Source organism: Levilactobacillus huananensis (genome assembly GCF_003946145.1).
Taxonomy (GTDB): Bacteria; Bacillota; Bacilli; order Lactobacillales; family Lactobacillaceae; genus Levilactobacillus; species Levilactobacillus huananensis.
On the sequence record NZ_RHOC01000008.1, the window covers coordinates 57672 to 99316 of the forward strand.

A 41645-nucleotide genomic window follows, 5' to 3' on the forward strand; every position below is an offset into this window, starting at 1 on the left:
GCCCAAGGCGAGGATAGCAGCCATGATGAGCATCATCATGATCCCTGCCACGACTGGCTCCGGGGCACTCCCAGTCGCCGAGATAATGGCTTCTACCGGAGCCCCACCCAAGAGACTGGTCCCCATATCCGCGACGGACTGGGTGATCGTTAACAGATTCAGGTTCACCGGATTGGGCTTGATTCCCGTCATCTGACCGGTAATCAACCCATAAGAGATGTTGGCCCCAACGTTTAAGCACGCAAGGCTCAGTGCCCCACGAACGACCCGTACATTAACCATAGGCTTGGTAAAGACAAACCGCCGTGCGGTCACGTGTTCCGGTAATTCTGCACGGTAGTGTTCGATAAAAACAGCCGTCAGACTGGACCCCACCACGGAAATCACAATCGTCCAAACCAGATCCTTACTGACCAAGTAAGTTGCCGCTGCTAAGCCAACAGAAACCCAACCCGTGAGACGTTCCTTTTTGGCCATGCCCAGTGCAATCTTGGCAAGCATCAGGCCAACCCCGGCCATCATCCCGGCCATGATCCCGTTGCCCAGAATGGCCACAATCTTGGTTAACGTCCCCGTCACCCCGATCAGAAGCATCACGATCGATCCCCCAAGAATAATGGACGTCCGTTCACGTAAGTCGCGACCAAGGCTACCAGTCAGGGCCAGTGACTCCGCTTGAAAGGAAAGCGGTGCGACGGCCCCAAAGGCGCCATTGACCGCAGATGCAAATAGAAATGAAAACATAGTTGGAAAAATAGCAAATCCCAACGACATCGCCATGATCCCTTGTGGAATGCCGTTTAATACAACTCCGATGGCTGCTAACAGATCGGCTAGCCAATGCATAGACTTGTCCTCCACTTCAATTAACTTGATATTCGTCTTTCAATCAACATCATACGGTATTAAGTCGATATAGTCTATTACAATTGCTTATTAGGCGAACATTCTGTATAATTTTCGTTATTAAATTCGCTTTAGTTTAAGTGCTTGAACTATCACGGTTCAGATCAGTTTAGCCCCACAACGTCCCCAAAACAGGGGCCAAATTCTTGCGACGTTAGCCATTTTACCGTATGCTAGGACTACTTGCCTTCGTGTTAGACGAAGGCGTTCGTTTAAGGAGGATCCTAACTTGACTTATACCATCCACGAAGTTGCCGAAAAGCTTGGCATTTCGACCTACAGCATCCGTTATTACAACGATCACGGCATGTTACCATTCGTTCAACGCGACGCCAATAATAACCGTGTCTTTCATGACACCGACCTCGAGTGGTTGTCTATGATCGTTTGTCTCCGCGAGACAGGGATGTCCGTGAAACGCATCAAACACTATCAGGAGCTGATTCAAGAGGGAGACGCCACCATCAACGAGCGCTATGCCATGATGTGCGCCCAACAAGAGCAAACCTTGGCCGAAATTGCCGACTTGAAAAAGCACTTGGCCACCATTAATTACAAGGTAGCGCACTATGCCAGCATCCTCGAAAACAACGAACCTGATAGCTTCATCCCATCCAACCTGCGAACTGAGACGGTTGGCAAATAACCTGTCATCGCTTTTAGGCTAGAGATCTGTTCTCTGGCCTTTTTTGGCGGCAAATGAAACAAGCGGTGTATCTTGATCCCCCTCAACTAGAATGCTAATATAAATCATCTGCTAAATTACTAAGGGGGCTTATGATGACTACAACACTGCCGCATTGGCGGCGTAACATCTACCTGTTTCTAACCAGCCAATTTCTCTCTGGAATTACCAGTATGGTGGTGCAATACGCTATCATCTGGTATCTCACCAAGCAGACCGGATCAGCAACCGTCCTGAGTTTTGCCACTCTGTTGGGTATGATTCCCATGGTCGTGCTCAGCCCCTTCGTCGGCCCTTTCGTCGATCGGCTCAATAAGAAACGCTTATTGATTGTGCCAGACATTGTCGCTGCCGTTTTTGCAATTATTCTTTCCATCTCCGGAACCCTTCAGGATCACTTTCCCCTGTGGTTAGTCTTCGTCTCCCTGTTTGTTCGGGCAGTCGCCCAGACCTTCCAGATGCCAACTGTTCAGGCAATTATGCCGACCATGATTCCGGCAAACCAACTGACCAAGCTTAACGGCCAGCTGGGCATGGTCCAATCAGCCAATATGATTATTGCGCCTGCTCTAGGCGCTTTCCTCTTTGCTATCATTCCCATCAATTATTTAATTCTACTGGATGTTGTCGGCGCCATCATCGGCATCAGCATTCTCTGGGCCGTGCGGATTCCCGAACATCCAGTCATTGACGACCCGGTTCGCGTCCTCAGCGATGCCAGATTTGGTCTGACTCGTCTCCGGCAAACCCGAGGTCTGTGGGCAATCACATTACTCGGCGCCCTTTTCACCTTGTTTTTCATGCCAGCAGCCAGCCTCTATCCGCTGATGACCATGGGGTACTTTCACGGAACCGTGGGTCAGGCTGGCCTCATTGAAGTCATTTTCTCGGCGGGAATGTTAGCTGGCGGAGCCATTATTGGGATTTTCGGTAACTGGCAAGATCGCATGAAGCCGATTATTGGGTCCACAATTATTCTTGGAATTGCGTTCGGTGCCGGCGGCTTTCTACCCGGTAATCAGCGTGGATTCGTCTGGTTCGTCGCTTTCAATGGACTAGCGGGTATTATGGGCCCGTTCTTTAATACCCTGCTCATGGCTATGATTCAACAAACCTTCCCCTCCGTCGAACTGGGCCGCGTCTTGGGCGTCTTAAATTCAATCATGAGTCTCACCGGCCCGGTCGGTCTGATTTTTGGTGGCCCGCTCGCCGATAGGATCGGGGTCCAAAAGCTCTTCATTATCGGTGGTATTGGTGCTCTACTCTGTGGACTAATAATGTTTTTCATGCCCAGTGTCCGGACCTATGATCGACGTCTTCATGAAAAAATGTATCAGAAATCTAATTCCTAAAACGGCTGCCTCTGGCGACCGTTTTTTTTCGCTTTCCAGCCGATCAAGCGTTGGACTTGACAAAATGAACGAATGATCATAATATTCATTCATTAGGAAGAGGAGTGATTTGGTATGGATGACAAGGAACAGCGGTTGGCCCGTAGTGCGCGTGCCCTTTTTTTACAGCAAGGCTTTAAACACACCAGCATTGCACAGATCGCTCGTCACGCCGACGTGGCCGTGGGAACTTTCTACAACTTCTATACTTCTAAGGACGACATCTTTGTCCGCATCTACAACGCTGAAAATGAACGCGTCAAGGCTAAGATCATGGCCCACGTCGACCTAACCGGCGATCCTGCTACCGTAGTCAAAACAGTCGTTCAGGAGATTTTTACGGAATCTGCCGACAATCAAATCCTCCAGGAATGGTTCACCAATCCCAAGCTCAACAATATCATTGCACAAACCAATCAGTCTGCCGTTGAGGAAAGCCTGGTCTATGCCACTCTGATGCGGCTGATTGACCAATGGCGCCAATCAGGACAGTTGAAGGACGATTTGGACCAAGACCGCGTTATCAGTCTCTTCAATGCCCTCACGGTCGTTGATTTTCATCAAAGTGAGATCCAAACCGATAGTTATTATCAACTACTCAATGACCTGATTGCTAGCATTCTGTTATTTATCCTAAAATAGCCGTTTCGGTTATTTTTTTAAATTAAAATGAATGAATTTAAATTATATTCATTCAATTCGGAGGTATTCTCTTTCATGAAAAAGCTATTCCTCATCATCACGATTACCATTTTAGGCCTCGTTATCAGTCTCCTGGGAATCACGGCCAGCCAACACCGGCTCACCGTCAATACCGGTCAATTAGAACGTCTCACCCATCAGACCATTCCTCTAGAAGAGCAGCCCCACCAGTTACGGCTGGCTGTTCGAACCGCTCGCGTGACGATTCGAACCGGAACCACACCGGCTGTCTCTCTGAACCAAGTGGCCAAAGCTCAGTACAAGGTCGTGAACACACCCGACCATCTCAGCATCACTGAGCCACTGGCGCACCAACATCAACTGACCATCGGCCACACGCCAATCATTACAATCACGCTACCAGCTAAACGACTCAAACATCTGCAGATCACCCAACTTAACGGAACCCTTCATCTGCACCCACTGATCGTCAATACCGGCCAAATTACCCATCAGAATGGGACGACCATTGCTAAGCATCTGACCATTCATCAAGGGGGACAATTCACCAAGTGCAATGGGGCGACAACCCTCACTAACCTTTCTGTACAAGGACTTCAAGTTTCAGTTAAAAACGGTCAAGCCAAGCTCAACGGTCGCCGTATCGCTGAAAATCATCATGCTTATCGTCGGGCCGGACAACACCCCTTCATCATTCGTAGCGGCAATGGCCAAGTAAATCTGACGACCAATTAAGTAAACTTAATAACCTTCCGGTGGTCAATAGCAGCCAATAGCTTTACTTTTAAGCCGTTCAAGCTAAACTAAGCCATTAACGGAAAGAAGGTCTTTACATGGATCCAAATGCTGAAATCATTCGGCGTTACTTTCGTCTATCAGACTTGGCATCACACGACCCGCAAGCGCTCAGCGAGCTAATTGGCCTGTTCGCAAGTCATGCTATTGTTAAGGATGCTAACGGGTTTGTTGCTGATAATCCGACTAAAGTGGCCGCCTTCTTCAGCCATTTCTTCAAGGATAATCAAGAATTACATCATCTTTGCCAAGTCATGACCGGCCCCGATCACAGCTATCGCGCCGAATGGGCAGTCGCCGGTCGTAAAAGTAGCGGTAAACTGTTCGCATTTCACGGCTTTGACACCTACCACTTCGATCAAGCGCATAAAATTAGCGCCTTACAAGTCGAGATTGGGCATTAACCATCAGTTTCAGCTAGCTATAACTTCATAAAAAAAGAGGGCCTAGAAATCTGTCTTGATTTCTAGGGCCTCTTTTGATCACTGGAAAAATATTTTCACTGTCTCTCGTCTGTAATACAGGATTGAATCGCCTGTAACACCGGCCGCAAGCTCTCGCCGTCAGCCGTTAGTTGCCATCGCCATTGTTTCACATGAAACATGACCAGATGGTGCTGCCACAATCGCCACAAATCACGCCGTGGTCCCAACAAGCGAAGTTGACTCCCCGTCGCTGGACCGGTAGCCAAGCACAACAGTAGCTGCCATTGCGCTGGTGATGTCACCATCTGTTGGGTACGTTGCATGCCCAAAATTCTGGTTTCCATGGGTATCCCCACTTTCGTTGACCTAGATGGTCTCTAAGAGATGGTTGAATCCGGCGTGACCATTTTCAATCTCCATATTCGGCAATTCATTGGCGCGTTGTTCCCCCCAGAGCGACATCTGAAGGAGAATTTTCCCCAACGATCGTCCTGTCTCTGTCAGACTGTAGACCACCTTAAATGGTGCCCGATCGCCCAGAACCTGCCGATCGATGATGCCATCCTCTTCTAATTCACGTAGCTGTTGCGTCAACACCTTTTGCGAAATATCGGGTAACATCTGCCGTAAGTCACAGGTCCGCTGCGGCTGAACGCTCAAGTGGCACAGTAACTGTGGTTTCCATTTTCCACTAATCACGGCTAGTGTGGCCTCGACACCTAAGTTATACGTTTTCTTCATCCCACGGACCCTCCTCGATAATTTTACTCATTGTACACGATAAATTACTTTTTGGACAGTAGGCACCTTTTGGTAACCATCACTTAGCCGGCAAAACCAGCAGGCATCATTTTAAAATTAATTATTATTAATGATTACTAAATTAATAATTAGAGTTGGCGATGATCATAAAAAAGGATCCTGGACCTCACTCAAAAATCAGCTTTTTCAGAAGGATTTTCTTCTGAAAAAACTGATTTTATTTTTTCATTATAGTGTCGAAGCGTGCGCCACACGGCAGTTTGCGAGTCTTATGTCCCACTCTCCTCATCTTTCCTAATCCTTTGGTACCGCCATCACATCTGTATCCACAATGCCAAATTGGTGACGCATCGTGGCCTCAATCTCTTCACCCAGCCGATAACTATCCTGAACCTCCATGTGCGGGTCCACTTCAATAATCAGATCTAACGTCACGACGTTCCCATTATAATGTGCATTCAGCTCGCGAACCCCTTGTACCTCAGAAAAAGCCATCACCGCTTGACGAAATTGTTCCTCGGCCTGTGGATCAAAGTAGTCCGCCAGATTTAAACTGCTCTCACGGAAGATCTTCACACCAGCCGTCAGAATGAAGATGCCCACCACGATACTCGCAGCACCATCCAACCATTCAAAGCGAAAGAGAAGTGCTCCAGCAATTGCGATCAGCGTTCCCACACTTGTCACGGCATCACTCAGACTATCCTGTGCAGCCGCCGTTAATGACGCATTTTGTAGCTTGCGACCGGCTCGACGGTTGGACCACCAGACAATCAACATGATCACAGCAGCAATCCCTGCCCCAACTAGGGTGACCGGCTGCGGGATTGTCTGTTTACCCGTATGCAGCAGGCTCTTCACCCCGCTGAACATGACACTTCCGGCGATAGCCACCATCACAATTCCGGTAATGAGCGTGAAGACCGTCTCATAGCGAAAACGTGTCAGCTGTAAGCGTTGATCGTCCTGCTGTAATGCTGCGGATAGTGGCTGCCCAATCAAGTCATCGTCGTCAATATCACTGGCAATGTGGTTGCCCATTAACAGCAATGCAGTGGAAATGATTCCGGATAAATTATTCAAGGCATCTGCTCGTAAAGTCTGTGAACGCCCCACAATTGCCAAGTAAAACTCGACGACCGAGATCCCAACATAGGCGACGACGTTCATAGACAGATGCCATCGTGCGCCCTTTAGTTTCTTCAATTCAGCAGCCTGACGTTCCTCCCACGCGATTTGCTCGGATTGACGGTGTGCCTTTAAATCTTTCATGTTCCAACCCCCTGATCCTAATTCACAACTCTTATTATAGTATTTTTCATCGAAAGGGATCGTCTCACCGGCGCATTCAACGGTAAAATTGTGAAACTTGTTCGACTTTTCATTAATTAATTTTTCTTATTGGAAACGACTGATCCGGATTTCAACGACACTCACAAAACAAGTTGTACCAACGTCTCACCATCAATTGTTAACGAACCGAACGAATCTTTCTAGAAAAGCTATTGCAAACTGTAAGTGCCTACGTTATAATTACTTTGTGAAATAGGTGTTAAAGATTTTCAAAACTTCTGAAAGAAGGCATTTTATTATGGCTGAACGTAGTTATGATTTTCTGATGCCCAGTGTCAACTTCTTTGGCCCTGGCGTAATTAACAAGATTGGTGACCGTGCAAAGATGCTTGGCATGAAGAAACCCGTTATTGTGACGGATAAGTTCTTGGAAAGCATGAAGAACGGTGCTGTTCAACAAACCTTGGACTCACTCAAGGCTGCTGGTGTCGACTACGTCATCTACAACAACGTCGAACCGAACCCTAAGATTCGGAATATTAAAGAAGTCAAGAAGCTCTACGAAGAATCTGGTGCCGACTCTATTATTACGGTTGGTGGGGGATCTGCCCACGATACCGGTAAGGGTGCCGGAATCATTTTGACCAACGGTGATGACATTACCAAATTAGCAGGTATTGAAACCCTCGACAAAGCCTTACCACCATTAATCGCGGTCAACACAACTGCTGGGACTGGCTCAGAATTAACCCGTCATGCTGTGATTACCAATGAAGAAACCCACTTGAAGTTTGTCGTCGTTTCATGGCGAAACATTCCACTGGTCTCCTTCAATGACCCAACTCTGATGTTGGAAGTTCCTAAGGGCTTAACCGCTGCTACGGGAATGGATGCCTTTGTTCAATCCATTGAACCTTACGTTTCAGTGGACCACAACCCTATCACTGACTCACAATGTATCGAAGCCATTAAATTAATTGAAACTTCATTGAGAGAAGCCGTTGCCAACGGCCATAATCTAGAAGCTCGGACTAAGATGGTTGAAGCCGAAATGTTAGCCGGAATGGCCTTCAACAATGCCAACCTAGGCTACGTCCACGCCATGGCTCACCAACTCGGTGGTCAATACGACGCCCCACACGGTGTCTGCTGTGCCCTACTCCTGCCTTATGTTGAAGAATACAACATCATTGCTTGCCCAGAACGTTTTGCTGAATTAGCAGAAATCATGGGTGAAAACACCGAGGGCTTATCAACTCGAGATGCTGCTGAATTGTCCATCAAGGCCATGAAGCAGATGTCTGAAGACGTTGGTATTCCTAAGTCCATCAAGGATATCGGTGCCAAGCCTGAAGACTTCGAACTTATGGCAGAAAATGCCTTGAAGGACGGGAATGCCTTCTCCAACCCACGTAAGGGCACCAAGGAAGATATCGTTAAGATTTTCCAAGCCGCTTACGACGCTGAATAAGCCGTACCGTTCTCAATGTTTTACCAACAACTCATGCGAAGGCTATGCGTCTAACCGCCACATAGCTGTTGGTTCCATGACTTGCGAACCAACCTTGAATGCCACCTTGCCAGGTGGCATTTTTTGTTACATACTGAGAATGTGCAGGGATATCGTTTTCCTTTTGGATCAGGCGATATTCCCCTGTCAAATTCATCAAAGGAAGCTTTGTGATGACTAAATACTTAACGTTTGACTGCTATGGCACCCTATTACGAGAAGAGGATACCTACGCCAAAGTTGCCGAAATTGCTCAGAAATTAGGGGTCGATCCCCAGTTGGCTCGCCGACGCTTCGCCAACTATCAGAGCGATCGAAATAATATGCACCCTTACTTAGACTATGATCTTCTGACCCGAAATAATCTGATTCACCTGGATTACCAGTTCGGACTCACACATCAATTTGAACGCTACTTCGTTGATGTCCTAACGGCCCATCGCTCACTCAAGCCCTTCCCCGAGGTGATCGCGACACTCAAGACCTTGCGAGAGCGCGGCTACCACCTCATCATGATGTCGAATTCTTCCTGGGACATCATTCCAGCTAACGTGGCAGCCCTTCAGGTACCATTCAACGTTTGGACGGCGGAGGACGTTCACGCCTACAAGCCAGATCATCACTTCTTCAATACCGTCGCACAACACTACGGTCTGACTCCGGAAAATCACTGGCATATCGCTGAAGGCTACATGAGTGACATCGTTCCCGCTGACGCCCTAGGCTGGCCATCGATCTGGGTCAACCGAGATAACGAGGCACCAACCGCAACGGCCACGCCAACCCATACTGTCTCAACTTTAGACCAAGTTCTTCAATGGTTAGATTAATTTAAAATGCGTGTGATAAGCGCGGAATTGACCGCCTTTGAGCGTACGTTCGGATCACCAAAAGGGGTCTGAGACTTTTGTCTCAGACCCCTTTTTCACGCCCTATCTAATCTTTAGCTGCCAAACGGTAACGCAACACCGTCTTAGCCTTCTCTGGCGCCGTTCGCCGAGCATCTGTCAAATAAATTTCACGATGCCAATAGTCGCCCATCGTTGGTATGATCTGTTCGTGCTGCTCGCTGACAATAGCCTGCATCTTCGCAAAGGTTGCGGGTTCCTCATCAAAGGAACCTTGATGCATTGCCTGGATGACTCGGCCTTCCGTATATGAGGTCCATTTTAACTTCGATAACCAGGGATTAGCCTTCTTGTGCATCACCCGTTCTAAACTCGCCTGAAAATCCGCTGCCGTCAGTCGATCCGGTTGGCGCAACATAATCTGATAACGTAAAGCGGTCTTATTTAGGTCGGCTCCCTTAGATCCATCATCGGTCGTCCAGACCCCTTCTAAGGGGTAAACCGTGTATTCGTAGGGATCGCCCAGTTCACCGCGTTTCAACGTCATTCGCAAATCGTAAGCGATTGGATACAAGGCCCCAATCTGATCGCTGAATTCGGGCCGATTCGGATCGCCAACCCCCGCCAGGGTAATGAAGTTCATCTGGGGTAACGTTAAGATCGTCGGTTGTTTAGGGAAATACCACTCTTTTTCGGCTTTTCGCCACTCATGTTTCACGTGAAACCCTCCGTTTCATTCGATACCAGTGTCTGGCGTTAAATTCCAGACTTTTAGTTTACTTTTCAACTAAAGGAACTAACATCTCACCGTGCACACCGGTAGCGTCCTGCCCCGTCATATAGGATGTATTGGGCCCGCCCACATAAGCGTAGTCCTTGAGTTGCGGTAAGATCTCACCGAAGGCCGGTCCCTCTAACGCATTATACAACCCCATCTGATCGCTCGCTGTTCCCTCAATGACCAGGTACTTTCCGGCTGGAAAGGCAATCAACCGTTGCCCCGTCGTAACTGTCGTGTCGGGAGCGACCTGCTTGCCAGCGTAGTAATGAAATTCACCGTTAACGGCTTCGTTGACTGCATATGGATAATCGGTGATACCGGCTAAATCATCCAACGCATGGTCCGCATTGATCTTCTGCCAGAAATCTGCCTTCTGTTGTCCCATTTCAGAGAAGCCGCCAGTTAACACCATCCCAATCCCTAAAACTGTAAAAGCTGGTTTATCTTCAATTGTATAAGTTGTCATGTTCGTGACCTCCATTTCTTGATACACTGAGTATAATCGTTAATCGTACCAAAAACTGACACTATTTGGAGGTAACCATGACTAAAACATCACGAATCAATACCATGATGCGTTATATCAATAATCGACAGGTTTTCACGATTCGTGACCTGATGACCCAATTTAAGGTCTCACGAAGCACCGTCATTCGCGACCTCAACAGCATTCAAGAACTGGGGATGCCGCTGACTGCCACCGTAGGGCGTGACGGCGGTTATGCCGTTCTTGCCAATCGCCTTCTGCCGGCCGTTCAGTTCAACAATGAGGAACTTAAGGCGCTCTTCGTGAGTTTTCTCGCCACCCTTAACACACAACTTCCCTATTTGGAGAATCGAAATACGTTGACTGAGAAACTCGTCGCCATTGCCTCGCAAACCCAACAGGACGATCTGCTCACGCTTCAAGAACTTCTGGTTTTCGATCATACGAATCCCCGCAATCCTAAGCTAACCGAGCTTACTGACTTCGCTCCGGCCCTCTTAAAACCCCTGATCAACACCTGCCTGCGAACACGTCAGCTGGTCATCACAGATACGACTGGTACTCGTACGGTCTGGGTCCAACACGTCTTTACCCGCCAAGCCACCTGGTACGTCGCTGCCTGGGATCTAACAACCCAGCGTTTCTGCCAATTGGCCGTCGCTGACATACAAGACGTCCAGCCGGTTGCCAAAGAACAGACACTCGATCCCGCTGCGATTACCGCGGCCATAAGAAAAGCTCGACCGGCGGTAAACATTCGTATCCGCCTGACAGCCGCGGCCATTCAGCAATTCCACCAGCATCCCCACCCCACGGCCGTTCTCCAGTATCGTGATCCCTTTCAACAGACCGCCTTACTGACATGTACCGTCGACGCCACAAATGCCCAAGCCGTCCGCGATTTCTCGAATTGGTTCCGTTATTTGGGACCAGCCGCTCATCTGGAGCTGGCCCCAACCACCGTCACCGACGACCTACGCCAGCTGGCCAATGACCTATTGGCTAGCCTTCCCTAGACTGTTTCATGTGAAACAAAAACGCTCAGCAACCGCGCTAATTCACGGTCACTGAGCGTTTTAATTTAATGTCATCTGCCCATCCATAATCGCATAAGTACGGTCAGCAAATTCCTGCAAACGTAGATCATGCGTCACCACCACAATGGCCTTGTTGTGGGTCTTAGCTAAATCGTGGAGGAGTTGCCCCACTACTTTTACCCGGGCACTATCTAGGGCCGCGGTGGGTTCGTCGGCCAATACGATGTCGGGGTTCTGGTAGAGCGCTCTGGCGATGGCAACTCGCTGCGTTTGCCCGCCAGACAGTTCCGCTGGATATTGGTCAATCAAGGCGGCAATCCCCAGTTGCTCCAAAAGGTGCCGCAGAGCCGATTCATTCAAATTATCGGCTGGTTTCACCCGATCAACCAGTGTGAACTGATCACGCACCGTCAGATAGGGAACCAGATTATAAGCTTGCAAGACAAAGCCAATTCGATTCAACCGTAGCGCATCGCGATCTTTACCGGATAGTGCATTTAATGCCTGTCCTTGCACCACCACAGACCCTGAAGTTGGGGTCTGAATCCCCCCGGCGATCGTCAAGAAGGTACTCTTGCCGGAACCCGAAGGTCCAATCACTAAGCTAACCTCGCCACTGGCAGCTTCGAAGTTGATGTCATTAAGCACCGTCACCTCGTTAGTCGCGTGGCCAAAAACCTTTTTGACGTGTTGTAACGCTAATGCTGGCATAATCTAACCTCCCATAACGCTGACGGGGTCAACGTTCAAAATGACTTTGACGGGAATCAAGGCCCCAACGACCCCCGTTAATAGAATTCCCCCGGTAGCCGCACTTAACAACGGTAAATTGAAACTCATAGGCACGCCAGTTGGCACCGTCAGAACGGTTGCCAATGTTAGTCCAGCGCCGATGACCAATCCCGCAATCACCAACAGTAAGGCTTGCGTAACAGTAGTCGTCACCAATACCTTAGCCGGGATTCCCTGGGCCCGTAAGACGGCATAGTTTGGCAACTTCTGCATTGTGAGAATGTAGAGGAAGACCGCGATGACGACCATGGCGATCACCATAAGGAAGCCAATCATAAAGGAAAAGGTCGTGTTCTGTGCAGAATAGCCCGGCAATTTATTGATGAATTTGTTCATTGATAAGGTGCTCAGACCTTTGGCCTTGAAATTGGTTTGTGTCGAGACAATGCCGCTGGCCTGAAAGTCTGCAGTCAGGTGACTCAGGGTGCGCCAAGTTCCCAACGATCCATAAATAACCGGAGCCACGCTGAGCTTGGCGTTATGGGTGAAGCCCACGATGCGATACTGGCCGTCGGCGGCATTCAGTGTCACCTTGTCTCCCAGACGATAGCCGTTATCTTGGAAACTGTCATCAACTAAGATCTGATTGGCCTTGGTGGGCTTGTGCCCAGCGGTAACCCTGAGGCGTCGGTAGATCAGTTGGGTGCGGTCAATTCCCAAGAATTGGGCCGATAGTTTGGCTTGCCCCTTTGCCTTAGCGACGACACCGGTCTGTCCCAGGTAAGCTTCGTGCTCGGTCAACTTGACCTTATCCGCGTCCTGCTTCGTAATCACGGACTGAGACAGACTATCGTTGGCGTCCTTGTTAAGGGCAATCTTATCAACTCGCCAACTGCTGATGGCTTGGGTGTTTTGTTGTGCCAAACCGTACGCCAAGCCACTTAAAATGAACACCAGATAACTCACCAGGACAATCATACCAATGATAAGTCCGTAACGTAATTTCTCATGTCGGATCTCTCTTAAGGCTAAAAACATAGGGCTCTCCTAACCCGCCAGTAACGTTAGGGCTTGGCGGAAACGTGCCAGGGCCGCATTCTGCTGGGCTGGCTGTAACATAATCTCTTTAATCGTGGCGTGACTCAGCGTCATTGCCGCCCAATCAGCGACAGGTAACTCATCTGGTAAGGGACGCGTCGGAATCAAGCTCTCGTTCTCCCGGTAGTGGCGTCTAATAAGCTGGTCATAAGGACTAGCCGTCACGTGGTCGACGAAGCTGGCCACTGCCTCGTAGTAGCTGTCGGGATTGAACGCCTTACCAGTCGGTCGGCCAAACTCATGGTGAATATGCGTGAGTGCCACGCCGTAGAGATACTGATAGGCGTCAGTCAGATCGGCAAAGTATTTGTAGAAGGCCCCGCGGGCAATATCGGCTCCCGTAACGATCCGGGCGACCTGAGCTTCAGCTAGGCTGTGGGTCGAAAATTCGGTCAATAACGCCGCCGTGATACGGTCTTTTTTAGGTTGTGGTAAATTTTCAAAGGTAGGTAATGGCATCCATAAAACTCCTTTCCCCAATTGGTGACATCGTGTCACTTTTAAGCGAGTCTATCACGCAAGTGACACTGTGTCAATATTTAATCATTAAAAAGGCCCTACCACGATGGTAAGACCAGAAGATAACCTAATCCTGTGCTAATTTCTTCGGTTCGCCGATCAGCCAGTGACCCAGTAAGGCCAAGAATAAGAAGGCCATGGCCACACCACAGACTCCCGTCCAGCCTGCATGTCCCCACGCCCAAGTAGCCGACAATGTTCCCATTGAGCCACCCAGAAAGTAGCTAAACATGAAGACGGAATTGTTTCGGCTACTCTGCTGGCGATTTAGAGACTGTACGATGGCCTGATTAGAGACCTGACTGAACTGCGTCCCCAGATCCAGAAGAATGATACCGGCGATGAGTCCAATCATCCAGTGGCCAATTAGCCAGAAGATGACAAAGGCGACCCCCGAAAAAACCATCCCTAGGCCCACTGTCAACCGTGGTGATCGTTGATCGACCAAATTACCGATCATTGGCGCCGCCAACACTCCAGCGATACCTAAGAGTCCTAGAAGCCCTGCAACGCTGCTTCCTAAGTGGTAAGTATCCGCCAGATAAAAGGCTAGCGTCGACCACAAAACATTCGACATTCCAAACAGACAGAAGCCATTAATAGCCGATCCCCGTAATTCCCGTTGACTGGTAAAGAGCTTCGGTAACATCCCAATTACCTTTAAATAGCTCAAACTTTGATGACCCCGTTCATCCTTGGGTAGTTTTGCATGCACAATCAAGAGAAAGATCAGATCGATCCCAGCGGCTAACAGATAGATATATTGCCACGGCATAACGCTCCCTAGGAGGCCACTGAATGACCGTGACAACAGAATCCCCGTCAGCAGGCCACTGAGTACAATCCCTAAAAATTTCCCCCGTTGAAGTGCTGGCGCGAGATACCCGGCATAAGGAATAATGATTTGGGGTGCCACTGAGGTGATTCCGACTAATGCCGTCGCAACGGCAAAGACGCCGGCTGTCGGCGCCCAGAACGCCAACAATAGTGAGCCAATTGAAAGGATCATCATGACTTGAATAAGATGATAGCGATCAAAGATATCGCCCAAAGGCACGATCAGCAACAGACCAAAGGCATAGCCTAGCTGGGTCACCATAGCTAACGTCCCTACCGCCGCTTTTGACAGATTAAAGTCCGCCGCAATCAGGTTCTCAATTGGTTGAATAAAGTTTAAGTTGGCAACGATGACCCCAGTCACCACTGCCATGAGCAGGACTGTCTTTTTCGACAGTGTTGTTTGTGTATTCACTAGAAAAACCTCCTCATAGCAGTTTAGCCTTTTTTTCAGTAAATGAAAACCGTCGACGGGTCCATGAAAACGAAAAAAAGCTGAAAAATAATCAGTTTTTTCATAATTCATCTAATGATCCGACCCAGCCCTAGCGTGCTAGTCGCTTATCGGCCATCTCCTCAACGCTCGATTTTAGTTGACTAGCACGCTTGACCAGTTTGTCAGCCGTGCGATTACCTTCCGCGGGTAATGACATGGGTTGCGGCATCTCTGCGGCGATAGGCGCTTTCACCATGAACACGTGTGGGCCATCATCCGTAGCAATTTCCAATTGCTGGCGTAATTCCGTCGCGGTAAGTGTCAGCAAGGCGATATTCACCGAACTCGACATTGGACGTGGTACTCCAGTCGTTGTCGCCGCAATAAAGGTCCGCGGCCCACCTAATCCCGCCAACGTCAACGTGACCCACACCAATCCCAATGAACGTAAGACTGAGCTTTTCATCAGTACCCTCCTAAGGTTGAGCCCCAACATTATTTTCAGCCTTAGTGTAGCAAGTTCAGATCACTTTTCAGCAAATTCTCTGTATTTTATTGGTAAAGGTCTCGCTTTCAGACTAGTCTTTCAACAAAATCTATTTAAAAAGGACCACTTGACGTTAAACGAGTGGCCCTAAAAACCAGCTATTATTCTGTCTATCTAGCAGACAACATTAACGCTCTGCGACCCGCAACCGGATCCAGGTTTGTTGCCACCGTTTAACTGCCAGACGCTACTGATAAAAGGAGATCGAGCGTATTACTGTAATTATAATGCGCCATGTAGACCCCATTTTTCACCTGCTACTAGTAGTACTACGGGGGCAGCCACTCGTAACGCTTCAAGTCATCGCTAACTGTTCGCTCAGGGTCAAAGGAAACAACAGTAACTGAAACGGTTGCCCACCCAAAGGTTGCCAGACAATATTACAAATACTCCCGCTGCCAGTGCCCCCTTGATTAAGGTGACAATCGCGGATAATTCGAAGAACTTGCGTGAGTTCTAGATTGGCTGTGATAATAATTTGGAGTTAAGATTCGAGTGTCATTGATGTGAGCCCTTCTTGCTATTGATCAACTCAGAATATCTTTAAACCTAAAATCCGTTTATCCACCTACTGTGACATTTAATAACTCAGCATATGCTAAAGCATCATTCACAATTGCACCTAATCGATACTGTTGTTCTTCCGTAAGATGCGAATAGTTTCGAGTATAATCACTTAACTCATTATCAAATTGTCTTACGTTGTGTGTAGCCTCTATTGTCCTTTCTCCAAGATTTTCAATTTCCTTCAAAGTTCCATCGATAATCCTCATCTGCGCAATTAACTTTTGCGATGCATCATTCGCTTTTTTTGTTACCTTTTTATTTTTACTGTTCTCCAATGCACTTCCTGTAGCTATTCCAACTGCAGCTAGAGCCCATCCCGCAGGACCGCTCAGTGCCAATAAAGCACTTCCGCCAGCCATGCCACCACCACCTGCACTTAAAGTCCCGCCACCAAGCCAAGCTAATGCCGCACCATCAGCTGCCGCACCATTCAAAGCTGAAATTGCCACACCAGTAGAAGCTGTGCCAAAAGTCGATGCAATTGACATTGCCACAGTTGGTGCCAAAGCAGCTACCCCAGCGCCAGCAATAATCCCACCACCCATTGCAGTTCCAGCTTTAACATTTAGTTCCTCACTGCTAACTTTAACGTCCTCGATTAATTTTTCGTATCTTGTATACTCAACTCTCACTTTTTCTAATTTTACTTTCATGTCAACTGGCTTGTTACGAAAATCATTTATTTTTTCCCATAATCGATTTACATGATCCTTTAGTGCATGCCGTTTTGTGTACAAGTTTGTAGCTCGTACTACAACTTTATCTCCCTTCTCTTTAAGTTGCGAGTTGATCTCATTCATTCTGGCTACAGCCTTCTTTTTTTCCTTAAAGTTAAGCATAAAATCTCTCCTTAATTATTGAAAAAATCATCAATAGCCGACTTAGATTGTAATGTTTTATTCACATTATTTAAGTGTGCGAACTGGATACTATTAGTAAACATCTCTTTACCAGAGCCATCTAAGTCTACCGCTAATTTTTCCAACCTAGAATATTCCAAGTATTCGTTTTGCATCTGTTGAATAATTTTTCGATATTTTCTATCAATATTTTCAATGTTTATTTTAAAATCATTTTCTATACTAACCGCATCGTTTTGAACATTAAACTTTAGATTATCCCAAATATGTGTTAACCCCTTAAGCTCGTTTTTAAATTCATCAGATTCTTGGATTTTTTTGACTGTTACAAGTAAACCGCCCCAATCTAATTCTCGTAATCCTTCAATTGGATGACCGAGCGTTATCTGACTTAAACTAACAGCGAGATCTTCCGAACTAGCCATTGCATTTGCAATGGCTAATACTTTTTGCCTTTTTGCTATCACAAACTCTTCCGACTCATTTGAGTCTCTATATAATAGGAATCTATACATATATCCTGCGATCGCATTAATCAATTCTGATAAACCAGCCTGCGCAAAAATATCCGCAAACCAAACAAAATCGAATTCATTATCTAACAACCATGAATTTATTTCTGCTCCTTTAATTTTCTTTAGATTAGGCAACGCTGATAGACCCGGAATAACAAGTCCTTGCTTGGTTCCAATATCAGATGCCAAATGTAGAAGGTGCTTAATAATTGCATCAGGTAACGCTGCCTTATCCTCATTCACAGTTCTAACTGCTTTAACAACTGCTCTGGGAAAAGAACTTGGCGTACTAACATAATAGCTGGTGCCCGGATTATCAGGCTCGTATGGTAAAGCCTTGGACGTCCCCAGTACTAGTTTCGTATTATACGTTACTGTATTGCTCAACAAATTAATCGGTCCAACTAGTAGTCCGATCAACGGATCATGTGCAAGTGTTGTATACCTGTGATTACGGCCCCCAATTCCCACCTTTTTGAAGTATGTCGATGATCTTTTAATTGCATCATAAGATGTGGGTCCCAAAATCCACTCTACACGGTCACCGTTACTCTTTTCGATATTTTTCATTAACTTATTGTGCTTTATCTTATCTGCACTATCCTGGTCGCTTAACCTATTTCTATTAAGAATATTTTTCTTATTCAACCATTGTCTTACTATTTGTAGTCCGGAAATTAGTCCAATAAATAAAACGTCGTCCCGGTTCAGTGCCATTTTCTGAGATTCATTAATATTATGTATAAGCTTTTGCAAATCTTCATTACCTGGAATGTCAAAATAAACTTTATCGTTCATGTTCGTTCCTCACCTTTTCATACAACTACTTATGACTAATCAATAATTTCCTGACGACCGTTCTAAAAAACGATATGTTAGCATCTCATGAGAAGTTTAATTAATGACATCTTCAAAACTATTGAAAGTAACTTCTTGATTTATCCTAGCAACTAAGACAGTCATCCTGACTAACACATTATTCGTTCTGAAAACACCTGTAGCATTGTCGCAGTTCAACTACAACGAGCTGTCATCGTTTAAGCTCTGGTGACTCATTATCCACGATCTTCACCCCATCTTCTGATTTATTAAGCAAAACATTCTGATACTATAAATATAATTCTTTCAGTCCGTAAATAAAAGAAAACATTGGGTCTCACGGTGATTCACCAAACACGTTTCTTTTTCTCTTGTCTCCTCTGAATCATCTGCCGTATCCAACGCTGTGAATAGCCATATTTTCTCGTCAATTCTCTTCTGTTAGGACTTGCTTGGCTACTTTCTCTCGAGTGTAAAGGTACAGGGGAAATGAGACCTGCTGGCCGCGATATCATTGCTAAATGTTTTCAGTCAGCTTCTCCCCGACCAAAGGCGAGATGAATGACACCCTCGATAGTCTGCTCCAACTCATACCTCTCACCTTTTTGGCCACACATTGCAAGTGAAATCGTTTTAACCGCCAACAAACTCAAAATAATCCTTACGACAGGTTTAAAAACGTGGTATGCTAGCATCTCGTGGGAAATTTAAACGAGGAGCAACACAATGCCTAAAAATTTCAAAGAAGAATTACTTTTCACTGCCGTTATGGCGGGACTGATGGTCCTGGTCATGGCTGGCTACAATATCGCTTTAGCCGATGGCTTTTCCAACCACTTCATTCGCGAGGTCTTGACGGGGTATCCGCTGGCCTTATTGGTGGCCGCCATCTGTGACCTGGGGATTATCGGACCTGGGGTTAAATACATCTTTTTCCACTTCATTATTAATGATTATATGAAAAAGAAGCAGATCCGAATTACCTTGACGATCTCTGTCATGATGGTTGCCGGGATGGTCACCCTGATGTCCCTCTTCGGGATTATCGTAACCCAAAACTTTGGCGGGAACTTTTTCCTGACCTACCTACACACTTGGATCTTCAATTTGTTTATGGCCTTACCACTACAACTTATTGTGGTCGGCCCCATCGCCCGAACAATTCTGGGTGCCGTTCAAAAGAAATCAGCTGCCAAGGCAGCTGCAATGGAAACCAAATCAGTAGAAGAATAACCCTAACTAAACGTCGCCGCTACCAATCAGTAGTGGCGACGTTTTTATCTTTTCAGTGGTCCCACGCCAACGAAAAATAAAGGGAGCGAAACGAGCCGCCATTGGGCACACGTTTCAGCTATATGAGTTTGGAGACACAAACATACTAAGATTTACTCTGTAAAAATCGGTTTGGTTTTACAGAATTAATCTTAGTATGTTTTTTTGGATCTTAAGCTGGTTGTACTTCGAGACGTGGCCATATCGACTGCCACTGCTTAGCGGCCATCCGTTGCCGATAAATGGCCAAATGCCGTTCATCCTGTTGGTAAAACGGAATCGGCTGGCACCGAAGATTGAGTAAGTCATCAACCCCGTGGGGCGCAATCAATCTCAACTCTTCTCCGTCCAGATAGGCACCCACACAGGTCGGTACCTCCACAAAATGACCAATGGCATCGACCACTGAGCTGAACTCGGGCGTATCACTAAAATTATAATGCGCCATGTAAACTTCATTCTTCACCTGCCACTGATATTGGGGCGCCAATCGTGTGAGCTGCGCATAAATCTCAAGATCATCGCTCGCAGGCCGATCGGGGTCAAAAAAAACGACATCAATGTCACTAAGCAATTGAACGGCTTGTCCACTGCGTACTTGCCAGACCGTGTTGCGGATACTACCAGCAGCAACCGCTCCCTGCCTGAGATGGCAGTCGCGAACCAGTTCAAGGATAGACATAAGCTCTGGTGTTGTTTGAATAATTTTTAAAACTTGGGACTCTGGTGTCATAAGAACCCTCCTCTATAACGTCAATTCAGTATACGCCTAATCAAGCCCGATTCTCCTTAAAAAATACCACTTACCACGTCTAACTTGACTATTAAAAGCTGACCTAGCCACCACCCCTACCATTTTTCGCCAACCAGGCGTATCATTAAAACCGTTAATTAATAATCCACATGGAGGAGAGTCAACATGCTATCAAAAAGAAAATTAGGTTTAATGGTGGGGCTTTTGTTTGCTCTGCCAATCGCGCTTGGCACAACTACCCTCGTGACCGCAAGTGCTGCCACGACCAAAACAACCACTAAGGTTGCTAAAGCAACCCCCAAAAAGAAAAAGGCTAAACACACCTATCTCATCGTCATGGGACATGGGGCCGGCGATCCCGGCGCTCGAGGCAATGGGACTAACGAGGCCAAATTCTTACGAAAATACTACTTACCTCAGTTGAAAAAATATGCCAAGCAAATTAAGAACAGCAAGGTTGTCTTCTACAACTCAAAACATGATATCGTCCGTGATACCCTAGTTCATCACAAGGGATCCTATAAGATTAATAAGAAAACGACTGTCATCATGTTCCATCTCGATGCCCCTTATGGTCGTGGCGGTCACGTCATCATCCATAAGAAACATCCAACGGCTCGTGACAAGCGGATGGCCAAAGTCATCAAGAAGTATGTTGGCTTGAACCGCGCCTACAATGGCTACAGCTACCGAACCGATCTTAAAAATTGTAACGTCTTGCGCCACCGACACGTTGACTACAGTTTGGTTGAAATGGGATTCATCACTAACAAATCCAACTTCAAGCATCTCAAGAAGAACCGGGCTAAGATCGCAAAAGCGTACATCGAAGCCATCACCAATGAAAATATCAAGTAATCCTTTCAAAACCACCTTGACCGAACCGGTCGAGGTGGTTTTGATCTGTAACAAAAAAATTATTGTGAAATAAATATCATACTAGATATTTATTGGACGCGTCAAGTGTTTCACAATTATATTAATCTGTATTTCCATCCCACACTATTTTTAACCGCATCACAGCTTAGATCGCTAAGTTTAGCAAGTTTGCTACCTAACCTCCTCAAGTTTAAACTCACGGGCCACAGTCCTGATCACCAAATCACTGAGAAACAATTCTTTGTGATATATTTTGCAATATGCCGTTTTTCACGTTATAACTAGTTATGGGTAAGCAGATAGACGGGTGATCTATTAACAACCATAATCGCCCATCTTTAAACCCGATCGGTTGACAGACCTTTGGTTACAATCGATCCTGTTGGCAGTTGTTTTCGTTCTCGATTTTGGAAAGGAAGGCTTCTAGCTTATGTCACAGTCACAAAATGCCTTATCTTTAAAACACTATCAAATGTATATCAACGGTGAGTTCAGAGACTCCGCTTCCGGTAATCTTATCACCGTCATCAATCCCGCTACTGGTAACCCCATCTCAACGGTGCCAAGCGCTACTTTAGCCGAGACTCGTGAGGCTATCGATGCCGCTTACGAGGCTCAAAAATCCTGGAAACAGGTACCAGCCGCAACTCGGGGACAATATCTCCACGACTGTGCCACTGAAATTCGCAAGGACCAAGATCACCTCATCGCTATGCTCCAAGAGGAACAAGGAAAGATTAAGTCGCTGGCAACCACCGAAATCCTCTTCTCCGCGGATTATTTTGATTACATGGCCAGTGCCTCCCGAACCTACGAGGGTGAAATCGTTCAATCAGACAATCCCCATGAAAATATCATGATTGCCAAACAACCAATTGGGGTTGCCGCCGGAATTCTTCCATGGAACTTCCCATTCTTCCTCATTGCCAGAAAAATGGGCCCAGCTCTTGTAACTGGAAATACCATTGTGATGAAACCAAGTACCGATACCCCTAACTTAGGACTAGAATTTGGGAAGATCTGTGATCGCGTTGGCATCCCTAAAGGGGTCGTCAACATCATCACGGGCCCCGGGGCTGTGATCGGGGACGAGCTCTCCAAGAACAAGAAGATCGGTATCATTAGTCTGACCGGATCTGTCAACTCCGGAAAGCGCGTCATGGCCGCAGCCGCGACCCACATGGCTAAAGTCTCTCTAGAACTCGGTGGGAAAGCACCAGCCATCGTCTGCAAGGACGCCGACATCGACCTAGCCGTCCAAGCCATCATTGACTCACGAATCGACAATAACGGTCAGCTCTGCAACAATTGTGAACGCATTTACGTTCAAGAAGACGTCGCTGAAGAATTCACCCAGAAGTTAGCGACCAAGATGGCAGCTGTTACAGTAGGCGACCCGATGGCTGATGAGTCCGTCGGCATGGGACCACTGATCAATCAGGCTGCGCTAGATAAGGTATCTGGCATGGTCGACCGCGCCGTTCAAGCTGGTGGGAAGATCGTCGCCGGTGGCCACGTCTTAAACATTGCCAATGGATTCTATTACGAACCAACGGTGATTACCAATGTGACCCAGGACTCCGAGATCGTCCAAGATGAAATCTTCGGGCCCGTTCTGCCTGTCCTGACCTTTAAGACCTTAGATGACGCGATTAACATGGCCAACGACAGCGACTTCGGGTTAACCTCATCCATCTTCACCCAGAACCTCGACAATGCGATGCGTGCTGCCAACGAGCTGGAAGACGGGGAAACCTATATCAACCGCTTCAATTTTGAAGCCATGAATGGTTCTCACTCTGGTTGGAAGGAATCTGGAATTGGTGGAGACGACGGGAAACACGGTATCGAAGAATTTCTGAACACCCACGTTATCTACCTGCAAGGTCACCCTGAGAAGGCACAAGGTTAAATTGTTTTAAAAAGTTTGGGTGTAATCCCCAAACTTTTTCTATGAAACCACGCATTTTTAATCGAGTTTGTGAATTTTTCCCATTAAATTTCACGCGATATAAGCGCTATTATAACGGGCATTGTCGCCAAACAAGGCTCTGAAACCCGTTTTGAAAGCGCTTGCTTTTTCATCTGTTTGTGTGATAATGATCATTGTACAGGCAAATACTAAAATCTACTAAACGAGGTGCCAATTATGAAGATTCAAGCTGCAGTTGTTGATAAGCAAAATGCTGATTTTGAAATTCGTGATGACGTTGAACTGACGGACATGGGTCCCGATGATATTCAAGTCCACATGGTTGCTAGTGGAATTTGCCACTCCGATGAAGCTTTACGGACCGGGGTTGCCGTTATCGACTACCCTATCGTCTTAGGCCATGAAGGTTCTGGGATCGTCGAAAAGGTGGGTCCTGAAGTGACCCAGTTCAAGCCCGGCGACCATGTCGTACTGAGTTTCTACGGCTGTGGGAACTGTAAGAGTTGTCTCAAGGGCATTCCAACCCAATGTGAAAACTACGCGGCCAACAACCTCTCTGGGGTTCGTCCCGACGGTAGTGCGCACTTTACGGAAAACGGCAAGAAAGTTGCCGACATGTTTGACCAAAGTTCCTTCACCTCCACGACCGTGGTTCGTGAACGAAACGCCGTTAAGGTTGATAAAGACCTCGACTTACGAAAACTTGGGCCACTGGGCTGTGGGTACGTTACTGGTTCCGGGACTGTGCTCAACACCTTGAAACCAAAGCCTGGTGACACGATCGCCGTCTTCGGGACGGGTGCCGTTGGGTTAGCTGCCATGATGGCCGGCCGCATTTCCGGCTGTACAAAAGTAATTGCCATCGATATCGTCGATTCTCGTTTGGAATTAGCGAAGGAACTTGGCGCGACCGATGTCATCAACAGTAAGAACGTTGATGACGTGGTCAAGGCCGTTCAAGACTTAACTGGTGGCTACGGGGTTAACTACGCCGTCGACACGACCGGGGTTGCCAGTGTCATCTCCAACTCCATCGCTGCCTTGGCTCAAGGTGGGACTTCGGCTGCTATTGCCGTTACCAACCACCACATTGACCTCGATACTTGGAATGACCTTTGTGTCAACGACAAGAGTGTCATCGGGGTTAACATGGGTGATTCCATTCCTCAAATCGACATTCCACGCTTGATCGAATTCTACAAGCTCGGCATGTTCGACTTTGACAAGACTGAAAAGTTCTACAAGTTCAGTCAAATTAACGAAGCCAACGCCGACTCTGTTTCTGGGAAGACCATCAAACCCGTTCTGGTGATTGATGATAGCTACATTCCTGGTAAATAAGCGTTAAAAATTTAGTCACCAAAAATCGGGATATCCTGTGAGGTATCTCGTTTTTTGTGATCATTTGAATGGACTTATTCAATCGCTAGTTCACTTCTTGCAGACTAGCTAAAGCTGCCAAAACAGCCTGGCGGCTATTGCTAACTGGTTGCCAGTTCAACAATTGCCGTGCGCGTTGATTGCTGACCCGATGACTGACCCGCATCATCAGTTGCGCCTCCTTCACTGCTCGGTTAAAGGGGGCAAGACCATTTACCAGCCAGGTTGGCAGCAGCCTGTGAGGTAATGTCGCAGCCATTTCCGGATAATGACGTCGAATCAAGGTGATAATCTCCTGCATAGAAATTGGCGTATCTTCGACAGCCAGGATACGCTGTCCAGCAGCTTCTGGTATTTCCATGGCCCGGACATGGATAGCCGCCACATCGCGAACATCGACGACGTTGACGACGAGATTGGGTGTGGGCTTGCCCGCAATCAGTCGTGTCAAGAGACCAAAACTACTGGTGATGTGGCCACCTAACGCTGGACCTAGCATGGCGCCAGCGTTAACCGTAACAAGCTCAGGGGATGCCGGATGGCGTTGCGTATACTGCCAAGCCGCACGTTCCGCAAGGAGTTTGCTCCGTTCATAAGCGGAAAGTCCAGCTTGTTCGGGGTCCGTCCAATCCGCTTCGGTGACAATATGATCGGCAAAACGACTAAAACCCACCGCTCCCAAATTAGCCGTCATGACCACTCGCTTAACACCGGCGGCTTCTGCTGCTTGCAAGATGCGGTGCGTCCCAACTTCAGCTGCTGTCGCCACCTGATTTGTCACGTTAGTATCGTTGACAAAGACTGGTGCAGCAACGCTCATAACCGTTGTTACCCCGGCCATTGCTGTCGCCCAACCGGTATTCTGAGTGAGATCGGCGGCCACAAAGGATAGTCGATCGAGATGTGGTGTCCTAGCAATTCTCAAATCTGTTCGAACAGTTTCCGCCTGATCCAAGGACCGGAGTGTTGCCCGCACGGCATGTCCCTGACGTAGTAACTCACGAATAATGTGACGGGCTAAGAAGCCATTCCCGCCGGTAACTAAAACCAATGATTGCATCGTTAACTCTCCTTATTTGCTTATTTCGGTCATTTTAATTATGATCAGCCTAAACCCTAGACCATACTCTATGGCAAGTGGAAAGAAGGAATTTTTGTGACTTATACAATCAAACAGGTGGCAGAAAAGACGCACTTATCAATTTACACGCTCCGTTTTTATGATAAACAGGGCCTGCTCCCCTTTGTCAGCCGGGATCGGTCCGGGTACCGAGCATTCACTGATGGTGACTTACTTCTCTTACACACCCTCAGCTGTCTCAAGGATACCGGAATGAAAATCAGTGATATTCGTCAGTATATGGCCCTAGTTATGCAAGGACCATCCTCGATTCCCCAACGCCAACAGTTATTGCGGGCCCACCGTAACGCGGTTCTGGTACAACAGCACGCGATTGAACGCAATCTGCAAGAAGTCGACCGTAAACTCCGTCTCTATGACTCGCCGATGGCCACCGACCTGGTTGGTCTGGAACTTGCAACCGCCCGAGAAGAAAAGATTGCCAATGGTCTACCGGACCCCTTTCCTAAACACATATAAAAAGACGGGAAAATCAGTAAAGCATCCCGCTCTTTATATAACTTTAGAAGAAGCGTTTTAAATGTTGTCTCACCACTAATCACTTATCCTGTTTACCCCACCTGCAAAGCGTCACGAACAGATTTAGGTGCCATAATTTGACGCTTAGCTGTAACCTTAACCACCGCTAAGTGCTGTCGTTTTTTACTGCCAACTTTTTATCTCCCACATCTATCAGCTTGTCGATCGTAAGGGATTATAAGCTTTGTTATTTTCACAAGGCCTCCAAAACAATGTCGAAAAAGCGACTTAAAATCTTGTCTTAATGATATCACGGTGATATCATTAAGCTATCATCAGGAGGCACTTATCATGGCAAAAGAATCACAGAAACGTTTTCTCTTACGGCTAGATGAAGGCCTATTCAAGCGCGTTTCAGATGCCGCGGACGCCGATGGTCGGAGCATCAACGCCTACATCGTTCAGGTGCTCTCTAAGGCCGCTCCAGCGGGGAACTGGGAACAGCGGCAATTGATCGGTCGTGCCATCCCAGGCAAGGAATTAGACGCTAAATCCGGACTGGTCTTAGTCGCCGGAATTTACTATCGGTATCTATTGGAGTCACCAGAGAAACCAGATAAGACTGCAACGTATACAATCATCGAGAGCCACGGGAATATTCTGACGTTGAAAAAAATCTAGGGGGAATGAACATGTTCGGTATTCGAATTGTTCGACAAAATAACGAGGGTTTAGTAGAAACATTGGGGAAGTACAAACACACTGTCTTACCAGGAATTCACTTTTACATCCCTGGCATCCAAAGGATTCGAACGGTCAGCCTGGCCATGTCACCACTAGCGCTGCCAAATTACTCAGTCATTACCAAGGATAATGCCGACGTTTCGGCCAGCCTGACACTGAATTATCACGTCACTAACGCCGTCAAATACCAATACGAAAACACCGACTCCGTCGAATCCATGGCCCAACTGGTACGTGGACACCTGCGGGACATCATCGGTCGGATGGACTTGAATCAAGCCCTGGGATCGACGGCCAAAATCAATCAAGAGTTGGCCACGGCCATTGGTGATCTGACCGATACCTATGGCATCAACGTTGACCGGACTAATATTGACGAATTGACCCCATCCAAGGCCATCCAATCCGCCATGGATAAGCAACTGACGGCCGATCGAGAACGAATCGCTGCCATCGCTAAAGCCGAGGGGGAAGCCAAATCCATCGAGCTGACCACCAAGGCTAAAAACGACGCCCTGATGGCCACTGCCACGGCCCAAGCTACGGCTACGCGAACTCGTGCCGACGCCGAAAAATATCGGATCGACACGGTGAATTCTAGTCTGAGCTCAGCAACCAAAGAATTCTTCGAAAACCAATCGATCTCAGCCTTCAGCGACCTCGCTAATTCACCAGCTAACGTTGTCGTCGTCCCAAGTGACCATGTGGCCGACCTGGGTCAGATTCCCGCCATCGGCGCCGCCCTAAAGAGTGGTCTCGCCGATGTTACCCCTAAGCCTAAGAAGTAATCTAGAAAAAGCTGACGACCACCTGGCCGCCAGTTTTTTTCTTGACTCTCGCTACTCTCGCTTCGTTGCCCTCTCCCTGCCTGCGCGGTAAACTGGAGTCAGTTAAACGCATGAGGAGGTTTTGAGATGGTTACGCGCGACGAAATTTTTGCTTATACAGAAGATAACTACGGTGTCACCCCGGAATATCCCTTCAAGTCTTACCCTAAATATGCGGCTCTCAAGAATCGCCAGGGCAAATGGTTTGGGCTAGTCATGAATGTTCCCCTAAACAAATTGGGACTAGCAGGAACTGACGTGGTTGACATCCTCGACGTCAAGGTCGATCCCGAACTTGGGAGCATCTTACGCAGCAAACCTGGTTACCTGCCGGGTTACCACATGAACAAGGAACACTGGATCTCAATCATTCTGGAGCAGGACACGGATCAAGACACCTTGTTCCAGCTACTGGATAGCAGTTATCAATCAGTTATTAAATATTAATAATTAAAAATAATTAATTATTATGTTCAGATGTGGCTTGCATTCACACAAAACTGTCAGGCCCCACCACACGCTGTGTCCTCTCCCAGAAAGATTGAAGCTTCATTTATCACGACTCGTATCAGATTGAAGGCACGGTCACCAACAAATTTATAATTTCTAGTTGACACATTTTTTTCTCAGGGGTACACTAGCCTCAATTCAATAAATCGTCCGAAACAAACCATTGAAGTGGAGATCAAGATTATCGTGCACGTCAAGAGAGCCGTCGTTGCTGAGAGTACGGCCGAACGCAGATAGTTAAATGGACCACCGAGGGCTTCCCCGAACCATTAGAAGTACGGGAAGACGTGCGACATACGTCAGTTGTCAGGGAAATGTTAGTTTCCTGTGGAGAGGGGCGCGGTCTCTTTTCGGGATCCGTCTAATTAAGGTGGCACCGCGGTTAAAACCGTCCTTAACACATTGGCTGTTGAGGGCGGTTTTTTGTATCCAAATTTAACCGAGGGGGATTCACTTATGTTGATACGATGGCAAAGCTCATTATTTTTTCTAAACCAAACTAAACTAACTTTTGGAGGAATTTATAATGAGTCTATTAACCAAGAAACAAGTCTTACTACTTTGCGGTATCATCCTAGTTGGCGGCGGCATCTTCGCCGTTACGGCACACTCTAAGACGACCAAGTCGGCAACCCAACAAACCTTGAACCTGTCGCAAACGGCGCCAATCACCAGCCTCGATGTCGCCAAAATTACCGATAGCGTCTCCAGTACCGCTTTGAGTCAAGTTGGTGAAGGTCTTTACCGTTTGAATGCCAAGAGCCAAGCAGAGAATGCCCTAGCAACCAAGACCAAGATTTCTGATCACGGCCATCGCTACACGATTGACCTGCGTCACGATGGCAAATGGAGCAATGGTGACCCCGTAACGGCTCAGGACTTTGTCTACTCATGGGAACGAACCCTGAACCCGCAATCCAAGTCGGAGTTCACCTACCAATTCGCCAACATTAAGAATGCCACGGCCATCGCCGCCGGCAAGAAATCCCCATCAACACTCGGGGTCAAGGCCGTGGGCAAGTATCGCCTGGCAATCACCCTCAGCCAACCAGCCGCTTATTTCAAACAAATGCTGGCCAGCACCACCTACTATCCCTTGAATGAAAAAGCTGTGAACAAGTATGGCAAAAAGTACGGGTCGTCCGCTAAAACCACCCTTTACAATGGGCCATTCGTCCTGACTAACTGGACTGGAACTAGCGACACTTGGACTTTAAAGAAGAACGTCCGTTACGCTAACGCCAAGGCAGTTAAACTTCAACAACTCAACTACAAGGTCATTAAATCAACGGCGACGGCCTACAACCTTTACCAATCCAAACGACTGGACGCCGTCACTCTGGATGGTGAACAAACCACTCAGAACAAGAACAACCCTAATTTGAAGTCCCTCTCACAAGGTCGAATTGGATTCATGCAGTACAATGAAAAAGACAAGGTTGCTGCTAACCGCGATCTCCGAACCGCAATTTCACTGGCCATTAATCGGAAACAGTTGGCGAACCAAGTCTTAAAGAACGGCTCGCTTCCTGCCAAGACCTTTGGCATTAAGAGCATGCTCAAGAACCCTAAGACTGGTGCCGACTTCACCCAAGACGCCGCGGAAACCAGTACTGTGAGTTATCAACCAACCAAGGCTAAAGCCCTTTACCAACAAGCCTTAAAGCAACTAGGTAAGAAGAATCTGACGGTCACTATCACCTGTGGCGACGATGACGCCAGCAAGAAGCTTTCTGAATTCATCCAGAGCGCCCTGTCGACTAAGTTGGGATTAAAGGTTACCGTACAATCCATGCCATTTACCTCGATGCTCAGCAACGTTTCCAAGGGGAACTTCCAGATCAATTTAACTAGCTGGAGCATGGACTACGCCGATCCGATTCAGTCTCTACAAATTCTAGAGTCGACGAACAATTCCAACATGGGTCACTACAGTAGTAAAGCCTACGATAGTGCCTTGGATGCCGCTGAAGGTGCCGACGCCCTCAAGCCAACGGCTCGATACGCTGACCTGGTTAAAGCTGCGCACATCGCACTTAAGGATCAAGCAGTCACCCCACTCTACGAAGGGCGTACTGGTGTCTTGGTCAACCCTAAACTAAAGGGTGTCGTCTATAATCAATTTAACGGGAGTGCCGACTATCGGACGGCTTCCGTTACGAAATAACCCGCAAAATTAAAGGGGCGTTGCATTGCAGTGGCCGTAAATTACGGTATAATTAGCTGTGGTACGACAATTACGCGTTTTCATAACTTCGGTGAGCCGCTAACGTTTTCTTACACGGTTTCACCCGGCGAAAAAACGTTACAGAAAGGTTCCTAAAGTTATGAATGATCAAACCCCTTTACGCCACGACCATTACCCAACGACGGAAGCGGAGTATGAAGCCGAACTGACCGAAACAGAGAACGAACACGCAGCCGAGCTCCAAAAGGTTGAACAAAAAGTTCAGGGACAAGTCTCCCGGTATCTCTTATTCGGGGCCGTCTCAGTAGTCGTTAACATCGTTTTGTTCTACCTGTTCTACCACACTATGGGCATCGAATATCAAATCGCCAACTTCATTGACTGGCTGATTAGTGTTCAGGTCTCCTTTTGGTTAGACCGACAATTCGTCTTCATGCACAAATCCGACAAACCGATAAAGGAAATGGGCACATTCTACATGACGCGTGTTATTACCTTCTTAATCGAAACAGTCTTGCTATGGTTCGGTGTTTCCGTTCTCAGTGGTAACAAGACCATCGTGAAGGTCATCGGCCACATCATTGCGTTAGTTCTGAACTTCTTTGTTTCCAAAAAGTTAGTCTTCAAGAACCAGCCCGCACCTGCCGACTAAATCTAATCATACAAAACCGAGACCTTTGGGCCTCGGTTTTTTTATTCCATTTTTGTATAAAATCAGTCTGATAACTGGTGTATGATAGAAGGTATTCAAAACAGAAGGACTGTGTAGCCATGTCTCTAATGTCTCTAACGTTTCTCCTCACCAGCATTGGCGTCTTCTTCGTTACCGACACCGATGACCTCATCGTCTTACTCCTGCTTTGGTTGACAGCCAAAAATCCCCGGCAGAAACATGCCGTCGTAGCCGGTCAATATCTGGGTATCATGACTCTCATTGCGGTCGCCTGGATTATCAGCCGAGGAATCATTCACTTTAACGTGGTTCATTGGGCCCGATGGTTTGGCCTCATCCCCTTATTTCTCGGGATTTGGGGTCTAAAGACCTGGTGGCAACATCGCGATGCCACTGGCCTCCCCTCACAGCTCACGAAATCCATTCGTTGGCCCCTTGTTTGGGCCCTCACTGTCAGTAATGGTGGCGACAATCTCAGCATCTACATTCCTTACTTCACTCACCTCACCACGCCGCAATTTATCAGCGTGTGCTTTGTTTTCCTGATTATGGTGGGACTATGGCTTTTGCTGAGTCACCAACTGGCCAAGTCAACCATTGCCAGTCGCTTCTTCGCGCGCTTCGGGGCCTGGCTATCCCCTCTCCTCTTTATCGGGATTGGGTTATTAATTCTACTATAAAGACAACATGTTTCATGTGAAACATCCAAGGAGGCCCACATGCCAACGTCTACCATCACATTAACTGGCACTAACGTCCGGTCGAGACGTCCCGACCGCGTCACCCTGACACTGACTAATCTTCGACTATTGACCGGTGACCAACAGCTCGCACACCTGACACTCCAGGATCACGTGCTCGGTATCATCTCGGGCCGAGCCTACCAGACGGCGCAGCAGACGCTGGGAATCCGGGACTTTCGCTATTTCTTAGATGAAGCAAATCTCACCTTAGCCCTGAGTGACACGGCTCGCAATCGTCAGGCCGTGGCCGAGCTCTTCACCTTCGCAAACAAGCACCATCTCTGGACAACTAAACATTAACGACAAGAAACCGCGCGATCACTAGCATTGGTGATCGCGCGGTTTTATTTCGCCTTTTTTTAGAATTTCGGATCTTCCATTATTCTTCCAACGTCTCACGTAGAACCTTCAGCACTTGTTGTTGCGTCGGCGTTAAAACATGGGACGTCCGGGTAACAATGCTCGTAATAAACGCGGGCTGCTCATCATCCAACAATTCTAGTCGCACGACGTCATTCCGATGCTGGTCCACGATATCCGTCAGAAAGGTCACCCCGACGTTTTCCGCAACTAAGTTCATGATGACGTGGGTATCGGCAGCCCGAAAGACCACGTCGGGTCGAAAATGATTCCGGCGAGTAAGTTTGTTAAAGGCGGTATTGTGCACGAAACTACTGGTAAAGAGCACAAATTTTTCACGTTTTAACTCACTAAAGTAGACGCGCTTGCGGTTGGCCAGTGGATGCTGAGCAGACACGAAGATGTTAAAAGGCTTGCGATCAAACTCCTCGGCCAACAGTGTCTGATAGGACAAGGGTTCGGCTGACCCCAACAAAGCGATATCCGCCTGACCATCTCGCAACGCGTTTCGGAGCCACACGGACCCTCCCTCTAACGTCTGAATACGCTCAAGCATTCCCAATTCCTGTAGCCGCGCCGCCACCCGTGGGAAGTAGTGATTTTCAATAATTGGTGGTAACCCCAGCACTATCCGTTGTTGGGTCAAGTGATCCAGCTCTTGATGGGCAATATCTAACTCACCCAAGATGGCCTGCGCATGCGTTGCCAGTTGTTGGCCACTGTCCGTCACAATCAATTCATGATGGGCCCGGTCACGTAAAAAGAGTTTAGTGTTGAATTCCGTTTCCAGACGCTTCACCGCCATCGTAATCGTCGGTTGTGTCACGCCAAATGAAGCGGCCACTTTAGAAAAGTTTTTTTGTTTAATTAATTCATCGAAATATGCCAAGTCCTTTGTGTTCACGATTTTTCCTTTCTATATCAACATTTATAAGGCCATTATAAATTATTCTTATGATGGCTGCCACATTTGACTATACTTTCGTGAGCGCTTTATAGTATGACTCGTAAACTTAATTCGTGATTGGAGGAAACAATTTATGACAAACACAGCCTCAATTTTAAATAACCCCTTCTTAAATAAGGGAACTGCTTTCACTCAAGCCGAACGCAAGGCCTTAGGCATCGTCGGGACGCTTCCAAGCCACGTCCAAACCTTAGACGAACAAGCCACACAAGCCTACGCCCAATTCCAAAGTAAGGCCAATGACTTAGAAAAACGGCTCTTCTTGACGAATCTGTTCAATGAAAATCGGACCCTGTTCTTCCGTTTAATGGATGATCACGTGGTTGAATTAATGCCAATCGTCTACGATCCAACGGTTGCAGATTCGATCGAACAATACAGCCACCTCTTCACCGATCCTCAAAACGCCGCCTTCATCTCTATCGATGACCCCGACAACATTGAAGCATCCCTGAAGAACGCCGCTGATGGCCGCGACATCCGCTTAGTTGTCGTCACTGATGCCGAAGGAATCCTCGGCATGGGTGACTGGGGGGTCAACGGCGTAGATATCGCCGTTGGTAAACTGATGGTTTACACTGCCGCAGCCGGTATTGACCCTGCACAAGTCTTACCCGTAAGTATCGATGCTGGAACCAACAATCAAACCTTATTGGATGACCCACTGTACTTAGGTAACCACCACAAGCGGGTCTACGGTGATGCTTACTACGATGTTATCGACCGCTTCGTTACCGCAGAACAGAAGTTGTTCCCTGAATCACTCCTGCACTGGGAAGATTTTGGCCGCTCCAACGCACAAGTTATCTTAGATAAGTACAAGGACCAATTTGCCACTTTCAACGATGATATCCAAGGAACTGGGATGGTTGTTTTAGCAGGTATCCTGGGTGCCCTGAACATCTCTAAGGAAGACATCAAAGACCAAAAGTTCTTAACCTTCGGGGCTGGGACTGCCGGCATGGGAATTGCCAACCAAATTCTCGACGAGTTGAAGCGCGCCGGCCTGTCTGATGAAGAAGCTCGAAAGCACTTCTACGCTGTCGACAAGCAAGGGTTACTCTTTGACGACACCCCTGACTTAACGGCTGCCCAAAAGGAATTCACGCGTCAACGTAGCGAATTCGACAACGCCGATGAGCTGACTAACCTGGCTGCCGTCGTGAAGACAGTGCACCCAACGGTTATGATCGGAACTTCTACTCAGCCCGGTACCTTTACGAAAGAAATTGTGACCGACATGGCTGCTCATACGGAACGCCCAATCATCTTCCCACTGTCTAACCCAACCAAGTTGGCAGAGGCAACTGCTGCCGACCTGATCAAGTGGACCGACGGTAAGGCCCTCATTGCGACTGGAATTCCAGCCGACGACGTTGACTACAAGGGGGTTACTTACCACATTGGTCAAGGAAACAACGCCCTGATGTACCCTGGTTTAGGCTTCGGACTAATTGCGTCAACGGCCAAGGTCTTAAATGGTGAAACGCTCTCTGCTGCCTGCCACGCCCTCGGTGGAATCGTGGACACCACGCAAGCCGGTGCCGCTGTCTTACCACCCGTTTCCCAGCTAACCAGTTTCTCACAAAAATTAGCTGAAATCGTGGCCCAAAGCGTCCTCGACCAGAAGCTGAACAAGGAACCTATCGCTAATGCCAAGCAAGCCGTTGCTGACATGAAGTGGGTGCCAGAATACAAGAGCATCGACTAGGACGCCTCGTCTCTAGCATTAGGTTCATCTAAAACTGAATAGTAATCCTTCACGTGCTCGTTAGCTGGCGCCCCTTCGCTGACTACCGGCACGTGAATTCATCTAAAATTACTTGAAAGAAGGACGTCTCTCGTGGCTGTTTTATGGAACTCAATTCAAAGTGTCCTCGTCGTTGTTTTAATCATGATTCTTGGTTATATTCTGCGGCGGCAAGGTTGGTTCGACGACAAGTTCGGCGGTACCATCTCTAAATTCATCAAGAACATCGCACTGCCAGCATCAATCTTCGTTTCGGTGCTGAGTCGGCTAACTCGGGGCCAACTGGTCTCCTTCTCTGGCTACCTGGTCTACGCTTTTATCGCCGTTATCATCGGCTATATCATCGCATTTGGCCTCGTTCGCATCATGCATGTAAAGCCTGGTCGTAAAGGAATCTTCGTCAACGCTATCGTCAATGCCAACACCATCTTTATTGGATTACCCTTGAACATCGCGTTGTTCGGGGATAAGAGTATGACTTACTTCCTGGTCTACTACATTGTCAACACCGTTTCAACGTGGGCTTTCGGGGTCTTCCTGATCTCCAACGACGATCCAACACTGCCTAAGGAAAAGCATCACAACAAGATCGACTGGAAAAAAGTTATCCCAATGCCACTGGTTGGTTTCTTAGTGGCCTTAATCTTCTTGCTCCTCAACATTCCAATCTTAAAGATCAGCTTCGTTAACTCGACGTTGACTTACGTTGGAAACCTGGTAACCCCGCTTTCTCTGATCTACATCGGGATTGTCTTGGCGGACGCTGGGCTGAAGAGTATTCACTTTGATCGTGACACGATCGTGGCCCTCTTGGGTCGGTTCGTTATGTCACCCATCTTGATGGTCGCGGTTCTGTTGGCTGCCGGTCACTTCGGTGCCAGCTTCCCAACGATGGCTTCTCAAACCTTAATTGTGCAATCCGCAACGCCAATGCTTGCGGTCTTGCCAATCCTGGCTAATGAAGCTCACGGTGACGTGGAATATGCCACGAACATCGTGACAACCAGTACCGTGTTATTCATCATCGTGGTACCGATTCTGATGTCATTGATTCAATTTATCTAGATTTCACCACGCGAGCCCAACTTCAGTAAGAAGTTGGGCTTTTCTTTTCTCGATAAATCTGCTATAGTAATGGCAATCAAACTTCCGAAAGCGGGTTTTATCACCCGTCATGTTACTAGTCAGAACACTTCTACTAGGCTGGAATAGCCTAAGGAGTGTTCTATTTTTATGTTCAAAAACTCTAAAATCATTTTAATTCTCGTTACCGCCATGAACCTTCGCCTAGCAATAACAGCCATCACGCCACTCTTTTCAGCGATCCAACAAGCGTTGCACGTTGCTAGCGCCTACACTGCCCTGCTGGTGACCATTCCCTTACTATGCTTCTCACTAGGGGCTATCGCGGCGCCAAAACTGATTCAGCATCTAGGCATTCTACCGTTAATTCTGATGACGACCGGTATTTTAATCATCGCCAACCTTATTCGACCGCTAACCACCGCCACAATGCTGTTAGGGACGCTGCTGATTGGCCTCGCCATTGCTCTACTCAACGTGTTGGTTCCCACCATGATCGCTCAAGTCACAACAACTCACGTTACCCGTCTAACCAGTTACTACGCCGTAACAATGAACGTCGTCGCTGCGATGGGAACGGCTGGTGCAATGCCACTGGCGGGACTATGGGGGTGGCGCGCCGTCCTCATGGGCTTTGCCCTTCCTGCTGTGTTGACGTTGGTTATCGCTAGTCGGTTGCCTCGCCACAGCTTCCATCAGCAAGCTACCACTACCCCACCTCTCAGCCTCACGACCACCCTACGTCACGATCCTCAGGCTTGGAAATTAACCGTGTTCATGGGGCTTCAATCTTTAATCTTCTACAGCCTAACGACCTGGCTGCCAACGATTTTCCAAGCGTTAGGTGCCTCTGATACCACCGCTGGAACCCTGCTTGCGGTCTTCCAATTAGTTGGCATTCCGGCTGCCCTCTTCCTCAATATGTTCACTAACCTTCGACAGCTGTTAGCCGGCTTACTCGTCGGCTACCTCGCTGGGGTCCTCTGTCTCGCGTGGTCCGGAATTGGCTGGTGGCTTGCCGCCATCCTCCTAGGTTTCACCAGTGCCCTCATCTTTACTCTAGCGTTGACACTCATTGCCACCAGTAGTCAAGACGTGGCAACCATCGCCAATCGTTCGGCTATTGCCCAATCCTTAGGGTATTTGCTAGCCGCTGTTGGCCCCTTTATCTTTGGTGAAGTCCACGATATCTTTGGCAACTGGTCGGTTGTTTTAATGGCCTTGATTGTCCTGATGGTGGTAACCATCGGGAGTGGCCTACTGGTCGCCCCTTCCTCAAAATAAACAAAGTGGCGTTCCTAAAATTTCTGGGAATGCCACTTTTGTTTCACATGAAACATCCTACTCTACCAGCATTGGTCTCTTGACGGACTGCTTGCTTCCCGCATTTACGACACTAAAAATGTCCAGTTGCCTGTGAAATCCAACTGGACATTTTTATAGTTGTGAATCTAGTAAGTCGTCACTACGGCCTCCATAATCTTCAAATCACCATTGATACGTTGAACTGTCATGTCGGTAGTCAAGGACCACTCGTGCCGGTCACTTCCATGAATGCTACCTACGACGCGGTTCTGACCAATAATGTGCCAACCACCGGCCCCGGACGTCACCGCCACATGATCTTCCATCGATGAGAAGTAATACATCGTCCCCTGTTACAATTCGCCTAGCCATTCGCTTCGAGGTTGAACATCTCCGGTCATGTGGGTCAACATAAAATCTGGGGCAAGCAAGCGAGCCAAGGCCACAACACCATCGGCTGCCATGGCCATATTATAGGCCCGATATTTAATCGACTTCCTTACTTTCGGTTAATTCCCAAACTATCACGGGAACCCAAGGTCTCATCATGAGCCAACCGAACCACTAAATCCGCAATACTCTTGCGAGAAACGTCATGGCCGCCGAAGGGCTCCCCCTTCTTAGTCACTTCGTAATCGGTATCGTTGCCACTGTCAAACCAGCCAGGACGGATGACCGTATAGTTCAGGTCAGAGGCTTCAATCACATCCGCGGCAACTCGGTAACCCCGCAGCATTGGATTGCTTTGTAAGTTGCCACTCGCACCCAAACTAGCTGGAATTTCGTTATAAATTCCCATCGATGCGATGAACAGTAAACGCTTGACGCCAACTTCATCCATGCCAGAAACTAGACTCTGTGCCATACCACCCAGATTGCCACTCAGTGCTGCGAAGACGACATCCTGCCCCGCTAAGGCACCTTTTAAGACTGTGGCATCGGTCACACTCCCCGTGATAGCTTGTTCCCGATCGGCATTCAAACGGCCTAATCGACTGACGTTCCGAGCCATTAAGGTGAGGTGATCAGCCGTGTTTTCTAAGAAATACTGGCGAGTGACGCTGCCAACAGAACCCGTTGCGCCAATAATTAAAACGTTTGTCATGATTAACTTCCTCCAATTAATTTAATTGATACACACAGTGTAGACCCTTGCACTTACTTCAAGGCAAGACCCATTTTTTAAAATAACGATTATTTTTGATGCTCTCCTGGAACAATCAGGAAAATTGCGGCGATTAAGGCCAATAATAAGAGCCCCGCTCCCATCAGAATAGCGTGTTGAAACCCGGTTACCTGACCACTAAAAAGACTTTGAACCGTGACCAGAATTGATAATCCGACAGAGCCGCCAATCTGATGCATCACGTTGACAACTCCGGAGGCCGCCCCGGCATCGGTACCCTGGGTATGTGCCACTCCGGCCGCCGTGAAGGGACTCAGTGAGAATCCTTGCCCGATGCCGACGATGACCATCGGCGCGGCAATTCCCCACCAATAGCCAACAACCGGCGTAAAGAAACTCATCCAAAACATGCCAACTGCCGTCAGAGCGATCCCAATCACCAACAGGCCACCATTGCCCCATTTTACTGTTAAGCGGGCAACCTGTAGGGCCACGATGAAGTTCACGATAGTTAAGGGGAAGAAGGCCACACCAGCCATTAGGGCGCTAAAACCGAGTTGATTCTGCATCAACTGTGGTGTGATGAACCAAAAGCCCATCATTGCTCCCAGATAAAGAAACCGACCCACGTAAGCCCCAATACGTTCACGATCGACAAAAATCCGTAGCGGCATAATCGGTTGTCCGGTCCGATATTCCTGGTAGACGAAGCTAACCAAGAACACCACAGCTAAGATCAAGGCTGGTAGTTTAGCCCAATTCCCAATAATGCTGTAAACCAGCGCACTCATACCAACCAGCGACGTCAGCGTGCCGATCCAGTCTAATTTTCCAGATTGGGCATTGTCAGCCCGTAAATATTTAACTGCTAGATAAAACATCCAGATACTAATTGGGACATTAATAAAGAATCCAACCCGCCAAGTTAATAGACTAGCGAAAATGCCGCCGATCACTAGGCTGACACTGGCTCCGATACCAGCCATGGCCCCATAGTAAGCGATGGCTTTAGTTCTTTCAGCACCCTCATAGGTATCCATGAGAATGGCCAGCGTCGTTGGGGCTAAGATAGCCGAACCAATCCCTTGAAAGGCCCGTGAGGCAATGATCATCGGGGCATTGACCGCGAGGCCCACCAACAGCGACCCCAAGCCAAAAATCACCAACCCAATCTGGAAGACACGCCGCCGACCAAACAGGTCCCCGGCCCGACCACCCAGTAACAGGAATCCCCCAAATGTCAGTGAGTAAGCACTGCTGACCCAGGACAACGTGGTTTGATTAAGGTTCAAGTCTTGGGCAATCTTCACCGTCCCGGTAAAGATAATCGAATTGTCCAGTAAAATCATAAAGTAACTCATGAGAATGACCAGCAAAATCCAGTCAAAACGCTTATTCTTCGTCATTTGTGTATTTTCTCCTCGTCTTTAAATGAATGATTAGGAGTTTAGACCTTCATCTACACTTCAAGGCAAGGAAATTTCCAAATTATTTTTTGAAATTAAAAAGTCGCGGTTTGTAGGGATCCGCGACTAAAAAAACAGGTTATGTCACTTCAAGCTAGTTACTCTCTTCGTTGACATACTTTAGCGTCCCAAATTGCTTGGCAGCCAATAGGTCTTTAAACTGATACCGGCGGCTTCCAATCGAAAACTCGGGATTTGACACCTAGTTCTCCCCTAGTCGTGTCCGAATCCGACTCAGCGACACCGGCGTAATGCCCAGGTAAGAGGCAACCAATCGTAACGGCACCCGTTCGAGAATCTCGGGATCGTCGACTACCAACTGGCGATACCGATCCTCCGGTGAATCCTGAAGCTGGGTGAAAAAGATGTTGCGATAGGCAATGAATCGTTCACAAATAAACCGTGTGATGGCGGGTTCAATCGACGGATAAGTGTGTCGCAACCGATTGAAGTCAGCCTTACGCAACATCAACACCTGTGTCTCCTCGAAACTCTCGATTGAAAAAGCACTGGGTTGGTCGAGATAAAAGCTTTCAAACGACGAGACAATCTGATTTTCAAAGAAGAATTGTAAGGTCACGTCGCGTCCTTCACTATTGTGCCACAGGCGCAGAGCACCTTTCATCACGAAGAAGAGGTCGGTTGCAACTTCCCCCTCTGCCAGTAGCGTGCTCTCTGCCGGCACGGTCTTCGCCACAAAGAGCGGACCCAGTTTGTCCCAATGTGCCGCAATTTCCGGAAACTTCTGTGCTAAATAAGCCGACAATGCCATCTTTTCCCCTCCTCTGACGAGCAATTAACATTTGTTAATGCCGCCCCATTCCCCCGCGACTATACTCAACTTATCAATTAAAAAACGAGGGCTTAAAAATGAAAACAGTTATTATCTTTGATCATCCATACACTGCCACCGCCGGTGATAACGTCCCACACCACCGATCCTTCTTGGCTGCTTTGCTCAAGACTGTCATGGCACAACAGCGCCAGGCAAATCACGACGTCGATCTCATCGACCTTCACGCTGATGGCTTTAACCCCGTCATGTCCGCCGACGATCTTTCAAACTGGCGGCGAGGTCAGAGCACAGATCCCATGGTGGCCGACTACCAGCGGCGGTTGTTAACGGCAGACCGTATTATCTTCATGTTCCCCGTTTGGTGGGAAGTCATGCCCGCCATGACCAAGGGCTTTCTCGACAAAGTTTACGCCAAGGGTCAACTCTACCAGGCCGATACTATGCAAACAAAGCTGACTAAGCAACCCCGGATTGACATCATCACCACCATGAGCACGCCCAATTGGATTTACCGTCTAATCTTCGGTGCCCCACTGGCCAAACTCCTCTTCCGGGGAACCTTCCTCAAGACCCGTCTCTGGCATTTCAAATGGCACAACTTCGCTCAGGTGGAAAAGAAGACCCCGGCCCAACGGGAGGCTATTCTCCATAACTTCACGCTTTAGACCCAAAAGGACACCCGCCAACCCTGAGTGCTATAGTCCCCTTAAGGTTGACAGATGAAAAAGTATAATTCATCTGTTAACTTTGAGGGGACTTTATTATGCCTAGAACTA

At 47.8% G+C, this 41645-nt stretch carries 45 protein-coding genes (1 of these 45 only partly in view); 24 read left to right on the forward strand and 21 right to left on the reverse strand.

The window, feature by feature from the left end; translation table 11 throughout:
• Positions 1-846 carry the 5' portion of an NCS2 family permease gene (locus EKM71_RS07640; protein ID WP_125574017.1) on the reverse strand. It extends 231 nt beyond the left edge of the window, so only the first 846 of its 1077 coding nucleotides appear in the window; it begins with the start codon at positions 844-846; its stop codon lies beyond the left edge, outside the window.
• Positions 847-1135: 289 nt separating this feature from the next.
• Between EKM71_RS07640 and EKM71_RS07645 the strand changes: the two genes are divergently transcribed.
• The 5 genes from EKM71_RS07645 (at position 1136) to EKM71_RS07665 (ending at position 4844) form a co-directional block, all read left to right on the forward strand.
• Positions 1136-1552 carry a MerR family transcriptional regulator gene (locus tag EKM71_RS07645; protein WP_125574018.1) on the forward strand — a complete coding sequence of 139 codons (417 nt, stop codon included), beginning with the start codon at positions 1136-1138 and terminating at the stop codon, positions 1550-1552.
• 134 nt (positions 1553-1686) lie between these two features.
• Positions 1687-2943 (forward strand): MFS transporter, encoded by a 1257-nt coding sequence (locus EKM71_RS07650; RefSeq protein ID WP_125574019.1) that lies wholly within the window; start codon positions 1687-1689, stop codon positions 2941-2943.
• A 114-nt stretch (positions 2944-3057) separates the two neighbouring features.
• On the forward strand, positions 3058-3624 hold the full coding sequence (locus EKM71_RS07655) for a TetR/AcrR family transcriptional regulator (RefSeq protein WP_125574020.1): 567 nt from the start codon (positions 3058-3060) through the stop codon (positions 3622-3624).
• 75 nt (positions 3625-3699) lie between these two features.
• Entirely contained in the window at positions 3700-4380 is a 681-nt protein-coding gene (locus EKM71_RS07660) for a DUF4097 family beta strand repeat-containing protein (RefSeq protein ID WP_164504755.1), read from the forward strand.
• Between the two features lie 98 nt (positions 4381-4478).
• A complete protein-coding gene (locus EKM71_RS07665) occupies positions 4479-4844 on the forward strand; it encodes a nuclear transport factor 2-like protein (protein WP_125574022.1) in 366 nt (121 codons plus the stop codon).
• A 95-nt stretch (positions 4845-4939) separates the two neighbouring features.
• Here EKM71_RS07665 and EKM71_RS07670 read toward each other — a convergent pair whose 3' ends face one another.
• The 3 genes from EKM71_RS07670 to EKM71_RS07680 form a co-directional block, all read right to left on the reverse strand.
• The gene (locus EKM71_RS07670) at positions 4940-5209 is read right to left on the reverse strand and encodes a hypothetical protein (RefSeq protein ID WP_125574023.1); all 270 of its coding nucleotides are present in this window, start codon (positions 5207-5209) and stop codon (positions 4940-4942) included.
• 22 nt (positions 5210-5231) lie between these two features.
• On the reverse strand, positions 5232-5606 hold the full coding sequence (locus EKM71_RS07675; protein ID WP_125574024.1) for a winged helix-turn-helix transcriptional regulator: 375 nt from the start codon (positions 5604-5606) through the stop codon (positions 5232-5234).
• 315 nt (positions 5607-5921) lie between these two features.
• The gene (locus EKM71_RS07680; protein WP_125574025.1) at positions 5922-6899 is read right to left on the reverse strand and encodes a cation diffusion facilitator family transporter; all 978 of its coding nucleotides are present in this window, start codon (positions 6897-6899) and stop codon (positions 5922-5924) included.
• A gap of 319 nt (positions 6900-7218) precedes the next feature.
• Here EKM71_RS07680 and EKM71_RS07685 point away from each other — a divergent pair, with 319 nt between their 5' ends.
• Positions 7219-8391: an iron-containing alcohol dehydrogenase gene (locus EKM71_RS07685; protein ID WP_125574026.1), complete on the forward strand. Its 1173-nt coding sequence runs from the start codon at positions 7219-7221 to the stop codon at positions 8389-8391.
• Between the two features lie 212 nt (positions 8392-8603).
• Positions 8604-9260, forward strand: coding sequence for an HAD-IA family hydrolase (locus EKM71_RS07690; RefSeq protein WP_125574027.1), 657 nt, complete (start codon positions 8604-8606; stop codon positions 9258-9260).
• Between the two features lie 106 nt (positions 9261-9366).
• On the opposite strand, the gene EKM71_RS07695 is transcribed toward EKM71_RS07690, so the two are convergent.
• Both EKM71_RS07695 and EKM71_RS07700 read right to left on the reverse strand, forming a co-directional pair.
• Entirely contained in the window at positions 9367-9996 is a 630-nt protein-coding gene (locus EKM71_RS07695) for a GyrI-like domain-containing protein (RefSeq protein WP_125574028.1), read from the reverse strand.
• Between the two features lie 58 nt (positions 9997-10054).
• Positions 10055-10525 (reverse strand): GyrI-like domain-containing protein, encoded by a 471-nt coding sequence (locus tag EKM71_RS07700; protein ID WP_164504756.1) that lies wholly within the window; start codon positions 10523-10525, stop codon positions 10055-10057.
• A gap of 77 nt (positions 10526-10602) precedes the next feature.
• On the opposite strand from EKM71_RS07700, the gene EKM71_RS07705 reads away from it, so the two are divergent.
• Entirely contained in the window at positions 10603-11562 is a 960-nt protein-coding gene (locus EKM71_RS07705; protein ID WP_125574030.1) for a helix-turn-helix transcriptional regulator, read from the forward strand.
• 60 nt (positions 11563-11622) lie between these two features.
• On the opposite strand, the gene EKM71_RS07710 is transcribed toward EKM71_RS07705, so the two are convergent.
• From EKM71_RS07710 to EKM71_RS07740, 7 genes are all read right to left on the reverse strand, one after another.
• Positions 11623-12294, reverse strand: coding sequence for an ABC transporter ATP-binding protein (locus tag EKM71_RS07710; protein WP_125574031.1), 672 nt, complete (start codon positions 12292-12294; stop codon positions 11623-11625).
• A 3-nt stretch (positions 12295-12297) separates the two neighbouring features.
• Positions 12298-13353 (reverse strand): ABC transporter permease, encoded by a 1056-nt coding sequence (locus tag EKM71_RS07715; protein ID WP_125574032.1) that lies wholly within the window; start codon positions 13351-13353, stop codon positions 12298-12300.
• 9 nt (positions 13354-13362) lie between these two features.
• Complete coding sequence (locus EKM71_RS07720; RefSeq protein ID WP_125574033.1) at positions 13363-13872, reverse strand: TetR/AcrR family transcriptional regulator; 510 nt, start codon at positions 13870-13872, stop codon at positions 13363-13365.
• Positions 13873-13999: 127 nt separating this feature from the next.
• Positions 14000-15184, reverse strand: coding sequence for an MFS transporter (locus tag EKM71_RS07725; protein WP_125574034.1), 1185 nt, complete (start codon positions 15182-15184; stop codon positions 14000-14002).
• Between the two features lie 130 nt (positions 15185-15314).
• On the reverse strand, positions 15315-15671 hold the full coding sequence (locus EKM71_RS07730) for a hypothetical protein (protein ID WP_125574035.1): 357 nt from the start codon (positions 15669-15671) through the stop codon (positions 15315-15317).
• Between the two features lie 641 nt (positions 15672-16312).
• Positions 16313-17158, reverse strand: coding sequence for a hypothetical protein (locus tag EKM71_RS07735; RefSeq protein ID WP_125574036.1), 846 nt, complete (start codon positions 17156-17158; stop codon positions 16313-16315).
• A gap of 11 nt (positions 17159-17169) precedes the next feature.
• Positions 17170-18492, reverse strand: a complete 1323-nt coding sequence (locus tag EKM71_RS07740) for a hypothetical protein (RefSeq protein WP_125574037.1) — start codon at positions 18490-18492, stop codon at positions 17170-17172.
• A 747-nt stretch (positions 18493-19239) separates the two neighbouring features.
• On the opposite strand from EKM71_RS07740, the gene EKM71_RS07750 reads away from it, so the two are divergent.
• Positions 19240-19746, forward strand: a complete 507-nt coding sequence (locus tag EKM71_RS07750; RefSeq protein WP_125574038.1) for a DUF2798 domain-containing protein — start codon at positions 19240-19242, stop codon at positions 19744-19746.
• Between the two features lie 211 nt (positions 19747-19957).
• Here the strand turns inward: EKM71_RS07750 and EKM71_RS07755 are convergent, their stop codons facing one another.
• A complete protein-coding gene (locus tag EKM71_RS07755) occupies positions 19958-20518 on the reverse strand; it encodes a nucleotidyltransferase family protein (protein WP_125574039.1) in 561 nt (186 codons plus the stop codon).
• Positions 20519-20704: 186 nt separating this feature from the next.
• Between EKM71_RS07755 and EKM71_RS07760 the strand changes: the two genes are divergently transcribed.
• From EKM71_RS07760 to EKM71_RS07770, 3 genes are all read left to right on the forward strand, one after another.
• Positions 20705-21397 carry an N-acetylmuramoyl-L-alanine amidase gene (locus EKM71_RS07760; protein ID WP_225418018.1) on the forward strand — a complete coding sequence of 231 codons (693 nt, stop codon included), beginning with the start codon at positions 20705-20707 and terminating at the stop codon, positions 21395-21397.
• A gap of 451 nt (positions 21398-21848) precedes the next feature.
• Entirely contained in the window at positions 21849-23330 is a 1482-nt protein-coding gene (gene aldA / locus EKM71_RS07765) for an aldehyde dehydrogenase (RefSeq protein WP_125574040.1), read from the forward strand.
• A gap of 237 nt (positions 23331-23567) precedes the next feature.
• Positions 23568-24692: an NAD(P)-dependent alcohol dehydrogenase gene (locus tag EKM71_RS07770; protein ID WP_125574041.1), complete on the forward strand. Its 1125-nt coding sequence runs from the start codon at positions 23568-23570 to the stop codon at positions 24690-24692.
• A gap of 85 nt (positions 24693-24777) precedes the next feature.
• Here the strand turns inward: EKM71_RS07770 and EKM71_RS07775 are convergent, their stop codons facing one another.
• Positions 24778-25791: an NAD-dependent epimerase/dehydratase family protein gene (locus EKM71_RS07775; RefSeq protein ID WP_125574042.1), complete on the reverse strand. Its 1014-nt coding sequence runs from the start codon at positions 25789-25791 to the stop codon at positions 24778-24780.
• Between the two features lie 96 nt (positions 25792-25887).
• Here EKM71_RS07775 and EKM71_RS07780 point away from each other — a divergent pair, with 96 nt between their 5' ends.
• From EKM71_RS07780 to EKM71_RS07815, 8 genes are all read left to right on the forward strand, one after another.
• Positions 25888-26331, forward strand: a complete 444-nt coding sequence (locus EKM71_RS07780) for a MerR family transcriptional regulator (protein WP_125574043.1) — start codon at positions 25888-25890, stop codon at positions 26329-26331.
• A gap of 351 nt (positions 26332-26682) precedes the next feature.
• Positions 26683-27012, forward strand: coding sequence for a toxin-antitoxin system HicB family antitoxin (locus tag EKM71_RS07785; protein WP_125574044.1), 330 nt, complete (start codon positions 26683-26685; stop codon positions 27010-27012).
• Between the two features lie 11 nt (positions 27013-27023).
• Positions 27024-27863, forward strand: coding sequence for an SPFH domain-containing protein (locus tag EKM71_RS07790; RefSeq protein ID WP_125574045.1), 840 nt, complete (start codon positions 27024-27026; stop codon positions 27861-27863).
• 126 nt (positions 27864-27989) lie between these two features.
• Complete coding sequence (locus EKM71_RS07795) at positions 27990-28349, forward strand: MmcQ/YjbR family DNA-binding protein (protein ID WP_125574046.1); 360 nt, start codon at positions 27990-27992, stop codon at positions 28347-28349.
• Between the two features lie 589 nt (positions 28350-28938).
• Positions 28939-30579, forward strand: coding sequence for a peptide ABC transporter substrate-binding protein (locus EKM71_RS07800; protein ID WP_125574047.1), 1641 nt, complete (start codon positions 28939-28941; stop codon positions 30577-30579).
• Positions 30580-30739: 160 nt separating this feature from the next.
• Positions 30740-31252, forward strand: a complete 513-nt coding sequence (locus EKM71_RS07805) for a GtrA family protein (RefSeq protein WP_125574048.1) — start codon at positions 30740-30742, stop codon at positions 31250-31252.
• Between the two features lie 119 nt (positions 31253-31371).
• Positions 31372-31953 (forward strand): cadmium resistance transporter, encoded by a 582-nt coding sequence (locus tag EKM71_RS07810; RefSeq protein ID WP_225418019.1) that lies wholly within the window; start codon positions 31372-31374, stop codon positions 31951-31953.
• 39 nt (positions 31954-31992) lie between these two features.
• Positions 31993-32316 (forward strand): hypothetical protein, encoded by a 324-nt coding sequence (locus EKM71_RS07815; RefSeq protein ID WP_125574050.1) that lies wholly within the window; start codon positions 31993-31995, stop codon positions 32314-32316.
• 79 nt (positions 32317-32395) lie between these two features.
• Here EKM71_RS07815 and EKM71_RS07820 read toward each other — a convergent pair whose 3' ends face one another.
• Positions 32396-33280, reverse strand: coding sequence for a LysR family transcriptional regulator (locus EKM71_RS07820; RefSeq protein ID WP_125574051.1), 885 nt, complete (start codon positions 33278-33280; stop codon positions 32396-32398).
• A 136-nt stretch (positions 33281-33416) separates the two neighbouring features.
• Here EKM71_RS07820 and EKM71_RS07825 point away from each other — a divergent pair, with 136 nt between their 5' ends.
• The 3 genes from EKM71_RS07825 (at position 33417) to EKM71_RS07835 (ending at position 37460) form a co-directional block, all read left to right on the forward strand.
• Positions 33417-35054 (forward strand): malolactic enzyme, encoded by a 1638-nt coding sequence (locus EKM71_RS07825; protein ID WP_125574052.1) that lies wholly within the window; start codon positions 33417-33419, stop codon positions 35052-35054.
• A 132-nt stretch (positions 35055-35186) separates the two neighbouring features.
• A complete protein-coding gene (locus EKM71_RS07830; RefSeq protein WP_125574053.1) occupies positions 35187-36158 on the forward strand; it encodes an AEC family transporter in 972 nt (323 codons plus the stop codon).
• Between the two features lie 168 nt (positions 36159-36326).
• A complete protein-coding gene (locus tag EKM71_RS07835) occupies positions 36327-37460 on the forward strand; it encodes an MFS transporter (RefSeq protein ID WP_125574054.1) in 1134 nt (377 codons plus the stop codon).
• Positions 37461-37627: 167 nt separating this feature from the next.
• On the opposite strand, the gene EKM71_RS07840 is transcribed toward EKM71_RS07835, so the two are convergent.
• From EKM71_RS07840 to EKM71_RS07860, 5 genes are all read right to left on the reverse strand, one after another.
• Positions 37628-37825 carry a hypothetical protein gene (locus tag EKM71_RS07840; RefSeq protein WP_164504757.1) on the reverse strand — a complete coding sequence of 66 codons (198 nt, stop codon included), beginning with the start codon at positions 37823-37825 and terminating at the stop codon, positions 37628-37630.
• A 9-nt stretch (positions 37826-37834) separates the two neighbouring features.
• Positions 37835-37972 (reverse strand): nuclear transport factor 2 family protein, encoded by a 138-nt coding sequence (locus EKM71_RS07845; RefSeq protein ID WP_404819424.1) that lies wholly within the window; start codon positions 37970-37972, stop codon positions 37835-37837.
• Positions 37973-37980: 8 nt separating this feature from the next.
• Entirely contained in the window at positions 37981-38586 is a 606-nt protein-coding gene (locus EKM71_RS07850) for an NAD(P)H-binding protein (protein WP_125574057.1), read from the reverse strand.
• A gap of 89 nt (positions 38587-38675) precedes the next feature.
• Positions 38676-40013 (reverse strand): MFS transporter, encoded by a 1338-nt coding sequence (locus tag EKM71_RS07855; RefSeq protein ID WP_125574058.1) that lies wholly within the window; start codon positions 40011-40013, stop codon positions 38676-38678.
• Positions 40014-40275: 262 nt separating this feature from the next.
• Positions 40276-40845 (reverse strand): Crp/Fnr family transcriptional regulator, encoded by a 570-nt coding sequence (locus tag EKM71_RS07860; RefSeq protein ID WP_125574059.1) that lies wholly within the window; start codon positions 40843-40845, stop codon positions 40276-40278.
• 98 nt (positions 40846-40943) lie between these two features.
• Between EKM71_RS07860 and EKM71_RS07865 the strand changes: the two genes are divergently transcribed.
• The gene (locus tag EKM71_RS07865) at positions 40944-41534 is read left to right on the forward strand and encodes an NAD(P)H-dependent oxidoreductase (RefSeq protein WP_125574060.1); all 591 of its coding nucleotides are present in this window, start codon (positions 40944-40946) and stop codon (positions 41532-41534) included.
• Positions 41535-41645: the final 111 nt, after the last annotated feature.

Excerpts from the sequence above, each read along its gene's own strand:
- aldA (WP_125574040.1), top strand. The coding sequence starts at position 21,849 with ATGTCACAGTCACAAAATGCCTTATCTTTAAAACACTATCAAATGTAT.
- EKM71_RS07685 (WP_125574026.1), top strand. The coding sequence starts at position 7,219 with ATGGCTGAACGTAGTTATGATTTTCTGATGCCCAGTGTCAACTTCTTT.
- EKM71_RS07810 (WP_225418019.1), top strand. The coding sequence starts at position 31,372 with ATGTCTCTAATGTCTCTAACGTTTCTCCTCACCAGCATTGGCGTCTTC.
- EKM71_RS07850 (WP_125574057.1), bottom strand. The coding sequence starts at position 38,586 with ATGACAAACGTTTTAATTATTGGCGCAACGGGTTCTGTTGGCAGCGTC.
- EKM71_RS07795 (WP_125574046.1), top strand. The coding sequence starts at position 27,990 with ATGGTTACGCGCGACGAAATTTTTGCTTATACAGAAGATAACTACGGT.
- EKM71_RS07865 (WP_125574060.1), top strand. The coding sequence starts at position 40,944 with ATGAAAACAGTTATTATCTTTGATCATCCATACACTGCCACCGCCGGT.
- EKM71_RS07720 (WP_125574033.1), bottom strand. The coding sequence starts at position 13,872 with ATGCCATTACCTACCTTTGAAAATTTACCACAACCTAAAAAAGACCGT.
- EKM71_RS07750 (WP_125574038.1), top strand. The coding sequence starts at position 19,240 with ATGCCTAAAAATTTCAAAGAAGAATTACTTTTCACTGCCGTTATGGCG.
- EKM71_RS07775 (WP_125574042.1), bottom strand. The coding sequence starts at position 25,791 with ATGCAATCATTGGTTTTAGTTACCGGCGGGAATGGCTTCTTAGCCCGT.
- EKM71_RS07840 (WP_164504757.1), bottom strand. The coding sequence starts at position 37,825 with ATGTATTACTTCTCATCGATGGAAGATCATGTGGCGGTGACGTCCGGG.
- EKM71_RS07700 (WP_164504756.1), bottom strand. The coding sequence starts at position 10,525 with ATGACAACTTATACAATTGAAGATAAACCAGCTTTTACAGTTTTAGGG.
- EKM71_RS07670 (WP_125574023.1), bottom strand. The coding sequence starts at position 5,209 with ATGGAAACCAGAATTTTGGGCATGCAACGTACCCAACAGATGGTGACA.
- EKM71_RS07680 (WP_125574025.1), bottom strand. The coding sequence starts at position 6,899 with ATGAAAGATTTAAAGGCACACCGTCAATCCGAGCAAATCGCGTGGGAG.
- EKM71_RS07760 (WP_225418018.1), top strand. The coding sequence starts at position 20,705 with ATGCTATCAAAAAGAAAATTAGGTTTAATGGTGGGGCTTTTGTTTGCT.
- EKM71_RS07665 (WP_125574022.1), top strand. The coding sequence starts at position 4,479 with ATGGATCCAAATGCTGAAATCATTCGGCGTTACTTTCGTCTATCAGAC.
- EKM71_RS07755 (WP_125574039.1), bottom strand. The coding sequence starts at position 20,518 with ATGACACCAGAGTCCCAAGTTTTAAAAATTATTCAAACAACACCAGAG.
- EKM71_RS07815 (WP_125574050.1), top strand. The coding sequence starts at position 31,993 with ATGCCAACGTCTACCATCACATTAACTGGCACTAACGTCCGGTCGAGA.
- EKM71_RS07855 (WP_125574058.1), bottom strand. The coding sequence starts at position 40,013 with ATGACGAAGAATAAGCGTTTTGACTGGATTTTGCTGGTCATTCTCATG.
- EKM71_RS07655 (WP_125574020.1), top strand. The coding sequence starts at position 3,058 with ATGGATGACAAGGAACAGCGGTTGGCCCGTAGTGCGCGTGCCCTTTTT.
- EKM71_RS07650 (WP_125574019.1), top strand. The coding sequence starts at position 1,687 with ATGACTACAACACTGCCGCATTGGCGGCGTAACATCTACCTGTTTCTA.
- EKM71_RS07675 (WP_125574024.1), bottom strand. The coding sequence starts at position 5,606 with ATGAAGAAAACGTATAACTTAGGTGTCGAGGCCACACTAGCCGTGATT.
- EKM71_RS07660 (WP_164504755.1), top strand. The coding sequence starts at position 3,700 with ATGAAAAAGCTATTCCTCATCATCACGATTACCATTTTAGGCCTCGTT.
- EKM71_RS07770 (WP_125574041.1), top strand. The coding sequence starts at position 23,568 with ATGAAGATTCAAGCTGCAGTTGTTGATAAGCAAAATGCTGATTTTGAA.
- EKM71_RS07860 (WP_125574059.1), bottom strand. The coding sequence starts at position 40,845 with ATGGCATTGTCGGCTTATTTAGCACAGAAGTTTCCGGAAATTGCGGCA.
- EKM71_RS07835 (WP_125574054.1), top strand. The coding sequence starts at position 36,327 with ATGTTCAAAAACTCTAAAATCATTTTAATTCTCGTTACCGCCATGAAC.
- EKM71_RS07740 (WP_125574037.1), bottom strand. The coding sequence starts at position 18,492 with ATGAACGATAAAGTTTATTTTGACATTCCAGGTAATGAAGATTTGCAA.
- EKM71_RS07800 (WP_125574047.1), top strand. The coding sequence starts at position 28,939 with ATGAGTCTATTAACCAAGAAACAAGTCTTACTACTTTGCGGTATCATC.
- EKM71_RS07715 (WP_125574032.1), bottom strand. The coding sequence starts at position 13,353 with ATGTTTTTAGCCTTAAGAGAGATCCGACATGAGAAATTACGTTACGGA.
- EKM71_RS07785 (WP_125574044.1), top strand. The coding sequence starts at position 26,683 with ATGGCAAAAGAATCACAGAAACGTTTTCTCTTACGGCTAGATGAAGGC.
- EKM71_RS07730 (WP_125574035.1), bottom strand. The coding sequence starts at position 15,671 with ATGAAAAGCTCAGTCTTACGTTCATTGGGATTGGTGTGGGTCACGTTG.
- EKM71_RS07790 (WP_125574045.1), top strand. The coding sequence starts at position 27,024 with ATGTTCGGTATTCGAATTGTTCGACAAAATAACGAGGGTTTAGTAGAA.
- EKM71_RS07735 (WP_125574036.1), bottom strand. The coding sequence starts at position 17,158 with ATGCTTAACTTTAAGGAAAAAAAGAAGGCTGTAGCCAGAATGAATGAG.
- EKM71_RS07710 (WP_125574031.1), bottom strand. The coding sequence starts at position 12,294 with ATGCCAGCATTAGCGTTACAACACGTCAAAAAGGTTTTTGGCCACGCG.
- EKM71_RS07690 (WP_125574027.1), top strand. The coding sequence starts at position 8,604 with ATGACTAAATACTTAACGTTTGACTGCTATGGCACCCTATTACGAGAA.
- EKM71_RS07805 (WP_125574048.1), top strand. The coding sequence starts at position 30,740 with ATGAATGATCAAACCCCTTTACGCCACGACCATTACCCAACGACGGAA.
- EKM71_RS07825 (WP_125574052.1), top strand. The coding sequence starts at position 33,417 with ATGACAAACACAGCCTCAATTTTAAATAACCCCTTCTTAAATAAGGGA.
- EKM71_RS07705 (WP_125574030.1), top strand. The coding sequence starts at position 10,603 with ATGACTAAAACATCACGAATCAATACCATGATGCGTTATATCAATAAT.